We start from the raw sequence: 57,086 nt of genomic DNA on the forward strand, positions 1-57,086 counted from the left end.
TCGCCGCATAGCTCGTAAGCTCGAGAATTGCTCCCATAACGCTTCCTCCTCCTTTAACGCCCGACTTCGTTCAGGCTGCCAGCAAAGCCACGATATCACCCATGGTTGGCGAAGTCTCGCCTCTACGTGCGATACGTTTTGGTGGATATCGTCGCCGGCTCGAATTCCGAGAACGTCTCGAGTGCTGGCTGCATTTCGAGACGCGCCGACGTTATTCGCGCCCGGCGCTGTTCTCCTCAGAACGGCCGAACGAAGCCGCGATCCACGCTCGCAGCATGACGGTCGCAATTATTGTAGCCTTAGAGGCTTGTCAAGATGCGGCGCCGCCCCCACGCCGACGGATGGGGCTTGCGGAGACGCGCGCGGCGCGGTTAATGAAGCTGCGGCTCGACGAAGAAAAAAGAAAACCGACGCCATGGCTCGCCCCTCCTTCGCCTTCATCGCCGTCGCCGGCATCGCGACTCTCGCCGGCGCCGTCTGGTTCTTCGGCTACCGCCGCACGCCCGCCTGCACGGGCGACGGCCAATACATGGCGACCGTCCAGCAATGCCGCGCCTATGGGCTGGGCGCCGACCTCTGCGCCAGCGCGGTGGAGAAAGCCCGCGCGCTGGTGACGAAGGTCGCGCCGCGGACGGACACCTCCTTCGATTGCGAGGTGCGCTTCTCGGAATGTTTCGCGGGAGCGGATGGGCGCTTCACGCCCGCGCCCTCCTTCTGCCTCGCGCCGGGATCGGCCGAGCCGAAGGAAGTGCGCTATCTCGAATATGAATCCGACCGGCTGAACCGCAAGAAGACGCGCGAGATCCGCATCGACTGAGCGCTCTAGATTCTTTCGTTGGAAGCGAATTCTGATCGATCGAACGATTCCGTTCGATCGGAAAGCGCTCTATTGATCGGCGGCCGATCGCTCCGGGGCCGATCGCTCCGGGGACGATCTCTCCGCGGCTTGGCGACGTCCGCCGAGGTGGAACTCCGCCGGCTCGACGGTCAGCATGCCGACATTGGTGCGCAGCGCCATGCGATAGGGCACCACCGCATGCGCCGTCTGCAGAGGCGCGAGCCAGACGGTGATGTCGCTGTTCTCCGCCATGAAGCGCGTCGAGACGCTGTCCGGCCGATGGCCGGCGATCGGACGGTAGCGCGCCGCGCAGACCGACACCGGGCCGGAATAGCCGTGCGTCTCCACATTGCGCATCTCGACGAAGGAGAGCGTCACATCGAAGCGGGTGACGCCGTCGAAGACCGGAATGGTGCGATTGCAGGCGGAGGGGCCGACCAGCGGCTCGCTCGCCGGAACGCTCATGATGAGCGCGCTCACCGGATCGGTGATGTGGGACTTGTTGCTCTCCGTCACCGGAATGCGGACCGGCAGGTCCCAAGGCGTCGGATCGACATGCACGGCGCGCACGGAATTGCCGGCGAGCGACATGCGGACGGTGCGCGTCTCATAGGTGTTGGAGGTGGTGTTGGCGTAGCTCGTCGGCGTCAGCCCCTCGCTCGACAGCGCGCCGGAGGCGGTGGCGGCGCCGCGTGTGTCATTGACGAGAGAGGCGAGGCCGGTGGTGCGCATCGAAATGTCGATGCGGTAATTGCGGCCCTCGATGACGCCATTGGCCGAGGCGTGGCCGATCGAGAGGCCGAGCAGGCTCAGCGCGAAATTCGCCTTGAGCGTCTCCGCCCCGCAGGGCGCAGCGGCGGCGAGCGCGGCGAGCGTCACGAGCCCCGGAAAGGCGAGCGCTACGGCCCTGCCGCGCCCGGCTCCGCCCTGAACGGATGAGAGAAACGCCATTCGAAGACCTGCGATCGATCGAATCATCCTGGCCACGATGGGCCAGGCGCGGGCGCTTGTCGATGCTCGGGCCGCGCCGGAGGACCAAGGGCTCGTCTCAAGCCCATTCCTGCCAGCTGCCGTCGGCGAATATGCGCCATGCGCGCAGACCCGCTTTGGCGACCACGATGCGACCGGACTTCGCCTCGCTCACAAGATGCTTGAATACGAGAGGATTGCGCCAGGAAAACGGCTTTTCGGGGTCGCAGACCGCATGATATTCGTCGCTGTCGGGGTCATCCATCAGCAGCGTGCCGACCTTGTCCGGCCGCAGCTGCGCGCCCAGCGAACGCTCCTCCTTCCAGAGGCAATGATAGTCGCGGCACACGTCCGGTCGCGTGGCGTAGACGGCGCAGCCATTGGTCTGCGTGCAGTGCTCGCACCAGACGCCGGCCTTCTTGGGGAACTCCTCGATCTCCAGCACCTTGCAGCAGAAGGCGCAGGGACCGCAGGCCTTGCCTGGAATCTCGAGCATGGTCTCGATTTTGGCCTTTTCGGCGATTTTGGAAGCGAATCGATTCTGATACATTGCTACAACGATCGCCGCGCCGACGCTATCGCGGGCGCAGCCGCGGATCGACGGGAGAATCGCAATGACGACAGCCGCTCCGAACATCGATCCCGAGACGCTGCTCGTCTCCACGCAATGGCTCGCCGACCATCTCCTTGCGCCGGACGTCATCATCTTCGACGCCTCCTGGCACATGCCCGCCGCCGGCCGCGACCCGCACGCCGAATTTATCGACGCCCATATTCCCGGCGCCGTCTTCTTCGACATAGACGCCATCGCCGACCATTCGACCGATCTGCCGCATATGCTGCCGGATCCGGTCGCCTTCTCCTCGGCGGTGCGCAAGCTCGGCCTCGGCGACGGCATGCGCGCCGTGGTCTATGACAGCCTCGGCCTGTTCTCGGCGCCGCGCCTGTGGTGGACCTTGCGCGTCTTCGGCCTCACCGACGTCTCCATTCTCGACGGCGGCCTGCCGGCCTGGAAGGCGGAAGGCCGTCCGCTGGAGCAGGGCGAGAGCCATCGCCCGCAGCGACATTTCACCGCACGCATGGACCACGCCCTCGTCGCCGACGCCGCCGATGTGTCGCGCGCCCTGGCCGACGGCTCGGCGCAGGTCGTCGACGTGCGCTCGGCGGAGCGTTTCGCGGGGAGCGTTCCAGAGCCGCGCCCGGGCCTGCGCTCCGGCCATATGCCGGGCGCGCTCAACCTGCCCTTCGGCAATCTCATCGCCGAGGGGCGGCTGAAAGACGCCGCCGCCCTCGCGGAGATTTTCACGGCGGCGAAGATCGACCTCGAGCGGCCGGTGATCGCGAGCTGCGGCTCCGGCCTCACCGCCTCGATCTTGAGCCTGGCGCTGGCCGCGGCGGGACGCCGGCCCGCCACCGTCTATGACGGCTCCTGGTCCGAATGGGGCGCGCGCGCGGAGCTGCCGGTCGTCGGGGCCGCTGGCTGAAGCGGCGCCTGCCAAAAAACAAGGCGGCAAAATGCGTTAGATGGCGGCGCCTCGGCCATGGCGGCGCCGCTGCGCCGAGTCTCGCGGAGATCATCCGAGGCCACGCCGGCGAATGACGATCGTTCCTCAAAACAATAAATTGTAAGGAAAAGCGCGGCGCGGCCGCGCATCCCTCCTCCCACGGCGCCTGCGATTTAGGCGGGGCTCGGCTTTGGCATGAGCCGTGCTGAGCATGCGGGGCCGTCGACGGTTTCGGCTCGGCCGCCGACGACGTCGAACGGCGCCGCGTCGAGCGTCGATCAAGGGTAAGGAGGCGAATAAAAATGCCCAAGTACAAGCTCGAATATCTCTGGCTCGACGGCTACACGCCCGTGCCTAATCTCCGTGGCAAGACCCAGATCAAAGAATTCGAGAGCTTCCCGACATTGGAGCAGCTCCCGCTGTGGGGCTTCGACGGCAGCTCGACCAAGCAGGCGGAAGGAAGAAGCTCGGACTGCGTTCTGAAGCCGGTCTCCGTTTTCCCCGACATCACCCGCACCAATGGCGCGCTGGTGATGTGCGAGGTGATGATGCCGGATGGCGTGACGCCGCATGCGTCCAACGCCCGCGCCACCATCCTCGACGATCCGGGCGCCTGGTTCGGCTTCGAGCAGGAGTATTTCTTCTATAAGAACGGCCGTCCCCTCGGCTTCCCCGAGGCGGGCTTCCCGGCTCCGCAGGGTCCCTATTACACCGGCGTCGGCTTCAAGAATGTCGGCGACATCGCGCGTCAGATCGTCGAGGAGCATCTCGATATCTGCCTCGCAGCCGGCATCAACCACGAAGGCATCAACGCCGAGGTGGCCAAGGGCCAGTGGGAATTCCAGATCTTTGGCAAGGGCTCCCGCAAGGCGGCCGACGAGATGTGGGTGGCGCGCTACATTCTGCTGCGTCTCGCCGAGAAATACGGCATCGACATCGAGTTCCACTGCAAGCCGCTCGGCGCCACCGATTGGAACGGCTCGGGCATGCACGCCAATTTCTCGACGACCTATCTGCGCGAAGTGGGCGGCAAGGCCTATTTCGAGCAGCTGATGGGCGCGTTCGAGAAGGCCAAGGACGATCACATCGCCGTCTATGGCCCGGACAATCATATGCGTCTGACCGGCCTGCACGAGACTGCGTCGATCCACACCTTCAGCTGGGGCGTGGCGGATCGCGGCGCGTCGATCCGCGTGCCGCACAGCTTCGTCAAGAACGAATATAAGGGCTATCTGGAAGATCGCCGCCCGAACTCGCAAGGCGACCCCTACCAGATCGCCTCGCAAATCCTCAAGACCATCTCCACTGTCCCCACACGCTGAGGACACGGCGCTCGGCTTTGTAATATCGACAAAGCCGACGCTACGAGACAGCAGAAGACGTCGCCACGAAGCATGAGCTTCGTCCGAGACTTCCGCTGCGAGAGTGGATGACGCCAATGCGCCGATCGCAGGCTCCGCCCATAATTTGGGCGTGGTCTGCGGTTGGCCGCATAAATTTTATTCGTGGAACATTTTGACAGCAAATGCTATGAGCCCCATCGGTTCCTCGGCTGGATCGGACTTGAGTTTCGGCGCGAGGGGCATGAGCGATGCGGGGAAAGGTGAATGAAGAAAATCGAGGCGATCATCAAACCCTTCAAGCTCGATGAAGTAAAAGAAGCGCTGCAAGGCGCCGGCCTGCAAGGCGCCGGCCTGCAAGGCATTACTGTCACCGAGGCGAAAGGTTTTGGTCGCCAGAAGGGGCATACGGAGCTCTACCGCGGCGCGGAATATGTGGTCGATTTTCTTCCCAAGGTGAAAATCGAGATCGTGCTCGCCGACGATGCGGTGGACCGCGCCGTCGAGGCCATCCGCAAAGCCGCGCAAACCGGACGCATCGGCGACGGAAAAATCTTCGTTTCGAATGTCGAAGGCGCCGTCCGCATCCGCACGGGAGAGACCGGCGCGGACGCGATCTGATCCGCGCGGCTCTCACTTAAAAGCCCCTCCGCTCTGCGGCTTCATTCTCGTCTCCCGCGCTGGACTCGACCGTCCACTTCGAACAGAGGCTCCACGACATGACCACGGCCAAGGACGTTCTCAAGCTGATCGCCGACAATGACGTAAAATATGTGGATTTCCGTTTCACGGATCCGCGCGGCAAGTGGCAGCACGTCACCTTCGACGTGTCGATCGTCGATGAGGACGCGCTGAACGAAGGCATCATGTTCGACGGCTCCTCGATCGCCGGCTGGAAGGCGATCAACGAGTCGGACATGACTCTCCTGCCCGACCTCTCCACGGTCACGCACGACCCCTTCTTCGCCGCCTCCACGCTCTCCATCGTCTGCGACGTCGTCGAGCCGACCACCGGCCAGCCCTACAACCGCGACCCGCGCGGCATCGCCAAAAAGGCGCAGGCCTATCTGCAGTCGACCGGCGTCGGCGACACCTCCTTCTTCGGTCCGGAAGCCGAATTCTTCGTCTTCGACGACGTGCGCTTCTCGACCGATCCCTACAACACCGGCTTCACCGTCGACTCCGTCGAGCTGCCCACCAATTCCGACACCGCCTATGAGGGCGGCAATCTCGGCCATCGCGTGCGCACCAAGGGCGGCTATTTCCCGGTTCCGCCGATCGACTCCGCCCAGGACATGCGCGGCGAGATGCTGGCGGCCATGGCGTCCATGGGCGTCGCCGTCGAGAAGCACCATCACGAGGTCGCTTCCGCGCAGCATGAGCTCGGCCTGAAGTTCGCGACGCTCGTCCAGGTCGCCGACCATCTGCAGATCTACAAATACGCCATTCATCAGGTGGCGCATTCCTACGGCAAGACGGCGACCTTCATGCCGAAGCCGGTCTATGGCGACAATGGCTCGGGCATGCACGTCCACCAGTCGATCTGGAAGGAAGGCAAGCCGGTGTTCGCCGGCGACAAATACGCCGGCCTCTCCCAGGAGTGCCTGTGGTATATCGGCGGCATCATCAAGCACGCGAAGGCGCTGAACGCCTTCACCAATCCGTCGACGAACTCCTATAAGCGCCTGGTTCCGGGCTTCGAGGCTCCGGTGCTGCTCGCCTATTCGTCGCGCAATCGCTCGGCCTCCTGCCGCATTCCCTTCGCGACCAGCCCGAAGGCGAAGCGCGTCGAGGTTCGCTTCCCCGATCCGACGGCGAATCCCTATCTCGCCTTCTCGGCCATGCTGATGGCCGGCCTCGACGGCATCGCCAACAAGATCGATCCGGGCGCGCCGTCCGACAAGGACCTCTACGACCTGCCGCCGGAGGAGCTGAAGGCGATCCCGACGGTCTGCGGCTCGCTGCGCGAGGCCCTCGACAGCCTGAAGGCCGACCACGCCTTCCTGACGGCCGGCGGCGTCTTCAACGAGGACTTCATCCACGCCTACATCGACCTGAAGTATCAGGACGTCTATCGCTTCGAGATGACGCCTCACCCGGTCGAATACGACATGTATTATTCCTACTGATCGCTTCGCGATCGCGTAGAAACGAAAGGGCGGCCGAGAGGCCGCCCTTTTTGCTTGTCCAGAACGATTGGGCGAGGACGGAGACCCTCGCCCTCGCGCCGAAAGATTATTCGACGTCCTCGACCTTCTCCGGCCCGCCGCCGAGCACGCGCTGGGCGAGCGAGGCCTGCATGAAATCGTCGAGCTCGCCGTCCAGCACCTCGCTCGGCGTGCCGGAGGTGTGGCCGGTACGCAAATCCTTCACCAGCTGATAGGGCTGCAGCACATAGCTGCGAATCTGATGGCCCCAGCCGATATCGGACTTCGACGCCTCGACCGCATTGGCCTCCGCCTCGCGCCTTTCCAGCTCCATCTCATAGAGGCGCGCGCGCAGCATGTTCCACGCGGTGGCGCGGTTCTTGTGCTGCGAGCGCTCCGCCTGACAGGCGACGACGATGCCGGACGGAATATGGGTGATGCGAATGGCCGAGTCCGTCGTGTTGACGTGCTGGCCGCCCGCGCCCGACGAACGATAGGTGTCGATGCGGCAATCGGATTCGTTGACCTGAATGTCGATCTTGTCGTCGATGACCGGATAGACCCAGACCGAGGCGAAGCTCGTGTGCCGCCGCGCATTGGAGTCGAAAGGCGAGATGCGCACGAGACGATGCACGCCCGATTCGGTCTTGGCCCAGCCATGGGCGTTCATGCCCTTGACCAGCAGCGTGGCCGATTTGATGCCGGCCTCGTCGCCGGCGGTCTCCTCGATCACCTCGACCTTGAACTTCTTACGCTCCGCCCAGCGCGCGTACATGCGGAACAGCATGCGCGCCCAGTCGCAGCTCTCGGTGCCGCCGGCGCCCGAATGCACTTCGATGAAAGTGTCATTGCCGTCGGCCTCGCCCGAGAACAGCGCCTCGATCTGGCGCTCGCGCGATTCCTTCAGCAGCGCCACGAGCTGCGCTATGCCTTCTTTCTCGGTGTCGGCGTCATTCTCGGCCTCGCCGAGCTCGACGAGGGTGATGGCGTCCTCGAGGTCGCGGTCGAGCCGCGCGATGGAGCCGAGCTGATCCTCGAGCTGGGTGCGCTCGCGCATGATCTTCTGCGCGGCTTCGGCGTCGTTCCAGAGGTCGGGATCTTCGACTTTGGCGTTCAGCTCGGCGAGACGGCGCGTTGAAGTCTCGACGTCAAAGATGCCTCCTCAGCAGTCCCATGGACTGCTCGATCTGTTCTTTCAGCGCAAGCGGCTCGGCGCGCATGTGTCTCTTCCCTTTTGGGCTCAGGGCCGGCGGCCCGAGGCCGGAGGTATTAGAGCAAGACGCGCAAAAGATGAAGCCCCGACGCCGCGCGCTCCGAAGCTCTAGCGGTCTGCGTAACCCGCAAGAGCGAGCCTGAAGGCTCGCGGTCCAGATTCGTCCTTGGACCGCGAGCCTTCTGATAACTAATATTTCGCGACCACCGGCGGCGGATCGACCCAGCCGAAATGATAATCGACGCCGAATCGCGCTATGGCGCCGTCATATTTCACGCGCGTCGTCGCGATGTTGAGAATGGCGATCGAGCCCGGCGCGGCGGGATTGATGACCGCGCTCGGCGATGTGGAGAGCGTCGCCGAGCCGAGATCGTAATAGAGCCCTTCCACCTTCAGGCTCCAGCGCGGCGCGAACATAAATTCGAAGCCGCCGCCCGCGATCCAACCGGTGCGCGTGTCGCTGTAATTGCCCCAATTCGGCGTCACCGGATTGTCGGGATGGTCGATCGGGTCCTGCGGATGCCAATGCGCGCCATAGGTGACGACATTGGCGAAGCCGCCGCCATAGGCGAGGCCGCCGGTCGCATAGACCAGCAGGCTGGGCGCGACGACATAGCCGAGCCTGCCGCGCAAGGAGCCGAGCCAGGAGAGCCCGGCGCGCGTGCTCGCCACGCCGGTCTGCAAATGCAGCAGGTCATGCTCGTCCACCGCCCCGGCGAAGCCCTGGGAGGAGCCGTAGCCGCGGATGATGGCGCCGTCTATGTCGGTCTCGACGCCGAGCAGGACATTGGACGACCAAAGATGATTAAAGCCGAGCTGCGCGCCGCCGAGAAAGCCGCTCTGATCGAGGCGCGCGAGGCCGGCGATATAGGGCGAGGAAAAGCCGAAGGGCATGCCGAGCGCGCCCGCGGCCCAATCATAGATCGAGGTTCCGAATGTCGGAACCTCATTGGAGCCGCCGAAGCCCCAACCCGCGTTCAGCCCCACATAGGCGCCGCCCCACAGCGGCGGCGGCGGAACGGGAACCACGATGGAAGGCGCGACGATTTTCGCGAGAGCGACCTCTTCCGCCTGCGCCGTTTCCGTCTGAGCCATGACAACGCCGGACAGAATGCAGGCGAAAGTCGCCGCGAGCCTCTTCATCGACAGCCCCCATGATCGCGCGAGCCGATTCGCGCTTATCGGGGAACTGTGCTGAGCCGACGAGACTCGAACAATTTGCGGCGATCACGGAGCGCGCCGAAAATGATACGGCGCGTTCTCCCTCTCCCCGCTCGCGGGGAGAGGGCCGGGGTGAGGGGCTCGGGGCGTTAGTCAGAGACGGAAAACGCCCCGGAGCCCCTCATCCTCACCTTCTCCCCGCGAGCGGGGAGAAGGAAGGCGGCAAATGCCGCGCGAACCAATCAGCCCGGAAGCCGCATGCCGCGCCCTTCGAGCTCATGTCACACGCCCGCCTTCCCCGCACAAGCCAGCGCGAAGGCCCATTCCAGCGCCACTTCCTCCAGTCGCTCGAAGCGGCCAGAGGCGCCGGCGTGGCCGGCCTCCATATTGGTGCGCAGCAGGACTGGGCCGCCGCCGGCCATGCGCTCACGCAGGCGCGCCACCCATTTCAGCGGCTCCCAATAGGTCACGCGCGGATCGGTGAGGCCGGCGAGAGCGAGAATCGCCGGATAGGTCTTCGCGCCCACATTGTCATAGGGCGAGTAGGAGGCGAGCCGATCATAGGCCGTGACGTCGGCGATGGGATTGCCCCATTCCTCCCACTCGGGCGGCGTCAGCGGCAGGTCGTCGCGCAGCATGGTGCTCAGCACATCGACGAAGGGAACGCCGGCGATGATTCCCGAAAACAGCTCCGGCGCCTGATTGGCGATGGCGCCCATCAGCATGCCGCCGGCGCTCGCGCCTTGCGCGACGATTCCGCCTCGGCTCGCATAGCCCGTGGCGACGAGATGGCGCGCCACAGTAATGAAGTCGGCGAATGTGTTGGGTTTGTGCTCGAGCTTGCCGTTCTCGTACCAGCTCCAGCCCTTGTCCGTGCCGCCGCGCGTATGGGCGAGCGCATAGACGAAGCCGCGATCGACCAGCGACAGCGCATGAGGATCAAAGCTCGCCGACAGCGGATGCCCATAGGCGCCATAGCCATAGAGCAGAGTCGGCGCGCCGGCGCCGGGCGTAAAATCGGCGCGATGCAGCAGAGTGACGGGAACCTCCGCGCCATCCGCCGCTTTGGCGAAGAAGCGGCGCGTCACATAATTTTTCGGATCATGACCGGAAGGGATTTCCTCGCGCTTCAGCAGCGTGCGGACGCGCGCGCGCATGTCGTAATCATAGGTCTCCTCCGGAGTCGTCATGGAGGAATAGGTGAAGCGCAGCGTGTCCGTGTCGAATTCGAGGCCGGGCAAAAGATAGAGCGCGTAAGCCTCCTCATCGAAGGCGATGGCGTGCTCCTCGCCGCCCTCTAACGCGCGAATGAGAATGCGCGGCAGACCATTGGCGCGCTCCACCCAAACGAGATGACGCGCATAGACAGTGCCGATGACGATGAGCCGTCCCGCGACATGCGGAACCACCTCGCGCCAATCGGCGCGCGTCGTGGTGGTCAGTGGCGCGCGAAAAATCGCGAAATCCTCGGCGCCGTCGGCGTTGGAGCGAATATAGAGATCATCGCCATGCGACTCGACGTCATAGCGCAATTTGGGCTCGCGCTTCGCCACGAGGCGGGGCTTCGCGTTTTTGTCGCGCAGATCGACGAGATGGCATTCGCTGGCGTCATGGCCGCGAATGGCGACGATGGCGAAACGCCCGCAACGGCTGCGATCGAGCGAGACGAACCATGCGGGATCGAGCTCCTCGACGATCAGCGTGTCCGCGCTCGGATCGGCGCCGATTTCATGTCGGAAGACTTGCGCCGTGCGGTGATTGTCGTCGACGCGCACATAATAGAAGCTGTTGGAATCGGCGCTCCAGACGAGCGAGCCGTCCGTATGCGGGACGACATCCGCGCGGTCCTTTCCGTCGGAGAGCGCGCGCGTGCGGATCGAATAATATTCCGAGCCCTTGTCGTCCACGCTCCAGGCGAGCTGCGCATGGTCGGGAGAATGATCGATCTCGCCGATATCGAAGAAATGCTCCTCGCCGGCTTCTTCATCGCCGTCGAAGAGGATCGTCTCCGCGCCGCCGTCGCGCTTCATGCGGCAATAGAGCGCATGCTCGCCGCCCTCGCGATAGCGCTCGAAATAGGCGAAAGCGCCGTCCGGCCACGGCGGCTCGCTGTCATCCTCCTTGATGCGGCCGCGCAGCTCCGCCTGCAGCGTCTCGCGGAGCTTGCCCAGCGGGGCGAGGACTTGCCCGCAATAGGCGTTCTCGGCCCGCACCAGCGCCGCTATGTCCTCCGGCAGCGTCGCGGGCTCGCTCAGCACGTCGCGCCAATTCTCGGCCGCGAGCCAGGCGTATGGGTCGTCGAGGACGCGGCCATGGGTCACGCGCCGGCTCTCCCGCTTCTCGGCGGTCGGCGGCGTCGCGCCGGAAAGGGCGAAGGCGGTGGGCCGGTCGGCGGATGCCGCCATTTTGTGTCTCCTCGCTGGTGGCGCGCCCGAAGACTCGCAAAGCCTCGGGAGCCGGAGAATAGAATTGGGGCGCTTCGATGTCTCGACTTCCTGCGCCGTGGCTGATAGGCATAGCGCGCGACGCAGGCTCCGGCGAGGGGCCGCGCCGCTCTTGCCTTCGCTTTCGGCCGTCGCGCCGGGAGCGGACAAAAAATGCCTGGGCGCAAACCCGGGCGTGGTGGAAACATCGGTTGGGGCAATGAGCAACGCGACGCTCGACGGCAAATCCATTTCTTCCGAAGACGCCTACAAACAAGCGGCCGAAATCCTGCAAGCCGCGAATTTCCCCCTCGTCGCCGGTCTCGGCGCCGATGTGGCGGGAGCCCAGGCCGCGATCCTGCTGGCCGAGCGGCTGAGAGGCGCTTTCGATCATCTCGCCTCGCGCGATTCGCTGGCCGACCTCGAGGTCGTCCGCTCGGCGGGGATTTTCGTGACGACGCCCAATGAGGCCCGCGTGCGCGCCGACCTCGTGCTGCTGGTCGGACCGGGACTGACGGGCTATTGGCCGGCGATCTTCGATCGCCTGGCGCTCGACAAGGAGACTGTCCACGGCGGCAAGACCAAGCGCCGCGTGCTCTGGGTCGGCGCCAAGCGGGGCGAGGCCAAGATCGAGGGCGTCGAGGTCGAGACCATTCCGGCGACCGAGGCGGAGCTTCCCGGCGTGCTGGCGGCGCTGCGGGCGCGCGTCGGCGGACGGCCCGTGGCGCTTCCGCCGGCCGCGGCCAAGAAGCTCGACGCGGCGGCCGAGGCGCTGAAATCGGCGCGATTCGGCGTCGCCGTCTGGGCGGCCGCCGGGCTCGATTCGCTGATGGTGGAAATGCTGCAGGGCATGATCACCGAGCTCAACGCCACGACGCGCTTCACCGGCGTGCCGATCGGCGGCCGCGCCGACGCCACCGGCGTGCTCCAGACCTCCGCCTGGATGACTGGCTTTCCGCCGCGCACGGGCTTCGGCCGCGGCTATCCCGAGCATGACACTTGGCGCTTCGAGGCGAGCCGGCTCGTCGAGAGCGGCGAGGCCGACGCGGCGCTGTGGATTTCCGCCTATGACGGCGAGCCGCCGCCCTGGGAGGCGGCGGATATTCCGCTCATAACGCTCGGACCGCCGGGCTCTGCGCCCAAGCGCGGGCTGTTCATCGCCGTCGGCAAGCCGGGCGAGAATTACGACGCGGTGGAATTCGCGCAGGAGACCAGCTCCATGGTGCTGCGGCGGGCGAGCGCGCCGGCCGAGCTGCCGACGGTCGCCGAGGCGATCGCCGCCATCAGCGCCAAATTTTCGGAGGATTTGCCGTGCTGATCCGTCTGCGCGGCGGTCATGTCGTCGATCCCGCGACTGGCGTCGACGGCGTCGCCGACGTCTATTTCGAGGATGGGCGGATCGTCGCTCCGCCGCAGGGCCGCGAGCCGGACGAGGATTATGACGTCTCCGGCCATATCGTCATGGCCGGCGCGATCGACATCCACTCCCATATCGCCGGCGGCAATGTGAATTCGGCGCGGCTGCTGCTGCCCGAGATGCACCGCTCGATCCGCGCGCGCCTCGACGGAACGCCGCTCGCGACCGCCAAATGGTCGACCTTCGAGACCGGCCGCCTCTATGCGCAAATGGGCTTCACCACTGTGGTCGAGCCCGCCGTCGCGCCGCACCACGCGCTGCAGTCGCATTTGGAGCTCGGCGACGTTCCGATCATCGACAAGGGCGCGCTGACGGTGCTCGGCAATGACGACTTCCTGCTCGCCGCGCTGCGCGAGCGGGAGAGCGAGACCGCCATCGCCGATTATGTCGCGCAGACCGTCGAGGCGACGGGCACGCTCGGCCTCAAATGCATCAATCCCGGCGGCGCCGACGCCTTCAAGCAGAATATGCGCGCCTTCGGCCTCGACGAGATCGTGCCCTTCTATGGCGTGACCTCGCGGCAGATCTTCAAATCGCTGCAAAAGGCGACGCAGACGGTCGGCATTCCGCATCCGCTGCATCTGCACATGAACAATCTCGGCATCGCCGGCAATATCGACACGGCGCTCGCGACGATCGACGCCGCCGAGGGCCTGCCGATGCATCTCGCCCATGTGCAATTCTACGCCTATGGCCTCGAGGGCAAGAACGCCTTCTCCTCCGCGGCCCCCGCGCTCGCGGCCAAGATCAACGCCAATAAGAACATCACCGTCGACGTCGGCGCTGTGATGTTCGGCGACACGGTGACCATCTCCTCCGACGTGCTGCGCCAGTTCAACAGCCTGTCGGGCGCGATCCCGAAGAAGGGCGTCATCTTCGACGGCGACGCCAATGGCGGCGGCGTCGTGCCCTACGCCTATCGTATCTCCAATTATTACAACGCCATACAATGGGCGGCGGGCCTCGAGCTGTTCCTGCTGATCGAGGATCCGCTGCAGGTCTTCTTCACCACCGACCATCCCAATGGCGGGCCGTTCACCACCTATCCGGAGCTGTTCGCGCTGCTGATGAGCGCGGAGCTGCGCGCGCAATGGATGGAGCGCCTGCCGGCCGATGTGCTGGAGATGACGTCTCTCCCGTCGATCAAGCGCGAATATACGCTCCATGAGATCGCGCTGATGAGCCGGGCCGGGCCGGCGCGCCTCTATGGCTTTACCGATCGCGGCCGTCTCGGCGAAGGCGCCGTCGCCGATATCGCCGTCTATAAGCCGCAAAAAGACAAGGCGGGCATGTTCCGCAACGCCGCCTATGTGTTCAAGGACGGCGAAAACGTCGTGCGCGACGGCGTCGTGACGCGCTACACCAAGGGCAAGACGCTGCGCGTGCGCCCTGGCTACGACCGCGCGATCGAGAAGCGTCTCGACGCCTATTACGACGAGCTCTATGGCCTCTCGCGCTCGATCTTCGACGTGCCCGAGGCGGCGCTCGCCGGCCGAAGCGTCTATGCGGAGGTCGCATGTCGCAATTGATTCGCCCTTGGGAGCACGCGTCATGCTGACCCGTCTCTACGGCGGCCATGTCGTCGACCCGGTCAATGGCGTCGATGGCGTCGGCGATGTCTATTTCGAGGACGGCCGCATCATCGCGCCGCCCGAGGGACGGTCGGCGGACGTCGAGCATGACGTCTCCGGCCATATCGTCATGGCCGGCGCCATAGACATCCACTCCCATATCGCTGGCGGCGGCGTGAACACCGCCCGCCTGCTGCTGCCGGAGGCGCATCGCGCCCATCGGCCGCGGCCCGCCAACACGCCGCTGTCGACGGCTGGCTGGTCCACCTTCGAGACCGGCCGCCTCTATGCTCAAATGGGCTACACGACGGTCATAGAGCCGGCAGTCTCGCCCCATCACGCGCTGCACGCCCATCTCGAGCTCGCCGATATTCCGATCATCGACAAGGGCTTCCTGACGGTGCTCGGCAATGAGGATTTCCTCCTCTCCGCCTTCCGCGACGGCGCGACTCAGGATTCGGTGGTCGATTACATCGGCGCCACGCTCGAGGCGACGCGCGCGATCGGCGTCAAATGCGTGAACGCCGGCGGCGTCGACGCCTTCAAGCAGAATATCCGCCATTTCTCGCTCGACGATGTGGTGCCGGAATACGGCCTCTCCTCGCGCGAGATTTTCCAGACCTTGCAGCGGGCGGTGAACGCCACCAAGATCCGCCATCCGCTGCATCTGCACATGAATAATCTCGGCCTGCCCGGCAATGTCGAGACGGCGCTGGCGACGATCGACTCCTCGCAGGGCCTGCCGCTGCATCTCGCCCATGTGCAATTCTACGCCTATGGAACCGAGGGCAAGAACGGCTTCTCCTCGGCGGCGGCGAGATTCGCAGAGAAGATCAACGCCAATAAGAATGTCACCGTCGACGTCGGTCAGGTGATGTTCGCCGATATCGTCACCATCTCTTCCGATGTGATGAAGCAGTTCAACAGCCTGCCCGGCGGGCGGCCGAAGAAGGGCGTCATCTTCGACGGCGACTCCAACGGCCTCGGCGTCGTGCCTTATTCCTACCGCGTGTCGGACTTCTTCAACGCGGTGCAATGGGCGGCGGGCCTCGAGCTGTTCCTGCTGGTCGATGATCCGATGCAGGTGTTCTTCACCACCGATCATCCCAATGGCGCGCCCTTCACCACCTATCCGGAAGTCTTCGCTCTGCTGATGAGCGCCGACAAGCGCGCGCAATATTGCTCGCGCCTGCCGGCCGATGTGCTGGAGCTGACCAATCTTCCGGCGCTGAAGCGCGAATATTCCTTCTATGAGATCGCGACCATGACCCGCGCGGCGCCGCGCAAGCTCTATGGCTTCGAGGATCGCGGCCAATTGGGCGCGGGCTCGGTCGCCGATATTGCGGTCTATAAGCCGCAGCCCGACAAAGCGGCGATGTTTCGTAGCGCCGCCTATGTCTTCAAGGATGGCAATCTCGTCGTGCGCGACGGCAAAGTCTCGCATTACACCAAGGGAAGGACGCTGCGCGTGCGGCCCGAATACGATCGCAAGATCAACAGTCGCCTCGACAAATATTACGACGGCCTCTATGGCCTGCCGCGCTCCATGTTCGAGGTGCAGGATGCGGCGCTCCCCAATGCTGACGCCTTCGCGGAGGTCCCATGCCGCAGCTGATCCGCAAGGGAATTCGCATCGACGAGAGCTTCGCCGAAGCCTTTCCGATGACCGGCTCCGGCGTGGTCGTCACCGCGCCGACCCGCAAATGGGCGTTGCAGGCCGCCACCACAATGACCGGCTACGCCACATCGGTCATCGGCTGCGACTGCGAGGCCGGCATAGACCGCGAGCTATCGACGCGCGAGACGCCGGACGGACGTCCGGGCGTGCGCGTGCTGCTCTTCGGCTTCTCGCCCAAGAGCGTCGAGAAGGCGCTGGTCAATCGCATCGGCCAATGCGTGCTGACCTGTCCCGGCTCGGCCGTCTTCTCCGCCTTCGACGGCGAGGCGAAGATCAAGGTCGGCGACTCCATGCGCCAATTCGGCGACAAATGGCAGATTTCCAAGGCGATCGACGGCCGCCGCTATTGGCGCGTGCCGGTGATGGACGGCGAGTTCCTGGCGGAATCTTCCGTCGGCCTCACCAAGAAATCGGTCGGCGGCGGCAATCTGCTCATCATGGGCGAGGATTGGGCCAGCACGATGCGCGCGACAGAGGCCGCCGTGGAGGCCGTCCATGCGACGCCCGACGCCATCGCCCCCTTCCCCGGCGGCGTGGTGCGCTCCGGCTCCAAGGTCGGCTCGAAATATAAGGGCATGGGCGCCTCGACCAATGACGCCTATTGTCCGACGCTGCGCGGCGCGACCAATAGCGCGCTCGACGCCGACATCGGCTGCGTGCTGGAGATCGTCATCGACGGCCTCACCAGCGAGGCAGTCGCGGCGGGGATGCGCGCCGGCTTGAAGGCGATCATCGCGCTCGGCCCCAAGCAGGGCGCCAAGCGCGTCGGCGCCGGCAATTACGGCGGGAAACTCGGCCCCTTCCACTATCATTTGAAGGATCTCGTGTAAGTGAAGCCGCTTCTCTTCACGCTGAAAGCCGAGCCCGACCAGCGGCTCGACCTCTCGCCCCTGACGCCCGATCGGCTCGTCGGCCGCTCGGCGAAGGAAATCGAGTCCCTCTCCATCGGCACGACGCGCGAGAGCGTGACGGTCGGCGACATCTTCAAGGTCAAGCTCGGCGACGTGACCTCGGTGCGCTTCGACGGCGGCTCCGATCGTTTCGATCTTCTGGGCGCCAAGCTGCTGCCGGGCTTCGCCATTCATGTCGAAGGCGATGTCGGCGCGCAGCTCGGCCGCGCGGCCAAGGGCGGGACCATCACGGTCGCCGGCGACGCCGGCCCCTATGTCGCCTCGCAATCCGCGGGCGCGAATATCGATATTTACGGCGACGCCGGGGATTTCCTGGGCGCGCCGCTGGCAGGCGAGATCCCCGGCATGTCCGGCGGCCGCGTCGTCGTACGCGGCAGCGTCGGCGCGCGATGCGGAGATCGCCTGCGCCGCGGCATCATCATCGTCGAGGGCGATGCGGGCGAGGATTTGGGCGCTAGAGCCATCGCCGGCACGATCATCGTGCTGGGGACAGCCGAGGGCGAGCGCATCGGCTATCTCAACAAGCGCGCATCCATCGTGCTCTCCGAGCAGCGCGAGCTCGGACCGACTTACGTGGATTGCGGCGCGCATAATCTCGGCTTCGCCAAGCTCTTCGCCAAATCGCTGGCGGGAGAGAGTCGCGGCGCCTCGCGCCTGCTCTCCGGCCGGCTGCAGCGCTTCGCCGGCGACACGGCGGTGTTCGGCAAGGGCGAGGTGCTGCTGCCGGCGTGAGCGGCCGAAGGGCGTTCAGAGGGATAGAGATTCGATCGAGGCGAGCAGCGCGGCGCTCACGCGCAACTCGCCTGCGGCAATGCTCATCATTTCGAAGAATGATTCATCGAACCCATCGGCCTCTCCCTTTGTCGCGAGCCCGACCTGGCGACCCGCTATTCTATGAATGAGCTCATTGAAACGCCGCAGCCGCGCCGGATCGGCGATCTCCTCTGAGCCGACGACATAGGTGTCACGAGCGAAAATCGTGCAGAGATGAATCGCCCGGCCGTACCAAGCGATGCGCTGCTCCAAAGTCAGCCGCGTGAAGACGTCGAGCTGCGCGCGCCATTCAGGTGACATTCGCCCCTCCTCTGCCTAACGTTAGGCTCCAGAACCCCACCGCACTACGGGAAACTTGCCCGAATCCCGGCCCAGATAGGCGCGATGTTCGAGATCGACGCCGGGGATTTCCTGGGCGCGGCTCGCAGGCGAGATTCCCGGCATGTCCGGCGGGCGTGTCGTGGCGCCGGCGACGTCGGCGCGCGCGCCGGCGATCGGCTGCGCCGGAGCATCATCATCGTCGAAAGCGCGGCGGGCGAGGAGCACGATCATCGTGCCGGGACGGCCGAGGGCGTGAGCCATGCGCAGCAGCGCTCGAGACACCGACGCCGAACCATCAACCGCTCGACGCGCGCTCGCGCCCTTGCGCTGCGTTTTGCGTTCGGCCTTCTTCCAGCCCGGACGCGAGCGTCGCGAGCAGCGCCCGCGCCGCGGCGATGTTCTCGACCTGCATTTTCGCCGATAGAGCGTCCATCCACTCGGCTTGCAGCTTCATCACCTCTCGATACGCGGCCGCGCCCTGCGGCGTAGGGCCGAGCAGCTTGGCGCGCGCGTGCTTCGGATTGGAGCTGTAGAGCGCAAAACCCTCCCGCGCCAACTCATCGCCCAAGCGCTGGACGCCCTGCCGGCTTTGCGACAGGCGGCGGCCGATTTCCGCTATGGTCGCCGCTCGGTGGACGATGACGCCCATGACCTGCCAACGGGCGGCGGTCAAGCCAAAGGGCGCGGTGAGCCTATTGCCAAACTCCGTCAATCGGCCCGCGGTCAGCAATATCTCCCATACGAGCCCGCTCAGGGCTTCGCCGCGCGGCGTAGGCATGATGGATCTCCCTGAACAGCCGAGATATTGACAATATATTGTCAATATGGCAAAAGACAACATATTGTCAATGGAGGGTGCGTCATGACGCCGGCGGAGCTCGTCGAGGGCCTCTATGCGGATTGTCTGAACAAACGTCAGCTGGACCGGCTGGACGAATATCTGGCGCCGGGTTTCGTCGGCGCGAATGGCGAAAACGGCCCCGAAGGCTTCAGGCGGACGATCGAACGCATGGTCACTGCGTTTCCCGACCTCCAATTCGAGATCGAGGATTTGTTCGCGGCGGACGACAAAGTGTGCCTGCGCTGGCGATTCCGGGCGGCGCAGCTCGGACCGCTGGCCGGCGTCGCTGCGACAGGCAAGATGGTCGTTCAAGAGGGGATCGCCATCTATCACGCCTCCGACGGCAAGCTATCCCGAGCATGGCTACAAGTCGATCGATTGGGTGTCTTGCAGCAGATCGGAGCGGTGACGCTTTGACCGCGGCCGCGAGGCGAGACGCCTGATCCGAAATCTCATTCGTCAGCGAGCCGCCGGCCTCATATGGGAGGATTGCCCGATCACAGCCGCGCGGGGCCGCCGCGGCGAACGTCGTTCCTCTCGCAACTTCCATAGGTTGCTACGACGTCGGGAAGATTTGAAAACACGCCGTCTCAAATTGCCGAATTGCGTGGGGCAGAGCTTCATGCTAGTCAATCGCCTAGCTCAAACCTGCCGGCTCATGCGGCCAAGCGCAAAGCAGCGAGAAGCGGGATGAGACATTCGCCTCGAAAGGGCGATTTCTTCGAACGGAGGAGATGAACATGGCCTGGACCACCCCGGTGATCGTCGAAGTCTGCGTCGGCATGGAAATCACCAGCTACGAATCCGCCGAGATCTGAACGGATTTCGCGCTCGCCGCTTCTGTCATGAAGCGGCCGAATTCAGCGAGCCGGTAGGAAGCCCGCTCTCCTCACGGAGGCGACCTTCTTACCGGCTCGTAATTTTTTGCGCGCCAGCGCCTGCCGCGGCAGGGCGCTCCTCGTCCCTGCCTACGCCATAATGCGCGAACGCTCGCGTCGGCCCCTCTCGCGCGACGTCCCCATTGACGTCTTCTAATGCGACGTCCCCTCATGCGCGATCTCGACAATCGCACGGAGCCGGCGTTACGCTCCCAATGAGACGGCCGAGCTTTTCATCGGCGAGCCATCGCATCGAAGTAAGAAAAGACACGACCGGCCCGCGGCGGGCGCCGGCGTCGTCGAGGAGGCCAAATATGAATATGATCGTCCGCAATCTCGTCGGATCGCAGGATGCGTCCGTCCGTTCCGCGGCCTATCGCACCATCTGGCGCTGGCATTTCTATGCGGGGCTATTCTGCCTACCCTTCGTCGTCGTGCTGTCGCTCAGCGGCGCGGTCTATCTCTTCAAGCCGCAAATCGACGCCTGGCTCGACCGGCCCTACGACCATATGGCGCTGAATGGCGCACCGCAATCGCTCGACGCGCAAGTGGCGGCGGCGCAGGCGGCCCTGCCCGACGCGCGGTTGACCGCGCTCGAGCTGCGCGCCGATCCAGCCGACGCCGCCCGCGTGACCTTCATGACCGGGCGCCGCGGCTCCGAAGATTTCGCGATCCAGCGCGTGCTGGTGCGTCCCGACACGCTGGAAATTCTCGCGGTTCAGGACGACAAATACCGCCCGTCACGGCTCGCCGGCGCCATTCATGGCGATCTGCTGCTGGGGACGCCCGGCCATGTGCTGCTGGAGCTCGCCGGCGCCTGGGCCATCGTCATGATCGTCAGCGGCCTCTATCTCTGGTGGCCGCGCGACGCGAAAGGCCTGGCCGGCGTCGCCTATCCGCGCCTCGCCGAGGGCGGCCGAATTTTCTGGCGCGACCTCCACGCCGTCACCGGTCTGTGGGTGTCGTTTTTCGCTCTGTTCCTGCTCGTCACGGCGCTGCCCTGGACATTGGTCTGGGGCGAGAGCTTCCGCTATGTGCGCAATATCGGCGAGACGATGCTCGTCCATCCCGATTGGACGACGGGGCCAGCCGACGCACGGGAGCAGCGCAAGGAACAATTCCAGCAAGCCGCGCCCGCGCCGAGCGAACATGCGGAGCACCATGCGCATCACGCCGCCGCCGGCGCCATGACCGCGACGCGCGTCGGTTTCGATCGAATCGCGCCGATCGCGGCCGGGCTCGGCCTCGCCGAGCCGGTGACGATCTCGCCGCCCGGACCGGAAGGCGCCGCTTGGAAGGTCCAATCGCGAACGCAGAACCGCCCGCTGCGCAGGACGATCGAATTCGACCCGGCGAGCTTCGAGCAATTGCGCGAGACGGGCTTCGCCACGTCTCCGCTCATCGACCGCATCTTCGGAATCGGCGTCGCCGCGCATGAGGGGCAGCTGTTCGGCTGGCTCAATCAGCTGCTCGGCCTGCTGACTGTCGTCGCCTATCTGCTGCTCGTGGTCTCTTCCGTCGTTTTATGGTGGCGGCGGCGCCCGCGCGGCGCCCTGGGCGCGCCGCCGGCCTTCTCGCCCGAGCCGCGCCTCGCGCCTTTCATGCTGAGCCTCATCCTCGCCCTCGGCCTCTTTCTGCCGACGCTCGGCCTATCTCTCCTCGCAGTGATCGCGGCGGAAACGGTCATCCGCCGCGCTTTTCCGAGCGCGAGCCGCTGGCTCGGATTGCGCCCGATCGGCGCCGCGCGCCAACCCTAGCTGCGAAGTATGATTTTATGAGAGCCGGGCTTGCCGGCTCTCATAAATCGATACAGGATGCGCCCGCCGGAGCCCCAGCTCCGACTACGAGAAACGGCGGACCATCATGACTTCCTACGTAAAAATTTCCGCGCTGGTCGGATTTGCGGCTGCGGGATTGTGCCTCGCCGCGACCGCTGTCGCGGCCGGCGCCGACGCCGCGCTCCTTTCCGACGCCAAGCGCATTTTCGCGCCTCTGCCGGCCGCGCCGAGCGCCAAAACGGATCAGGCCGAGCTCGGACGACGGCTGTTCTTCGAGACCAGAGTTTCCGCCGACGGCAATATCAGCTGCTCGCATTGCCATTTGCCGGACAAGCAGGGCGCCGATGGGCTGCCCAAATCCTTCGGCGTGCTCGGCAAGCTCAATCCGCGCAACGCGCCGACGATTTTCAACGCCGCGCTTCAGTTCAAGGCGCATTGGCGCGGCGATCGCGAGACGATCGAGGAGCAGGCCGAGAAATCGCCGACCGGCGCGGTGAGCTTCGGCAATCCCGATTTCGCGACGGTGATCGCCAAGCTGAAATCCATCCCTGGCTATACGGAGGCCTTCGCCAAGGCCTTCCCCGGCGAGGCCGACCCGGTGACGCAGAAAAACTGGGGCAAGGCGCTGGGCGTCTATGAGCGCACGCTGCCGCAGCCGACGCGCTTCGACGCTTATCTGAACGGCGACGCCAAGGCGCTGACCCCGGCCGAGCAGGCGGGCCTGCGCAAATTCGTCGATATCGGCTGCGCCGGCTGTCACGACGGCGTCGGCCTCGGCGGAACCGCATTCTCCAAATTCGGCGTCGTCGAGGACTATTGGAAGCAGACCGGCTCCAAGGACCCGGACAAGGGCCGCGCCGATGTGACCAAGAATGACGCGGACCTCTATGTCTTCAAGGTCCCGAGCCTGCGCAATGTCGCCAAGACCGGCCCCTATTTCCATGACGGCTCGGTGGCCGAGCTGCCGCAGGCGGTGCGCGTGATGGCCAAGGTCCAATTGGGCGCCGATCTCTCCGACAAGGATGTCGCGGCGATCACCGCTTTCCTCGGCGCGCTGACGCAGCCCGTGCCGGCCAACTACTCCGCGCTCACGCCTTTCCCGGACGAGCCGGCGAAAAAATAAATCGAATACAGCGCTCGAGAAAAAGCGGCGGCCCCGAAGCTCGGGGCCGCCGTTTTCGTCTCAACCTTCTTCATCCGTGTCGATGTCGCCGTCGATGAGGCCGGCGACGTCGTCGTCCTCCTCCTCCTCATTCTCGAGGAAGGTGTCGTCCTCCTCGGCCGCATCGTCGATCTCGACGTCCTCATCCACCTCGATCGATTCGGCCTTGTTCTCGGCGGCTTCCACCTCGTCGAGGGAGACGATCTCCGCGTCCTTCTCGCCCTCGGCCGCTTCGTCCGGATCGACATTGCGGGAGGCGATTCGCGACGTCACGATATGGAAAATCGCTCCGCACTTCGGGCAGACGACCGGATCCTTGTTCAGATCGAAAAATTTGACGCCACAAGACTGACATTGGCGCTTGGCGCCGAGTTCGGGTTTGGCCACGGTCCTTGCATCCTCGAGATAGAGCGGTGTGGGACCGCCCGTGGAGACTTTGGTCGGGCGCTCGGTTAGTTTGCCCTTGCCCGGCTGTCAAATGAGAAATCGAACGCGAGCCTGTCAAGCCGCACGCGCCGAAAAGCCCCGGTTTACACGCGAATCGCCGAAAATCGCGCCTTTGGCGCGGCGCCGGCCGCGCGAGGGCCATTGCCAAGCGCGGCGCGACTTGGCATATCTCCGTCACCGCGGGTGTAGCTCAATGGTAGAGCAGCAGCCTTCCAAGCTGAATACGAGGGTTCGATTCCCTTCACCCGCTCCAATGCTCACATTCCATCATAGGGGAGGCGGTCATGAAGTATGACAGCGATTTCGACGCCCCGGCGTGCTTTCGAGCCCACATCCAAGCGCCGCAAGGGCTTTAATTCGGAAACCAACGTCAAGCGCGGCCTGCGCTTTGTCCACGGCGACAAGGAGCTCGTCGAAAAGCTGGGCCGCGCGGACCCCTGCCCCTGCGGCTCCGGCCGTAGCTTTCAAGCGCTGCTGCATGAAGACGGGCCGGTATGACGGCGCGACGAGACATCACTACTTTCCGCGACTAGGCGAGAGTTTTTCCGGTTCAGATCGAACCGGAAAAACTCTAGGATTCCTTTATTCCGCCCGTGTTTTCGAGCGAAGCCGCTCCCGCTTCGCTCGAAACTCTAGCTAGCGGCCCTTCTGCGGCGTGCGCATCGCCGCCAGCAGCGCCTCGCCCAGCGCGCCTGCGCCCTTTTGCGGCTCCGGCTGGCGCATCTGGCGTGGGCTCGCGCCGCCGCCCTCGCGGCGCTGGCCGCCTGACGGGGCCTGGCGCTGATCGGGCGTGTCGTCGAGCCGCATGGTGAGCGAGATGCGCTTACGCGGCGCGTCGATCTCCAGCACCTTCACCTTGACGATATCGCCGGGCTTGGCCGCCTGCCGCGGGTCCTTGATGAAGGTCTTGGACATTGCGGAGATGTGGACGAGCCCGTCCTGATGCACGCCCACATCCACAAAGGCGCCGAAGGCCGCCACATTGGTGACGACGCCCTCGAGAATCATGCCGGGCTTCAGATCGGAAATCTTCTCGACGCCCTCCTGGAAGGTCGCGGTCTTGAAGGCGGGGCGCGGATCGCGGCCGGGCTTCTCCAGCTCGGCGAAAATATCGGTGACGGTTGGCAGGCCGAAGCTCTCGTCGACGAATTGCTTAGGGCTCAGCTTGCGCAGTTCCGTCGCATTGCCGATGAGCTGCTTTATGTCGGTCTTGGCGGCGGCGAGAATGCGCCGCACCACCGGATAGGCCTCCGGATGCACGCCGGAGCGATCGAGCGGATCCTCGCCATCGACGATGCGCAGGAAGCCCGCGCTCTGCTCGAAGGCCTTCGGGCCGAGGCGCGGCACTTTCTTCAGCGCGTCGCGCGTGCGGAACGGACCATTTGCGTCGCGATGCGCGACGATGTTGGAGGCCAGCAATTCGCCGACGCCCGACACGCGCGCGAGCAGCGGCGCGGAGGCGGTGTTGACGTCGACGCCGACGGCGTTCACGCAATCCTCGACGACGGCGTCGAGCGAGTGGGAGAGCTTCACCTCGGAGAGGTCGTGCTGATATTGGCCGACGCCGATCGCCTTGGGCTCGATTTTCACCAGCTCGGCGAGCGGGTCTTGCAGGCGGCGCGCGATCGACGCCGCGCCGCGCAGCGACACATCGAGATCGGGCAATTCGCGCGATGCGTATTCCGAGGCGGAATAGACAGACGCGCCCGCCTCCGACACGACGATCTTGGTGAGCTTCAGCTCCGGGAATTTCGACATCAGATCGCCGGCGAGCTTGTCGGTCTCGCGCGAGGCCGTGCCATTGCCGATGGCGATGAGCTCTATGCCGTGCTCGCGCGCGAGCTTTGCGAGAATGGAGAGCGATTCGTCCCAGCGCCGTTGCGGCTCATGCGGATAAATGGCAGTGGTCGCGACGATCTTGCCGGTCTTGTCGATGACGGCGACCTTGACGCCCGTGCGAAAGCCCGGATCGAGGCCGAGCGTCGCGCGCGCGCCGGCGGGCGCCGCGAGCAGAAGATCGCGCAAATTGGCGGCGAAGACGCGAATCGCCTCATCCTCCGCGAGACGCCACAGACGCGTGCGCAGATCGACGGAAAGATGCAGCTCGATCTTGGTGCGCCACGCCCAGCGCACAGTGTCCAAGAGCCAGCGATCTCCCGGACGGCCGCGATCGGCGATGACGAAACGCTGCGCGATCTGGCCCTCATAGCCGACGGCGCCTTCGCTCGGCTCGGGGAGCATCTCGAGATCGAGCATCTCCTCCTTCTCGCCGCGGAACATCGCCAATATGCGATGCGACGGAAGCTTGGTGAGCGGCTCGGAGAAATCGAAATAATCGGAGAATTTCGCGCCTGCAGCCTCCTTGCCGGCGCGCAGTTTCGATTTCATCAGGCCCTGCGTCCAGAAGGTCTCGCGCAGGCGGCCGATGAGATCCGCGTCTTCCGCGAATCTCTCGACGAGAATGGCGCGCGCGCCCTCGAGCGCGGCGGTGGCGTCGGCGACATTCTTCTCGGCGTTCACGAAAGGCTCGGCCTGCGCTTTCGGCTCACGCTCGGGATGGCCGAGCAGAGCTTCGGCGAGCGGCGCGAGGCCGGCCTCGATCGCGATCTGCGCCTTGGTGCGGCGCTTGGGCTTATAGGGAAGATAAATATCCTCGAGCCGCGCCTTATTGTCGGCGTCCATGATGGTCGCGCGCAGGGCGTCGTCCAGCTTTCCCTGCGCTTCGATGGAATCGAGAATCGCTTTGCGGCGGTCTTCCAATTCGCGCAAATAGCGCAGGCGCTCTTCCAGATGACGCAGCTGGATGTCGTCGAGCTGGCCCGTCGCCTCCTTGCGGTAGCGGGCGATGAAGGGCACGGTCGAACCTTGATCGAGCAGAGCGACCGCCGCCTCCACCTGCCAAGGTTTCGCGGAGAGCTCCGTGCTGATTCGTTCGACGATCGACGCCATGCGCTATCCCTGTCGGCTGTTCAAAGAGGCGCGTTTTTAGCGTTCGGCGCGGCGCCAAGTCAAAAGCCAAATGTGATGAGCGAAATTCTGTGGACATCCCAGGCGCGCCGCGCCGCAGCCTCATTTGCGCGAATCGGGCAGATGCGGATGCGTCGGCCAGCAGCTTCGCCGCTCGATCTCGAGCCGCGCTTCGCTCGCCGCGCCGAGCCAGGCCGGAAGCTTCTCGAGACGCGCGAGATAATTGGTCGGGAAGATGGAAGGATCGGTCTTGCGCCAGCTGGTCAAAAGATCGCAATCCGATATTGCGAAAGCGGGAGAGACCAGCGCGCGCTTGATCTCCATCGCCGGCGTCGCGGCGGCGACGATGACGATCGCCGATATTAGGGAAGCGAGACGGCCGCCGTCGCGCGGCGTCGACACAGCGACTCCCGCAAAGGCGAATGCGAGCAGGAAGAGCGCCGGCATGGAGGCGCGCATCGCGAGATCATTATTGGGGCCGAAGTAATAGAAGGGCAGCGCCAGCAGAACGACGACGGATGCGCCGATCAAAGCGCGATCGCTTTTCGCGATTGCGTCGCGTGCCGCGAGGAGGATCGCCGCCTGTGGAATTTCGACGAGAATGAAGGCGAGATAGAGGAGCGCGAATCCCGGCGTCGCGGCGAGCCAGCCGTGCTTGACCGATTCCGCGTCGACCGTCAGATAGAGCGCGATCGGCAGAAAGCAGAGGCCCGCTGCGGCCGCCGCTATATTGCGCCATGAGAAGAGCGCGTGGCGCAGACGCAGCGCGCAAAAGCCGATGAGCGGCGCGGCGCCGACCGCGGCGAGCGGCGACCACAGCAGCGACGCTGCGAAGAGAATGGCGAGAAGCGCGAGATCGATCTCCTCGCGCACGAGCAGCAGCAGCAGCAGCGCCGCCCACCAGCCCGGCAGCGCATGATTGGGAACCCAGAACAATTGCGTGACATGTGAGGAATATTGGATCGACGAATTCCACCATTCGAGATGGTCCGGCAATTCGAGCCCTTCGTGCAAGAGCTGCGGGAGAATGTCGAGCCCGCTGAACAGAATGAAGAGCGCGAGAAAGGGCGCCGCGCGCGCGCCGGCGAGCTTTGCGATGAAGTAGAGGCAGAGGCCGAGCAGCAGCGCATTTTGCGCCAGCATGGCAATATGCGCGCCGACGAGCCCCGCATAATGTCCGATCGCCGCGGGGAGGAGATACATGCCGAGCGGCGCGCGCAGCAGATAATCCTGCCCCTCATAGCGATAGAAGAGCGGAAAGCCCTGCCGCGTCAGATCGGAGAGAACGGCGTCGCGCACCAGCCAATCGAGATTGGCGTAGAAAAGATGCGTCTCGCCGCCGAGCAGCAGCAGAGCGACGGCGAGCGCGAGACAGGCGGTGAGAGTCTTCGTATCGATCGGCGCGGCGAGCAGGCCGTTCTGCTTCGGCCGAAAGGAGAAGAGGAGGAATGCCGCGAGCGCGCAGCCCGCGAGAATGGGCGTGGCGGCGATGGCGCGAAAGCCGAAGGCGAGCGCGGCGTTGGAGAGGAGAAAGACGAGAACGCCGAGCTGCAGCAGCAGCAGATTGCGCAGAGGCGCGCGCGTCCGCGCTGAGGCTTCGTCTTTCGCTAGCAGCGTCGTCGCGGTCATGTCGGCTCAGAAGTTGATGCGCTCGCGCTCGAACACCACCGGCTTGCGCCGCACCTGCGAATGTATGGCGAGAATATATTCGGCGAGCACGCCTATGGAGAAGAGCTGCACGCCGCCGAAGAAGAAGACGGCGACGATGATCGTCATCACGCCGGGCGGCGCCAGCTGGCGAAAGAAGACGAGCCCGAGCGCCAGGCTGACGAAAGCATAGGCGAGCGCCAGCCCCGCTATGCCGAAGCCGAGAAACAGCAGCAGGCGCAAAGGCGCCGGCGTGAAGGTGACGAGCCCGTTGAGGCCCTGATCGACGAGGCGCGGCAGATTATTGGAGGTGACGCCACGGCGACGCTCGACCCAGCGATAGGGAACGCCGACGGCGGTGAAGCCGCATTCGAATGTCATCATGCGCATGAAGGGATAGGAATCGTCTATGCTGCGCATCGCCTCCACGACCTTGCGATCGACGAGCTGAAAATCGCCGACGCCGGGCGGCAGCGTGAATTCCGAGAGGCCGGTGAGCATGCGGTAATAGAGGCCGCGCGCCATGCGCATGACGGCGCCCTCCTCGCGAATCTTGCGAATGCCATAGACGATCTCGTTTCCCGCCTCCCAGAGCTTCACGAATTGCGGCAGCAGCTCCGGCGGGTCTTGCAGATCGGCAGGCAGAAACAAGAGAACCACATCGCCGCTCGCGGCCATCACGCCATTGAAGTTGGAGCGCATCGGCCCGAAATTGCGCGCGTTGAAAATGACCTTCACGCAAGGATCGCTCGCGGCCAGATCGCGCAATATTTCGGCGCTGCGATCTTTGGAGGCGTTGTCGCAGAACACATGCTCGCGGCGATAATCTTTCAGCTCGCCCGCAAAGAGCGCGGCGACGCGCGCATGGCATTCGCGAATGTTCAGCTCTTCATTGTAGCAGGGCGTGACGATGGAGATGGTTTTCATGCGTCGCCCGCTCCCGTGCGGAAAACGAAGTCGCGATTGAGGAGATAGGACAGCGTCGCGAGCACGGGCGTCAGCGCCGCCTGCGCGAGCGCCGCCTCGGCGCCCAAATGCTCGAGCGCGCGCAAGGCCAGCGCGTCGACGATGAAGAGCGCGGCATAGACGGCGATGAAGCGGCCGAGAAAGCGCGGATCGGCGGAGCCGAAGACGAGGCGGCCGATCGAGAGAAAATTGAACAGAGCGCCGATCGCGGTGGAGACGCCGGCCGCGACAGTCGAATCCTGCGTGGCGCGCCAGACGAAATAGAAGATCGCATAGCCGAAGGCCGTGTTGAGGAGGCCGACGGCGAAGAATCGCAGCGCCCGCGGGCTCGGCGCGAGAACGAGCGCGGCCACGCTCGATCGGAAGTCACGCTTATTCTCTGCCAATGCTCTGTCCGTCCGCTGGGCCTCGCTGTCGCGGCGGATCATGGCTTACGAAAGGTTAACGCTCGGCTTACGCCGCAGCGCGTCGCGCGCTCGCGCGGCGTATCGCGTTAACCCTGCCGACGCCGCGCGAATCGCATTGGGGCGGCGCGCGAGCGCGCGACAGGCCGGGCGAGAAGCGCTCCGAGCGCTGCGAGCGCGCGCCGAAACGTCCGATTTCGAGACGAGGAGGTAAATGCGTCGCCGCGCTCGGCGCGCCGGGCAGGCGCGGAAGCGGCGCGAAATAGCGCGACGGCCGGGCGAAAGCCTCGAGTTCTCGAGGGAACGGCGCGACAACGCGGCGAGATCGCCGATTCGTGCCGGCTCCGTTCCGGCAAGATTCCAAAGCTTAACGCCGGCGTCGTCGGGCCGTCGCAATTCGCATGTTGACAGGAAGCCGCGGCGGAGTCCGCGCGCAGTCATGCGAGGCGCGTCGCGCAAGACTGCTGCAAAAGGCGAGATTTGGAAGCCATAGCGTTCGCAGGCGTGAGGACCAACCATATCTCGAGCGAACAGAGCGTGATTCGAAAAGCGTCGGCGATTCGGCCGCGATTCGTTCGACGCCTGTTCGAAGCGTAAAATAGCGCGATCTTCGCCGTTCCATTCCGGGACGATCGCCGCTATCGATTCGGGGAGCCGGGCTCGCGTCGGGGCTCGAGGTGAAATATAAAGAAAAATCATGAGCCCCATGCTCACCGCCAAAAAGCCGGCCGCGCCGGGCGTGCGACCGTCGACCGCCGGCGTCGCCGCCGTTCTGGGGCCGACCAACACCGGCAAGACGCACCACGCCATAGAGCGAATGCTCTCCTTTTCGACGGGCATGATCGGCCTGCCGCTGCGTCTTCTCGCGCGGGAGGTCTACACGCGCGTCGCCGAGCGGGTGGGGACGGAGAATGTCGCGCTCGTCACCGGCGAGGAGAAGATCAAGCCGCGCGCGCCCAGCTATTGGATCTCGACCGTCGAGGCCATGCCGCGCGATCTCGATGTGGATTTTGTCGCCGTGGACGAAATTCAGCTCGCCGCCGACCTCGACCGCGGCCATGTCTTCACCGATCGCCTGCTGCATTGGCGCGGGCGGCAGGAGACGCTGCTGATCGGCGCGGAAACCATGCGCTCCTTGATCGAGCGGCTGCTGCCGGGCGTTCCCATCTTCACGCGGCCGCGGCTGTCGCATCTCGCCTTCGCCGGCGAGCGCAAGCTGGCGCGGCTGCCGCCGCGCAGCGCCATCGTCGCCTTCTCGGCCGAGGACGTCTACGCCATCGCCGAATGGATCAAGCGTCAGCGCGGCGGCGCGGCGGTGGTGCTGGGCGCGCTCTCGCCGCGCACGCGCAACGCCCAGGTCGATCTGTTCCAGAATGGCGACGTCGATTACATCATCGCCACCGACGCCATAGGCATGGGCCTCAATCTCGATGTCGACCACATCGCCTTCGCCGCCGACCGCAAGTTCGACGGCTGGCGCCATCGCCGATTGACCGCGGCGGAAATGGGGCAGATCGCCGGCCGCGCCGGCCGCAACATGAATGACGGGACCTTCGGCAGCACCGGCCGCTGCCCGCCCTTCGACGAGCAGACGGTCGAGGCGCTGGAGAATCATTGGTTCGATCCGCTGGTCGCGCTGCAATGGCGCAATGGCGATCTCGATTTCGATTCGATCGAGGCGCTGGTCGAATCGCTGGAGCGCGCCTCACCCGACGAATGCCTGCTGCGGGCGCGGACCGCCGAGGATCAGATGGTGCTCGAGGTCGCCGCGCGCGACGAGACTGTGCAGCGCAACACAAAAACAATCGCAGATATTATGAGACTCTGGGATGTGTGCCAAATTCCAGATTATCGCAAGACCTCGCCGGCCGCTCATGCGGAGCTGGCGCTCGCCGTCCATGGCTTTGTGGTGCGCCGCGGATTGATCCCAGGCGATTGGTTCGCAAAGCAAATCTCCGCCGTGGACCGCATCGACGGCGACATTCACACACTGTCCGCAAGGCTCGCCCAGGTGCGCACCTGGACCTTCATCGCCAATCGTTCTGGCTGGCTCGAGAATCCAGAGCATTGGCAGAGCGTCGCGCGTCAGGTAGAGGACAGTCTGTCCGACGCGCTGCACGAACGCCTCACGCAGCGTTTCGTCGATCGCCGCACCAGTGTGCTGATGCGCCGCCTGAGAGAGAACGCGATGCTCGAAGCCGAAATCACTACTGCCGGCGACGTTATGGTCGAAGGTCAGCATGTCGGACAGTTGCAGGGATTTCGTTTCACGGCCGACCCACAGGCCACGGGCGAAGCGGCGAAGGCGCTGAACGCCGCCGCGCAGCGAGCGCTCGCCGGCGAGATAGAGGCGCGCGCCGCCCGCGTGTTCGACGCGGTGGACGACGCTTTTCTGCTCGGCAATGACGGGACCATCCGCTGGCTCGGCGAACCTGTCGGCAAGATCGCGCCCGGCGCCGCCGTGCTGACCCCGGTGGTCCGCCTGCTCGCCGACGAGCAATTGACCGGCGCGGCGCTGGAGAAAGTGCAGCAACGGCTCGATCTGTGGCTGGCCCAGCATATAAAGAAGCTGCTCGGCGCGCTGGAGGAGCTGGAGAAGGGCGAGGGGCTCGAGGGCGTTTCCCGCGGCATCGCCTTTCAGCTGGCCGAGGAGCTCGGCGTGTTGGAGCGCAGTCGCGTCGCGCGCGACATCAAGGCGCTCTCCCAGGAGGACCGCGCCGCCCTGCGCAAGAAGGGCGTGCGTTTCGGCGCCTATCACCTTTATCTGCCGCAGCTGCTGAAGCCGGCGCCGCGCTCGCTCGCCGCCCTGCTGTGGGGCCTGAAGCATGGCGGGCTCGACAATCTCAAGGGCCTCGAGGAGGTGCCGCATCTCGCCGCCTCCGGCCGCACCTCCTTCGCCGCCGATACGGCGATCTCCAAGGGCTTCTATCGCGCCGCCGGCTTCCGCGTCTGCGGCGAGCGCGTGGTGCGCGTCGATATATTGGAGCGCCTCGCCGATCTCATCCGCCCGGCGAGCGCCTATCGTCCCGGCGTAACCGCCGGCGATCCGCCCCCCGGCGCGGCCGATGGCGAGGGTTTCATCGTCACAGTGGCGATGACCTCGCTCACCGGCTGCGCGGGCGAGGCCTTCGCCTCCATTCTGCGCTCGCTCGGCTATCAATCAGCCGAGCGTCAGGGACCGGCGATCACCGTGCCGCTGCTGGCCAAGGCGGCGACCGAGCCGCTCGCGCCGGTTCTGGCTGTGGCCGAGGAAAGCAGCGAATCGGCCGCCGAGCCGGCTGAGGCGCTCGAGCCTGTCGCGGAGGCAGAGGAGGTTCCGTCGCCGGTCGTCGAAGAGGCGGCCGTAGAGGAGGCGCCCATCGAAGCGGGTCCCGCGCCGCAAGAGCCGGACGCCGTCGCGGCCGAGACGGAAGCGACTGAGACAGAAGCGACTGAGACGGAAACGACCGAGGCGAGCGCCGAGCCGGTTGCGACCGAGCCGGCGCCGATCGAGATTTGGACCTTGCAGCGCCATGCGCCCCAGGCGCCGCGCCGGCGTCACGGCGGCGGCGCTCCGGGCCAGGAGGAAGGCCGCGCCGCGCGGCCGGCCGGCGAGCGCCCCCGTGGCCCGCGACCGGGCCAAGGGCCAGGTCAGGGCCATGGCCAGGGCGGTGGCCGGCGGCCCGAGCAAGGCGAAGGCGAGCATTCCGAGCATCGGCCGCGGCCCGACGCCCGCAAGGAGAGCGGCTTCCGCTCCGGCGGCAAGCCGCGGAGCGACGGACCGCGCGGCGACAGTCGCCCGCCGCGGGACGACCGCCGCCGCGGCAATGGGAGCTTTTCCACGCCGGAAAGACGGGAGAAAGAGCGCCTGCCCGATCCTGATTCGCCCTTCGCCAAGCTGCTGGCGCTGAAGGCCGAGCTCGAAAAAAAGGGCAAGAGCTGAATTTCGCCTCAAATAGCTGGTGACGTCCGAACCGTTCCGAAGCGACCGCCGAATCGCTCGAAACGATTGCGGCGGCTTGCCAAATCCAGGTCGTTCGGCCTATTGCTGACGTGATCTTTGGCGCATTGGCGCAGCCTATGCTATCGGGCCTCGTCGACCCCGACATGCGGGCCGTGGGCGAGATCCGGTCCACGCCGTCGTCTCGTAAGGAGCGCGGCGTTGGACGACGGCCTTCCACCGAAAGGCGATACATGACGAAGATACTTCCTGTCATAATGTGCGGCGGGGCAGGCACGCGCGTATGGCCCGAATCGCGGGAGACGCTCCCGAAACAATTCATTCCGCTCGTCGGCGAGCTGTCGACCTTCCAGACGACTATTCAGACGCTGTCGGACGAGGCGTTCGACAAGCCCGTCATCATCTCCAACGCCGATTATCGCTTCCTCGTCACCGATCAGCTGCGCGCCATCGGCGCCTCGGCCGATGTCGTCCTCGAGCCCACCCGGCGTGATTCGGCCGCCGCGGTCGCCGTCGCCGCCGGCGTCGCCGCGCGCCGCTCGCCGCAGACCATCGTCGTCGTGCTCGCCGCCGATCATGTGGTGCGCGACCCACGAGGCCTCGTCGCTCTGTGCAAGAAAGCGGCTGCCGCCGCCGCGGACGGCTATATCGTCACGCTCGGCGTCAAGCCCGACAATCCGGCCACCGGCTATGGCTATATTCGCACCGGCGACCGCATCGCCGGCGACGTTTTCAACCTCGAGGCCTTCGTCGAAAAGCCCGATCGCGAGACCGCGCAGCGCTATATCGACGCCGGCTATTTGTGGAACAGCGGCAATTTCATCTTCCGCGCCGATGTGATGCAGGCGGAGATCGCACAATTCGAGCCGGCGATCGCCGATGCGGCGGAAAAGGCGATCGACGCCGGCCGCAGCGATCTCGATTTTCTGGTGCTGGACGCCGAATCTTTCGCGCGCGCCCCCAAGACCTCCATCGATTACGCCGTGATGGAGAAGACGCGCAAGGCCGCGGTGATCGAGGCCGACATAGGCTGGTCGGACGTCGGCAATTGGCGCGCCGTCTGGGAGCTGACCGAGCGCGACGAACAGGGCAATTCGGTGCGCGGCAATGGCGTCGTGCGCGATTCGCGCAATGTGCATGTGCGCTCGGACGAGACGCTGACGACCGTCGTCGGCGTCGACGATGTCATTGTGGTGACGACGCCGGATGCGGTGCTGGTGCTGGGTCACGAGCATGGCGACAATGTCAAGCAGCTCGTCGATCAATTGAAGCGCGAGAACCGCCGCGAGGCGGGCGAGCACAAGCGCATCTTCCGCCCCTGGGGCTTCTACCAATCGGTCGATTCCGGCGATCGGCATCAGGTGAAGCGCATTGTGGTGAAGCCGGGCGCGCGCCTGTCGCTGCAGAAGCATTTTCATCGCGCCGAGCATTGGATCGTCGTCAAGGGCACGGCCGAAGTCGGCCGCGACGAGGAGACGCTGCTCGTCCATGAGAACGAGTCGGTCTATCTGCCGATCGGCTGCATTCATCGCCTGAGCAATCCGGGCAAGATCGACCTCGAGATCATCGAGGTGCAGACCGGCTCCTATCTCGGCGAGGACGATATCGTGCGCCTGCAGGACGTCTACAACCGCGGCTGACGCGGTTCGCCAATAGGCGAGCCTTTCGAGGCTCGCCTATTTATTGCCCGCGATTCTGCACGCTATAGCGCTCCGACAAATCGGCGAGCGCCGATTCCCGCGTCGCGCCCTGCTTGCGCAGATTGAAATAATGCTGGCAGAGATCGCCGAAGGTCTGCTTGCTTCCCGTCGCCGCCGCGACGCGTGCGAGGCTCTCGATCGATTGCGCCTCGTCTTCCGCCACGCCGATCTCAGAAAGCATGTCGCCGAGCTGTGCGGCGCGATTGGCGAGCATGCGCGGCGCTTCCAGAAAATGCGCGCCGCCGATATCCAGCGCCGCTTGCAATCGCGCCACCCTGCCCTCTTCCACCGGCCCGCCGCCGCTCTTGCGCGCCGCCAGCCAATAGGCGGGATCGACGCGATCGATCGGCGTCAGCCATTTCGGCAGCTCGTCCTTGCGCTTCACTTCCACGGCCGTGCGCTGCTGCGGAGCCGTGTCCCCGCAGGCGTAGAGCAGCGCCGCGAGCGTCGCGCAGAGGGCGGCGAGACGCGGCGCTCTCATGCCGTCACTTGCCTTGCAGCTTTTTGGCGAGGCCTTGCAGCCCATCCTTCAGGAATGTGGTCATCGCCTCGCGCGCGGCGTCGTCATTGAGATTGTCCGGCGGCTCATTGCTGGTGTCGCCGCGATAGAGGCGACCATACCATTGCACCTCGCTGCCGCCGCCCGCCGCCGGCTTCACCGCCAAAGTCGCCGAATAGGAGCTGATCGGCAGAGCGTCGAGATTGGCGTCCGACATGCGATAGCTGAGCTTCATCTGCTGCGGATCAAATTCGTCGAGGCTCTCGATGACGACGCCGCCCTTGCGCAGCGTGATCTCGCGCACCGCGCCATTGGCGTCGCCGCCGGTCGCCTTCACGCTGGCGACATCGGGATGCCAGTCGAGCGCGCCGAAATGGCCGACGAGCGCCCAGACCGCCTTGGGATCGGCGGCGACGGTGATCTTCTCATCGACCTTGATCGGCGTCGGGCCATGCGCCAGCGCCGGCGCGATAGACAAAAGCAAGGCCAAGAGGGCGATTTTCGGTTTCACTCTATTCTCCTCGAGCGTGTGGTTGCGAGACGGGAATGGCGTCGCCGCGTGAAAATCTCCGCGAGCGGGACGATGAGATAGAGGCTGGCGAAGCCGACGAGCGCGGCCGCGGCGAAAGCGGGGCGCAGATCGAAAGGCGCGAGGCTCGGCCGCGGCCGCGCGACGGCGAGCAGCGCGCTCGCGAGCCCATCCGGCTTCTCCAAATGGGCGTAACCGAGGCCCGTGGTCTCGGCGAGCTGGCGCAGATAGGGCTCGCGCACGCTGGAGAGATGCTCCGTGCCGGCGCGCATCTCTCCGCCGAATGGCGCATTGCGCGGATTATAGCCCTCGCGCTGCTCGGCGTCCGGCGGCGGCAGGCCGAAGCGGCTCTCATGCGGCACCTCGTCCACGCCGAAAAAACCGGTCTCGCGGCCCCGATCGTCGAATTTCGGAATGGGCGCGGGCTCATAGCCGCCGGCGCCGAGGATGAGCCCCGATATCTCGCCGCGCTGGCCATCGAAAACCGGCGCGCCATAGGTCGGCAGCGGCGGCGCCTCCTGGCCATCGGTGATGAAGAGGAGATCGGCGCCGGTGCGTCGCGCCATCTCGACCGCGCGGAACAGGCCGGCGGAGATGCGGCTGTCGCCCTCCCAGGCCATGCGCCAGTCGAGCGTGCCGATCGCGGCGTCGAGGGCGGCGAAATTCTCGCAGACGTCTATGGGCTCGAACAGAAGAAAGGGCTCGCGCTCGGTGAAGATGGCGAGGCCGACGCGCGAGGGACAGGGAAGATCGGCGACGAGCCGCCGCAAGGCCTGCTTGGCGAATTCGATGCGGCTGGCCGGCGCGCCGTCCAGAGAATAATCGCGCGTGTTCATGCTGCCGGTGATGTCGAGCGTCGCCAGCACATCGGCGCCATTGCGAACCACCTCGGCGCGCGGAAACGCAAAGGCGGCCACCAGCATCGCCAGAGCGAAGGCGAGCGAGAGAAAGCGCGCATCGCGCAAGCGGGCGATCATCATCGTCGGCCTGTCATGGCAGCCCCTTGGGCGCGCCGGGAATATCGGTCCAGATTTTCTTGGGGTCCGCGGGCAGCTCGTCGCCGCCTGAATGCTCGAGCTGCGGATTGTCGCGCACCAGGCGCGCGGCGACGTCGAGATTATATTTCGCGTCCCAGAATTCCGGCCGATATTGCAATGCGCGACGATATTCGCGACGCGCCAGCTCGACGAAGGGACCCGCCGGCTCGAGCTGGCCGCGCTCCAGGAGATCGAAGGCGTGGCGCAGCAAGGCGTTGCCGAGATCATAATGGGCGGTGGCGGAAAGCTCGTCGCGGCCGGCGGCGCCCAGCGGCTCCAGCAGCGCGCGCGCCTTGTCGAATTCCTCGCGCTCGGCCAGAAATTCGATGCGCGCAGCGATGAGCTCGGGCGCAGAAGCAGAATCGGTCTCTATATCTCGCCCCGCGGCGAGCGCGCCGATCGCGGCATTGTCGACGCGCACGCGCCATGCGGCGATGGCGTTTTGCAGCGCCCCGGCGAGCGCCGCGGCGAGCAAAGCGAGAAGAAGCGTCGAACGCCAGCGCGCCAAGAAGCGCGCGAGCGTCTGCAAAAATTGCGCGCGGAGGGCTTCGCTCATGCGGCCCTCTTCGCGAATTGCGGCGACGCGCCTGCGCGCGCCGTCTGCTTCAGACGCGTCTCGGCGAATTTGGCGACGACCAGCACGGACGTCGCGAAGGCGGCGACGATGAGACTCCGGTCCGTCAGGTCCTTGCGCGGAATGCGCTCGACATAGCGAAACGGGCGACGTTCGAGCCGGTCGATCTCCGCTATGGCGTCGGCCACAGCAGCGGGGCCTTCCGCCTCGAAAGCGCGATAGCCGATGCCGAGCGATTTGAAGAAGAGATCGAGATGGCGCTCCGGCAAGGCCTGCGGCGTGTCCAGCTCGCCGGCGTCCGGCTGGTCGCTTATCCCTTTGGCGCCGCTCGTGCGCAGAAACAGCCAATAGAGATTGGGCCTGATCTTGCGAAAATCGGCGCGTAGCTGATCTTGAATGCGTGGGTCGATGACGGCTGCGCCGTCCGAGACGAGCAATATCACGCGCGATTCGATCTCGCCGCCCGCGGGAAATTGCGAGAGCGCCATTGCGAGGCCGCGACCGATATTCGTGTAGCCGAGGCCCGGCCGGTCGATCGCCTGAATCGCGGCGCGCACCGCCGCGCGATGATTGGTCATCGGCATGACCATAATCGGCGAGGTGGAGAAGGCGGTGACGCCGAAGAGATCATGCGCCCGCCGGTCGACGAAATCCGTCATGAATCGCTTGGCGGCGGAAGCTTTCGACTCCTCGCCGCCGGCCGGCGTGCGGCCGGCGAATGTCTCGTTCATGCTCGCGCTGCGATCGATCAGGATCGAGATTTCCGCGCCTTCGCCATTGCGCTGAATGGCGCGGCCTTCGCGAAAAGGCCCGGCGACGGCGAGCGTGCTCGCGCCGATGGCGAGACTGGCCAAGAGGCGCAGCGCCCATGCGACGAGGGTCGAGAGCGCATCCTGCGGCGCGGCGGAGACGGAAGATATGGGCGATAGCCGCAATGGCGAGAAGAGCAGCGGCGCGAGCGCCAGCGGCAGCAGGAAAAGCGCGAGCGGAGAGGCGAGGCCGAAGCTCATCCCGCGCTCCTCTCCAACGCCGCCAATGTTTTCGCCAGCGCGAGCAGCTCTGTCGCCGCAAGATCGCCGCCCGCATCGGCGACGCCGAAGAAAAGCGCGCGCGAGCTGTTGAAGAAGCGGCCGAGCGCCTCTTTCACCGATGCGAATTCCGCATGGCTGGACAGAAAGGCGTCGAGGTCCTCGGCGAAGATGCGGCGGCCGGCGGCTTCGTCGATCGCGCGATGCAATGCGAGCATCGCCGCGCGGCGCGACGCCTCGCCATCGCCCTTCGTCAGAGCGGCGATGCGACGCGCGGCGGCCGCGAAGACGCGCGCGCGGCGACGATGAAACGGCGGCCAGCCACGATCATGCGCGACCAGCGCCAACCCGCCGAATGCGAGCGCGGCGAATATGCCTGCGCGCGCCGCCGGAGTCGTTGCGTCGCCTTGCTCGACGCCGCGGTCCGCGCGCATGTAATCGGTGGGATTGTCGCGGCGCGCCGGCAGCACCTCGCGCAAGGGCGAGACGCCGATCGTCCAGGCGGGCGCGCGCGCGATCTCGCTCTCGCCCTCGCGCAGAAAGCGCAGAGGAAAAGGCGGGATTTGCAGATTGCGTACATCTAGCGCGACATAGAAGAGCTGATAGACGAGCTCTATGTCCCAGCGTGTGAGCCCGTCGCCGATGGGCTGCTCGCGAACATGGACGTCGCGCAGATCGAGCCAATAATCGAGCGCGCCGGGGCGTGGCAGCGACGCCGTCTGCAAGCGGGAGGCGGAATCGGCGATGATCTCGAGCCGCGCATTCACCAGATCGCCGACGAAGAAGCCGAAGCTGCGATCGGCGTAGAGACGCACGGATTTCACTTCCGCCGCAGCGGGCGCGGCCAGCGCGAGAAGAAGCGAAAGAGCGAAGAGCGCTGCGCGCATGTCACAGCCCGAGCAGATGACGCGACAGCGCGTCGGCGTCGAAAGAGTCGCTCATGACGAAAGGCGGGCGTCCATGCGCGAGCGCGAGACGACGCAGCGCGTCGCGCCGCTCGGCCTCGCGCGCGAGCCAGCGGCGACGCAGGCTCGGGCGCATGAAGACGAGCCGCCGCGCGCCGCTCTCGAGATCGTCGAGCTCGACGAGGCCGAAGTGCGGAAGATCGCGCTCTTCCGTGGAATCCGCGACGAGAATAGGCGCGAGATCATGCTGCGCGAGCAGGCTGAAAAGGCGCGTCGCAAAGTCGCGCGGCCAGTGGAAATCGGAGATGAGCAGGACGAGCTTGCGACGCCCGGCGATGAGGCCAGCGGCTTCCGTCAGCGCCTTCGCCGAGGCGCCGCGCGGCGCGGCGTCGCGCAAGCGCTCGGCCGCTGCGACCGCGGCGCCCCGCGCGCGCGTCGCCGGCAGCAGAAGATCATTGCGCACTGACTCGTCGCAGGCGATGACGCCGAAACGGTCGCCGATGCGCGTCGCCGAAAAGGCGAGCGCCGCGCAGAGATCGGCGACGATATCGAGACGGCGCGCCGCGCCGTGAAAGCCCATGGACGCGGAAAGATCGACCAGCGCATAGACGTCGATGGCGTTGCGCTGCTCGAAGCGACGCACATGAGTCTCGCCGGTCGGGTCGCGCATGGTCGCGCGAATGTCGATACGGCGCGCATCGGGAAATTGAATGAAGCGCGCGTGATCGCGAAACACGCCTATGCCGCCGACATCGACGCCGCCATGCGCGCCGACCGAGCCGTTGGAGACGCGGCCGCGTGGACGATAGGCGAGGTCGAAGCGCTGCATCGTCACGCCTCGCGTCTCAAGGCGCCGGGACCGTCGCGAAAGCGGCGCGGCACAGATCGCGGACAATGTCGTCGCCGCGCATCGCATAGATCGGATCGACGAAGATGCGATGCGCCATCGTCTCGAGGAAGATTTCGCGAATATCCTCCGGCGTCAGCGCGTCGCGCCCTTCGAGCCAGGCGCGCACGCGCGCCGCGCGCACGAGAAAGGCGAGGCCACGCGGGCTCGCGCCGCCGCGCACAAGGCCGCGCATCTCGACATCCGGCAGAGAGACGCCCGCGGCGTAGGGATCGAGCAGCGCATCCCAGAGCTTGGCGACATAGGCCTCGAGCGTCTCGCTGGCGTGGACGCGGTTCTGGATGAGCTCGGCGACAGAGGCCAGCGCGCGATAATCGAAGACGGGCTCGCCGATTTCATCGAGCAGGCGATCGACGTCGTGAAAGCGAGGATCGAAGATCAGCGCGCGGCGCGCCGCCGCGTCGGTCGGCGTCCTCATGGATATCTCCATGAGAAAGCGGTCGCGCGCCGCGGCGGGCAGCTCGAATGTCTCCTCCCGCTCGACGAGATTGCGATCGGCGAACACTTGCAGCGCGGGAAAGAAATAGTCGCGATCGAAGGCGGTGACGCTGCGCTCCGCCATCAGCCGCAGCAGCAGCGAATGCACTTGCGGACGCGCGCGATTGATCTCGTTGAAGAAGAAGATGGAGAGATCTTCCGCGTGACGCAGCACCGGGCCGGGCTCGACGCGCGGGCGGCCGTCGTCGGCGAGATAGGTGTGATAGAGGAGGTCGCTCGGCATGAGATCGACCGTGCCCTCTATGCGCGAGAAGGCGCCGCCGAGCGCGCGTGCGACAGCGCGCAGAAGCGTCGTCTTGCCGACGCCTACATCGCCTTCCAGCAGCACATGGCCGCGTGCGAAAATGGCGATGGTCACCAAGCGGATGACGCGATTCTGGCCGAGGACGACGCGCGCGACGCGCGTCTCGAATTCCTGCGCCTTGGCGCGCCAATCGGCCAAGACGGCGTCGGTTTCGGCGGTGTCTGTCACGCTGAACAGGTCCAACAATCTCGTCGGAAGAGAGGACGTTGCGGCCACGATCCCGGGAAGGGGTCCGACGCGTTGTTGTCGAATAACGCCGGACCCGGATCGTGGCCGCATGACGACCGTCCCCGGGGGCGCGGGGACGGCATTCTCGCGCGTGCGCTTACGGAATTTTGGTCACGTCGTAGACGAACGCGCCCGTCTTCTTGAAGTGCTCGGCGCGCTTCTTGTTGCGCTCTTCCATGGCCGCTACGGCGGACTGGTTCTTGGCGAGCTCCTTCGGATCGTGCTTGGGATCGTATTTGGAGCCGGCGACCTTATCCGGAAAGCCGGGCTTGGGCTCCCAGCAATCGCCGGGGGCCTTGCATTTGGTGCCGTCATAGGCCGAGGCCGCGCCGATAGCAGCCGCGTTCATGACGAACGCAACGCCGACGGCCGCCGCAATCTTCAAAACTCCCATCGTGCCTTCCTCCAATTTATGCGCGGCTCTCGCCGCGGCCGCCGCGCCGCTCACGCGTGCGCGACTTTCATTTTCCCGACGTCTTTCATTTTCCCGAGGTCTTGCACTGACCGGGCGGATCGTCGGGGAATGTCTCGTGTCCGGGATAGGGCTTGTATTTCGCGCGCTGCTCCGGCGTCAGCCAGGTCGCTCCGGCAACGGGATCTTTATAGAGATGGCGGACCCAGGCCATGACCTTCAGCATTTCGTCGAGCTGAAGATTGGCGTATTGCGGCCCCATGGACGCCTGAGCGCCGCCGAAGATCGTCGAGAAAAATCCTTCGTCGGTCGCGTTCTGCGGATAGGTCCAATAGGAGTCGTTGAGGCCGGGGCCGATCTTGCCTTCGCCCAAATGGCCGTGGCAACCAGAGCAGGCGGAGAGAAAGAGCTGCTCTCCCTGCTTCAGACAGCTCACATCCTCATTGTAAGGATTGACGCCCGTCTGCATGAATTTCTTCACGCCGGGCGTATCCTTGCCCTCGGGAAGCGCGTCGTCGAAGTTCAGCACTTCGCCGGTGATCGTGTTGCGAAAGGTGATGCCCGCATTCTGCGCGATCGCCGAGAGGGCGATCAGGCTGGCGAAGGCGCCGCCGATCAGGACACAGGCCTTTTTCTTGCTCGATTTCATTTTTGTCGGTCTCTTCGATATTCGCCAAGCGTCAGTGCGCTGCGACCGGATTGACGATGGGCAGAAGCGGAACGCCTTCCGCCGTGAGGATTTGGTCGATCTTCGGCTTGGCGCGATCGAGGCCCGCATTCACTTGCGCGAGCAGTTCCTTGTCCGAAAGGCGCACGCCGACCGATTGGTCATAGTGCTGCCCGATCTTCTGTCCGTCGCTGCGCTTGGAATCGTCGTCGATCAGCGTCATGCGCAGAGGCGTCGGCGAGGATTTGACGAAACGCGCCACATCGGGCGCAAAGGCGGACGCCAGCTCGGCGTTGCCGCTCGCCACCTCGCCGATCATGCGCGCAGGGTCGATCTGCGTATATTGATTGCGCGGCGAACGAAAATTCACCAGCGAATAGAGATAGGCCATGTCGTTCTCATATTCGCCGATCTCCTTCAGCATCACCTCGGCCGGAGAGCCGAATGGCACGGCGATGTGGTTGAAGGATTTGATGCGCGGATCGGACCAGGATTTGAGATCGAGATTCTTCTCGGCCTTGGTCACGAACACATAGCCGGTGCGGAAATAGGGCTTGCTCGTCGCGACGCGCGGATCGCCCGTGTCCAGTCCGATGACGACGTCGCACTGATTCTTGTCGAGATAATCCCTCACGAGATAAATCGCCGGCTTCGACGACCAGACGAATTCCGCCTTGCGGCCCATCGCCTCGGCGAGCGCGACGGCGATGCGGTTCTCGAGGCCGGATTCGTCCTTGAGGGAGAGCGGCGACTGCGCTTCCGAAGCGCAGATGCGCAATGTGTCGGCCTTGCTCGCAGAAGCGGCGGCCGAAGGCTTCGTCTCTTGCGCGAGAGCGCCGGCGACGCCGGTCAGCAGCGCCAGAGCGAGTCCGGAGGCGACGAGACGCGGAGAGGTGATACGCGACATGGGAGCGATCCGATCAGTTTGCATGTGTGGCGATGCCGCCCGGACGCGCTTCTTGCATCCGGGCGGCGCGCTGTGTCGGTCGCGAACAGGGGAGGACGCGGCCGACGACTGCCGATGGATCAGTGGGCCTTATATTCGCCGAGGTTCACGTCGTCGTAAGGACCCTTGCCGTTCAGCGAGAAGACCATCACGCCGCCGCCCATCTGCGTGTAATTGGCGAGCTGCTTGAACGCGCCCACCGCGCCGAGGCCAGCGGTCGGATCCTGCAGATCGAACACGAGGCCCACTCCCGGCCAACCGCCGACGCCGTAGAGAATGGCGACGTATTCGGTGCCCTTGTGGTTGTAGACGATCGGATAGCCGAGCACGCCGGAGGGAAGCTTGAACTTCCAGAGCAGCTCGCCATTATCGCTGTTGCGGGCCTTGATGAAGCCGTCGAGCGTTCCGTAGAACACGATGTTGCCGGCCGTGGCGGTGGTGCCGCCCCAAACCGCGAAGCGCTCGAACTTCTCCCATTTGAACTGGCCGGTGATCGAGTTGTAGGCCTTGATCTGGCCGAGGCCTTCGCCCTTCTGACGATCGCCCTTCGGGCCGGGATACATGTTCAGCGTCGCGCCGACGAAGAACTGACCCGCGCGATAGGGAAGCATGAAGGGCTCCCAATCCATGCAGATGTGGTTCACGCCGAGGAAGAACAGCTGCTTGGTCGGATCGTAGGAATCATGGCCCTGATTGTGATAGCCCATGGCGGAAGGACAAATATCCTTGCCGAGATGGTCCATGCGCGTGCCATACTCCGGATCGCGAACCGGCAGGCCGCTCTTCAGATCGACCGTCTTGAAGACGTTGACCGTGTCGTCGATCTTATCCGCGGAGATGAGATCGCCATTGGTGCGGTCGAGCGTGTAGACGATGCCGTTGCGGTCCGGATGCGTCAGGAGCTTGCGCTCCTTGCCTTCCTTGTCCTTCTGCTCGGTGAGCAGCATGAAGTTCACGCCAGCGAAGTCCCACTCGTCATGCGGGGTCTTCTGATAGCCGAACTTCGCTTCGCCCGTATCGATGTCGCGGCCGAAGATGGTCATCGTCCATTTATTATCGCCCGGACGCATCGTCTCGTTCCACGGCGCCGGATTGCCCGAGCCGTAGTAGAAGAGATTCGTGCCCGGATCATAAGCGTACCAGCCCCAATTGGTGCCGCCGCCGATCTTCCAGGCGTCGCCTTCCCAGGTCGAAGTGCCGAGGCCCTTCTGGCCGTAATGGGGGTTCTTGCTGTTGAAGTCCTTGCCCAGCAGCACGTCCTCGTCCGGACCGGTCGCGTAAGCGCGCCAGGACTGCTCGCCCGTGTGGACGTCATAGGCCGTCACATAGCCGCGCACGCCGAGCTCGGCGCCGGAGGAGCCGACGAGAACCTTATCCTTCACGACATAGGGAGCGATGGTGAGCGTGGAGCCGACCTTATAGTCGGAATTCTCCATCTTCCACACCAGCTCGCCGGTCTTGGCGTTGAGCGCCTCGATATGACCATCGAGCAGCGTCTTCAGGATGAGCGGCGGGGTCTTGGAGTCGCCCGGCCAATAGGCCAGACCGCGGTTGACGAGATCGCAGCAGGCCACCGCGCGGGCGGCCGCATTCTGCTTCGGCTTGTCCTGCCAGAGGATGCGGGTCGGATCGTCCAGATCGAGCGCGAAAGTGTTGTTCGGGAAAGACGTGTGAATATACATCTTGCCGTCGACGACGAGCGGCGCGCCCTCGTGGCCGTTGAGCAGGCCGGTCGAGAAGGTCCAGGCGACCTTCAGATCCTTGACGTTGCTCGTGTTGATCTGCGTCAGAGTGCTGTAATTGTCCGAATGATAGTTCTTACCGGGCATCACCCAGTTGTCTTCGCTCTTGGAGAGCTGGTCGAGCTTGTCGTTGGCCGAAGCGACGCCGATCGGCGCCACCGTCAGCACGGCGAGCAGCGATACCGAATTCAGTAGTTTCCTCATCGACGAGTCCTCCTGCAACAGCCATCGCCCGGCGGATCGCAGAGCGGAATGGAGATGTCGCCTCGTGAAGCATCGGCTCGCGATCTCTCGAGCCATGTCTTTGTTTGTCGGCCATCGTCCTCGACGTCGTCGCAACGTTATCGGCGCGAAAAAGCGGAGAGCGGGGCCGGCGAGATATAGGTTTTCGGCCGCGCCTCTGTCTGTATGATTTGTCGGTAATCTGACACGGGAAGAATCGGCATGAGCGCCGAGCCTTCCTCACGACCCCTCGGGTGAGACGTCCTGCTCACGCCGCAGTCGCGCCGTGATGTCGCCAAACTGGCGTCGCCTCAATCGAAGCCGTAGCAGCGGCCGCCGCCCGGCGGCTCGGGATGGCGAGCGGGTCACGGGAAGGGTCGAAATGGAAAGCCTCGTCTGGCTGACGGATATCGATCGAGCGGACGAGCCGCTGCAGGTGGCCATCGAGGCGAGCTCGCCGACGACGCTTCGCGTCCTGGTTCCGAACACGGTGGTCCGTTTCGAATTGCGACGCCACGGCGACGGCCGGCCTTATGAGGGCGCGCTGGGCGGGCGCTATTTTCTCTTCGACCCCGCGCCTGCGACGCCCAAATAGGGCTCGCGGACCTTCGGGAAAAATTGCCGGATAGGCGCGAGCTTCGCGGGCGGCGAAAAAAACATCGCGCGCGGCCCTGCGCTGAAGCTCGTGATCTATCTCCTTCTGCGCATGCAGGCTCGCGTGCGGATTGACAATGATGTGACGTTCGCGGCGCGCGCTGCAATCGAAACGTCGTTCATGTGTCACGAAACGGCAGCACGCGGCGCCTAGCTTTCTCGCCATGCTGCTCGCTTCGAACCGCCGCCTCTCACTCGAACGTCTCGTTCTCGCCGAGACGCTGCTCCTCTGGCGCGAGCGCCTGCTGCGCGCCGATCTCGCCGGCGTGCATTTCGTCGCGCGCTCCACGCAATTCACGCTGGGCCGAATGCTCGCGATCACGATCAGCAAGCTCGGCAATGGATGGATCTATCCCATACTCGCCGCGGCGATCTTCTGGCTCGCCGGGCGCGACGCCTGGCCAGTGATCGCGCTCGGCGGACTCAACGCCGCGCTGCTGCACACGCTGTTTCCGATCATCAAGAAGCGCATCGGACGCAAGCGTCCGTTTCACGTCGATCCGCGGCTGACATCGCTTCTGAAGATACTCGACGAGCATTCTTTTCCGAGCGGCCATATGATGACGCTCAGCGGCGTGTTGGCGCCCATCGTTCTCGCCTGGCCTTCGGCCGCCGCTTCCGCCGCTGCGCTCGCGCTCTCCATGGCGTGGTCGCGCATCGCCACCGCGCATCATTATCCCAGCGACGTGCTCGGCGGCGTGACGCTCGGCCTCGCCATGGGCTATCCGCTATCGGCCTGCATTCTCGGCCATTGGTGATCGCTGCCCGAGCGCCGCGAGCGCGCGCTCCAGCGAGCTTTTCTCCTCATGCGCATAAATCGCCATCTCATCGGCGACCTTCGTTCCGAGCGCATGCTCGAACGCTTCGCGATTGGCCGAGGCCGATAGCTCGCGGCGTCCGCCCTCTCCGAGATTGGACTGGAAGATTCCCGCCGCGCTCACCGGCAGAAAATCTTCATAGGTGATCGGCTCCGCGATGAGCGCGCCGTCGCGCAGCAACGTCTCGACATCGCCTCCGGCGCCCCGATTCTCACCCGGCGCATAGCGGAAGAAGGCGAGTCCCTGCGCACGCAATGTCGCGGCGTCGTCCGGGAAGGCGGCGAAGCGGCGCCCCAGCTCGGCTCTGTAATCGCTCGTCGCGCCATCGCGCGGCGGATTGGCGGCGAGGGTCTCGGCGAGCAATCTGTCATAGAGCGCCCGCCCCTTTGCGGTGAGCGCGGCGCCGCGCTGCTCGATCTCGCCGAAGCGCGCGCGATGCTCGCCGCGCGCCTCATCGCGTCCCGCAAAGCGCACAGGCTCGGCGATGGCCTTGAAGCTCGTCTGGCGCAGCAATATCGGGAACTGCCGTTGCGGCGGGCCTTCGACGATGGATTTCGGATCGAGCCCGCGCTCGGCGAGCGCCTGTTGCGCGGCGTCTATGTCGAGCGTCGGCAGCGTCAGATGATTGATATGCGGGCCGTGGAAGCAGACGACATCGGCGACGAGCGGATGCGCCTTGCGATAGGCCTCGTAGACGCCGGCGGTGACGGTGGCTTCGCCGCGCCAGCGGAAGGTATGCAGCGCCTCATGCACGAACTCGATCGCCAGCGCTTCGCCGAGCCCGCCATTGGCCTCGAAGATCTCGATGAGATGCAGGCAGCGCGGCGTGAAGATGCGCCGACGCGCGAGAATCTCTTGCGCCTCGCGACGCAGGTCCTCGCCCTCTATGAGTTCCGGACGCAGCAGTGAGGTGAAGATGCGGAAAGGGCAACGCCTGATCGACTCCGCTTCGACAGGCCGGAAGCAGGTCGAATGCACCGGCACGCCGGCGGGCGTGAGATCGTAATAGCCGACCGGATACATGCCCATGACGGCGAAGAGCCGCCGCAGCCCCGCGAGCTCCTCCGGCCGTCCGACGCGAATGGCGCCATGGCGCTCGACGCCGATGAGATCGAAAGCGCCGGAGCGGCGCAGCCGCGCCTCCAGCGCAGGATCGCGCGCGAGCGCCTCGCCATCGATCTCGCCGACGATGCGAGTCATCTCCTGATAGCGCGGCACCTCGTCGCGATACATTTGCGTCATCGCCGCGGAGAAGATCGAGCGGATCGTATCGGCGGAAACATGGGTCTCGGTCATGTCGGACTCCTCGAGATCGATCGGCCTAAGGATCACACGTCGAAGACGACGCCTTGCGCGAGCGGCAGAGCGCTCGAATAATTGATCGTGTTGGTGGCGCGGCGCATATAGGCCTTCCAAGAATCGGAGCCGGCCTCGCGGCCGCCGCCGGTCTCCTTCTCGCCGCCGAATGCGCCGCCGATCTCGGCGCCGGAAGGGCCGATATTCACATTGGCGATGCCGCAATCGGAGCCTTCCGCCGAGAGGAAACGCTCCGCCTCGCGCAGATCGGTCGTGAAGATCGACGACGCCAAGCCATGGCTCACATCGTTCTGCATATGCAGCGCATCGCCGAGATCGCGATATTTCATCGCATAGAGAATAGGCGCAAATGTCTCGCGGCGCGAGACCGGCGCCGGCTCGGCCAGCTCCACCAGCGCCGGCCGCGCGTAATACGCGTCCGGCCGCTCCTGCGCGAACAGGCGTTGGCCGCCGTAGATTTTTCCGCCGATCGTCGCGGCTTCGTCCAGCGCGTGTCGCATGGCGCGATAGGAATCGCCGTCGATGAGTGGGCCGATGAGCGTCTTGCCCTCGCGCGGATCGCCGACCGGCGCCGAGGCGTAGGCGAGCGAGAGCCGGCCAATGAGCTGATCATAGACGGACTCGTGCACGATGAGGCGGCGCAGCGTGGTGCAACGCTGGCCGGCCGTGCCCATGGCGGCGAAGGCGATGGCGCGCACAGCGAGATCGAGCGGCGCCGACGGACAGACGATAGCGGCGTTATTGCCGCCGAGCTCGAGAATGGACCGCGCGAAGCGCTGCGCGAGCCGCGGCCCGACGGCGCGACCCATGGCGGTGGAGCCGGTCGCCGAGACGAGCGCGACGCGGCGATCGTCGACGAGCCGCTCGCCGAGCTCGCGCCCGCCGATGACGAGAGCGGAGAGTCCTTTCGGCGCCTCGCCGAAACGCGCCAGCGCGCGCTCGAACAGCGCATGTGTGGCGAGCGCCGTCAGCGGCGTCTTTTCCGAAGGCTTCCACACCAGCGCGTCGCCGCAGACGAGCGCTATGGCGGCGTTCCAGGCCCAGACGGCGACCGGGAAATTGAAGCTGGAGATGATGCCGACGACGCCGAGCGGATGCCATGTCTCCATCATGCGATGGCCGGGGCGCTCGGTCGCTATTGTGAGGCCGTAGAGCTGACGCGACAGGCCGACGGCATAGTCGCAAATATCGATCATCTCCTGCACTTCTCCGCGCGCTTCGGAGACGATCTTGCCGGCTTCTATGGTGATGAGCTCGGCGAGCTCATTCTTGGCCGAGCGCAATTCCTCGCCGAAGAGGCGCACCAATTCGCCACGTCGCGGCGCCGGAATATTGCGCCATTTGCGATAGGCGGCGTCGGCCTCGCCGATCGCCACATCTAAAGCATCACTGTCTTTTGTTTTTGCTCTGGCGATGACTTCGCCGGTAATCGGCGTTCGCACTTGCAAATTACCATCGCGTAATAGCGCAGACGGAACAGTAATACGGAATAGTAGCTCTTCAGCTCTCGCTGCGATATCGTTGGCTTGTGCACGCGATTCCATGCTTGTGCTTCCCATCTCGCCGTTTTGCTGCTTTATTTGTCTCGCAAATACCCCGTGTTCGATGTATTTGCAACGCGAACGTCGGAGCGGCGTAACGACGCGCTCCACGAGAGAATGGCTCGCAGAGGCGTCGTGTCCCGTGAGCCGCCGATCGCCCGCACTGATGCAAATCGTCGAGGCGACGCCCACATAACGAACCAGCGAGGTCATTCGTTCATGAACGCCAACGTCACATCCGTCGACAATCCGCATCGCGCTCGCAATTATGCGCCGCTTCCGGTCACGCTCTCGCGCGGCGAAGGCGCCTTTCTGTTCGATGTGAACGGTCGCCGCTATGTCGATATGATGAGCGCCTATTCCGCGGTGAGCCATGGTCATGCGCATCCGCGCATTCTGAAAGTCCTCACCGAGCAGGCGCAGCGTCTCGCGGTTCCGTCGCGCGCTTATTACGACGATCGCCTCGACGATTTCCTCACGGAGCTGTGCAATCTCACCGGCCTCGATGTCGCGCTGCCGATGAACACCGGCGCCGAGGCGGTGGAGACGGCGATCAAGGCGGCGCGCCGCTATGGCCGCCGCGTGCGCGGGCTGAAAAACCCCGAGATCATCGTGGCCAAGGGCAATTTCCACGGCCGCACGACGACCATCGTCGGCTTTTCTTCGGAGCCGTCCTATCGCGACGATTTCGGTCCCTATGGCGGCGGCTTCCGCGCGGTTCCCTATGGCGATCTCGCGGCGACGGAAGCGGCGGTCGGTCCCGATACCGTCGCCATAATGGTCGAGCCCGTGCAGGGCGAGGCGGGCGTCATCGTTCCGCCGGTCGGCTGGCTCGCCGGCCTGCGTAAGCTCTGCGACGAGCGCGGCCTGCTGCTCATTGTGGACGAGGTGCAGGCGGGGCTCGGGCGCACCGGCGCCTGGTTCGCGTTTCAGCACGAGAACATCAAGCCGGATGGCGTGATGCTCGGCAAGGCGCTCGGCGGCGGCGTGCTGCCGGTTTCGGCTTTCGTCGGCACGCGCGCGCTGATGGATATGTTCACGCCCGGCTCGCATGGCTCGACCTTCGGCGGCAACACGCTCGCCGCGGCGGTGGGGCTCGAGGCGCTGCATGTGATGCGCGACGAGAAGCTCGTCGAGCGCAGCCAGACGTTAGGCGAGCATATGCTGCGCCGTTTGCGCAACATGGACAGTCCCGCGCTGCGCGACGTGCGCGGCAAGGGCCTGTGGGCGGGCGCCGAGATCGATCCGCGCTACGCTACTGGCCGCGAGGTCTGCGAGATGCTGTGCGACAAGGGCGTGCTCTCCACGGTGACGCATCACAGCGTCGTGCGCCTGTCGCCGCCGCTCGTCATTGCGCGCGAGGATTTGGATTGGGCGCTCGATCGCTTCGAGGAGACGCTCGCCGAATTGGTCGAGCGCGCGCGTCCGGCCAAGCGCGCTCTGGCGAGCTGATCGCCGCCTGTCATCGTTGCGGCGCCGAGACGGAGCAGTCTCGGCGCCGTCTTCATGCCAGGAAACGAAAGGACTCGAGATGACGCAGCGGCATTCCATGTTCGAGCCCGCGCGCGCGCCGCGCGAGGAGCGGCGCCAGCGCGTGCTGATGTGCGCGCCGGATGATTTCGACGTGCGCTATGTCATCAATCCCTGGATGGAGCATCAGATCGGCCGCACCACGCGCACGCTCGCGCGGGAGCAATGGCAAAATCTGCGCGCGCTCGTCGCAGAGAACGCCGAGGTGGAGCTGGTTACGCCGGCGGCGGGCCTGCCGGATATGGTGTTCACCGCCAACGCCGGCTTCGTGCTCGGAAACATCGCCGTCGTCAGCCGCTTTCGCGCCGAGGAGCGGCGGCCGGAGGAGCCCTTGTTTCGCGCCTTCTTCGAGGCGCGCGGCTTTCGCGTCGCGGCTTGGCCAGAGCATCTCCCCTTCGAGGGCGCGGGCGACGCGCTCATCGATCGCGGCGCCGAGGTTGTCTGGTGCGGCCATGGCATGCGCTCGGCCGATGAGGCGCCGACGGCGCTGGAGCGCATCATCGGGCGGCGCGTGATCGGGCTCAGGCTCGTCGATCCGCGCTTCTATCATCTCGATACATGCTGCTGCCCGCTGGCCGGCGGCTATCTTCTCTATTATCCGCCGGCGTTCGACGCCGCCTCGCGCGCTGCGATCGAGGCGATCGTTCCGCCCGAGAAGCGCATAGAGATCGACGAAGCGGATGCGATGCGCTTTGCCTGCAACGCCGTCGATCTCGATGGCGGCCTCGCGATGAACGACGCATCGCCGCAGCTGCAGCAGCGCTTGCGCGAGGCGGGCTTCGCGCCCGTCGTCACGCCGCTCTCGGAATTCATGAAGGCCGGCGGCGCCGCCAAATGCCTCACGCTGAAGCTTTCAGAGGACTAACCTTCTCGCCGCGCGGAATGGTCATGGTGAAAGTCGCGCCGGCGCCGAGCTGCGAATCGGCCTCTATGCGCCAGCCGTGGCGCTCGCATGTGGATTTGCACAGAGCGAGGCCGACGCCCGTTCCGGGATATTGCGTGAAGCTGTGGAGACGGCGCAGCGGCTCGAATATGGCCTCGGCATATTTCGGCTCGAAGCCTATTCCGTCATCGGCGACCGAAAGGGCGAGCTCCGGCTCGCGCTGAAGGAAGAAGCGAATATTCGGCGCGCGGCCGGGCTTGCGATATTTGATCGCATTGGAGAGCAGGCTCGAGAGGCAGCGCTCGAATTGCAGCTTGTCGGCCTCGATCAGCACGCCGGGCGGAACCGTTACGGCGATTTGCGCCTGCGTCTGACGGATCAGCTCGGAGAAATCGGAGACGACGGCCTCGATCTCGCGGCGAAGGTCCAACGTCTCCAGCCGCGGCGGCGTCGAGACCTGCCGCGAGAAGGCGAGCAGCCCGTCGACCAGCTGGCGCGCGCGCAGCGCCGAGGCGCGCGCCACCTCGCTCGCATGCGCGGCCTCCGCGAGATCGCCCTTGGCGATCGAAGCTGTGATGATATCCGCGAAGGCGGCGATCTTGCGCAGCGGCTCCTGCAGATCATGCGAGGCGATATAGGCGAAGCGCGCCAAACGCTCATTGGCGAGCTGAAGCTCATCGGCGCGCTCGACGAGCTGACGCTCGATCTCCTTGTGATGCGAGATGTCGAACACCGTCACGGCGACGTATAAGCGTCCGTCCTCGCGGATCGGCGCGAGGCCGAGATGAATGGGAAATTCGACGCCCGATTTCTTGCGCGCGCGAAGATCCTTGTCGACGCCGAGCAGAATGCGGCGCGGCGCCTTGTAATACTCCTCACGCAGGCCGGCGTCGCGGGCGCGCGCCGCATCCGGCAGCAGCATATCGACGGTGCGGCCGACGAGCTCCTCGGCCGAATAGCCGAACATGTCCTCGGTCGCGCGATTGACATAGAGAATGCGATCGTCGGCGATCAGAAATCGCGCGGCGAAGGCCGATTCGACGATCATCTTCAGCTGCTCGGGCGTCGCGTTCATTGGCGCTGACCATAGGCGATGGTCCTTCGGCGCCTCTATATGGGGAGCGCCTCACGTCGCACGAGAGGGGTGCGGCTTTTGGCCGTCGATCAGCGTCTTCAGCGTGTCGAGATCGATCGGCTTGACGAGATGGAGATCGAATCCCGCATCCTCGCAGAGACGCCGCACCTCGTCTCCGCCGGAGCCGGTGGAGGCGATGAGGAGAAGGTCGCGCCCTTCCGGCGTGGCGCGCAGCTTACGCGCCGTCTCATAGCCGTCCATGATGGGAAGGCCGAGATCGAGCAGAGCGACGTCGGGCTTGAAGCTCTGCGTCAGCTCGAGCGCGCGCATCCCGTCGCTGGCGACGCCGACGTCGTAATTCTCGAGGCGCAGCAGCTCCGCCATGGCCTCGCACACGGCGGCGTCATCGTCGACGATCATGACCTTGCGCCGCGACGTCTTTGTCTCCGGGGGAGCGGCGCGCGCGCCGTCCAGCACATCGCGCACCTTGCGCGCCAGCCGATCGATCGAATAGGGCTTCACGATCAGCTCGACGCCGGGGTCCAGCACGCCATTATGGACGACGGCGTTGGGCGTGTAGCCGGTGGTGAAGAGAATCTTCAGATCGGGCCGGCGCTTCCACGCCTCCTCGGCGAGCTTGCGGCCATTGGTGTCGGGCATCACCACATCGGTGAACAGCAGCGAAATATTCGGGTTCACCTCGAGCTGGCGCAGCGCGGCGGCGGCGCTCTCGGCGGCGAGCACATTATAGCCGAGCTCGGCGAGCGTGTCGGCGGTGAGATCGCGCACGCGCACATCGTCCTCGACGATGAGGATCGTCTCACTCTTCTCGCTGCGCGGCGCGGTGCGCGCAGGCGTCGCGGATGTGGTCGTCGCGCTGGCCGGGCCATGATGGCGCGGCAGATAGAGCTTGACCGTCGTGCCGAGCCCCTGCTCCGAATAGATGCGGACATGCCCGCCCGACTGACGCACGAAGCCATAGACCTGGCTGAGGCCGAGCCCGGTGCCGCGCCCGGCGGGCTTGGTGGTGAAGAAAGGATCGAAAGCGCGTGCGACCGTCTCGCGGCTCATGCCGGTTCCGGTGTCGGTGACGGCGATCAGCACATATTGGCCGGGCGGTATGCCCACCTCGCGCGCGGCATATTCCTCGTCGAGATAGGCGTTGCTCGTCTCTATGGTGAGCTTGCCGCCCTGGGGCATGGCGTCGCGCGCATTGAGCGCGAGATTGAGGATCGTCGTCTCGAGCTGGCTGGTATCCGCATAGGCGCGCCATAGGCCGCCGGCGAAGACCGCCTCGAGCCGCACATCCTCTCCCAGCGTGCGGCGCAGCATCTCGGCCATGGACGAGACCATTTTATTAGGGTCGATCGGCTCGGGCGCGAGCGGCTGGCGGCGCGAGAAGGCGAGCAGCCGATGCGTCAACGTCGCCGCATGCTCGGCGCCTTCCAGCGCGCTGTCGAGATAGCGCAGCGTCTCCGCCGGATCGGTCGCGAGCCGCCGCTTGGCGAGATTGACGCTGCCGATGACGACGGCGAGCATATTGTTGAAATCATGCGCGAGGCCGCCAGTGAGCTGGCCGATCGCCTCCATCTTCTGCGATTGGCGCAATTGCTCGGCGAGCTGCTCGCGCTGCGCCGCCTCGGTGGAGAGCGCGGCGTTGACATCGCGCAGCTCCGATTGCGCCGACGCGATCTCGTCGAGCCGGCCGCGCAGCAGAGCGATGGTCGCCGCGCCGATGAGAATGGTGATGGAAATGGCGAGCGCCGCGCCTGCGCGCAGCAGCGAGCCGTTCGTCTCCACGGCGCGCGATTGCGCGTCGATAAGCTGCTGCTGGCGAGCGGTCTTGTCGTCGAGGCCGACGCGCAGCCGCTCCATGAAGGCCTTGCCGGAGCCGGCGCGCACGATCGCCACCGCGTCCTCATGCCGTCCGGCCGCCTGCAGCTCCACGGTCTTGGCCATTTCGGCGAGCTTCTCATTGGCCAGCGCCCGCTGCGCTTCCAGCGTATTACGCTCCTCGCCCGGCTCGCTCACCCGCAGCAGAGCGTCGAAATCCGCGCCTATGCGCGCCTTGGCGGCGTCGAAGGGCGCGAGATAGGCCGCGTCATTGGTCAGCAAATAGCCGCGCTCCGCGGATTCGGCCTCTTGGAGCCGATCGAGTATGTTGTGATGGATCCGCTTTTCGCCGATGAGCTGCCGCACGTCGCGATAGTCGGTCGCCTGCTTGCCGACGAAAGCGAAGGCCGCGAACAAGGACGCCGCGAGAATGGCGAAGCCGGCATAGAGAAACGACGACGTGTCGATGAATTTGCTGCGCATGAACATCCTCTCGGCGCAATGGCGGATCGTCCGCTCGCCGTGAGCGGCCGCCTCCCGTCCGGCCCGAAATGTGGCTGAAGCCGCCGCGCGCTTGTCGCGGCGCCGCGAAATTCCCAAATCTCATGGTTGGCGCGCGACCCGATCGCCGCTAGCCTGAACTCTCCACGGGGCTCTCTCCTCTCCTCAAGGCCATGCATCTGTCGCACCTTTTTCATCCGGCGGTTACGGCATGGTTCGCCGATCATTTCCGCAATGCGACGCCCGCGCAAGCGGAAGCTTGGCCCCAAATCAAATCCGGCCGAAATATCCTGATCGCGGCGCCCACCGGCTCCGGCAAGACGCTGGCGGCTTTTCTGGCGGCGATCGACGATCTCATCCGCCAGGGCCTCGCCGGGACGCTGCCCGACGAAACCCGCATCGTCTATGTTTCGCCGCTCAAGGCGCTGTCCAATGACGTCAGCCGCAACCTCGAGGCTCCCCTCGCCGGCGTGCGTGAAAAGCTGAGACAGGCCGAGCTGCCGGACGTGGATATTCGCGTGCTGGTGCGCACCGGCGACACGCCCTCGGCCGAGCGCGAGCGAATGCGCAAGCGCCCGCCCCATATTCTCGTGACCACGCCCGAATCGCTCTATGTGCTGCTCGGCTCCGAATCGGGCCGCAAGGCGCTGGCGACGACGCGCGCCATCATCGTGGACGAGATCCACGCCGTCGCACCCAATAAGCGCGGGGCGCATCTTTCGCTCTCGCTGGAACGGCTCGCCGCGCTCTGCGGCGACGGATTGCAGCGCATCGGCCTTTCCGCCACGCAGAACCCCATTTCCGCGGTGGCGCATTTTCTGGTCGGCGCGGGATCGGATGCGACGCCGGCGCGCGAGCCCGCTATCGTCGATTCCGGCCATCACCGCGCCCGCGATCTCGCCATAGAGGTTCCCGGCGCGCCGCTCGAGGCGGTGATGTCGGCGGAGGTCTGGACGCAAGTTTACGACCGGCTCGCCGAGCTGATCGCCGAGCATCGCACCACTCTGGTCTTCGTGAACACGCGCCGCCTCGCCGAGCGCATCGCGCGGGAATTGTCGGATCGTCTCGGCGAGGAGGCCGTCACCTCGCATCATGGCAGCATGGCGAAGGAGCATCGCCTGCTCGCCGAGCAAAGGCTGAAGCGCGGCGAGCTGAAAGCGCTCGTCGCGACCGCCTCATTGGAGCTCGGCATCGACATCGGCGATGTGACGCTGGTCTGCCAGATCGCCTCGCCTCGCTCCATAGCGAGCTTTCTGCAGCGCGTCGGGCGGTCCGGCCATGTCGTCGGCGGCCTGCCCAAGGGGCGGCTGTTTCCCCTCTCGCGCGACGATCTCGTCGAATGCGCGGCGCTGCTCGACAGCGTGCGGCGCGGCGAATTGGACCGGCTCACCATTCCGCATCGCCCGCTCGACGTTCTCGCGCAGCAGATCGTCGCCGA

50 protein-coding genes and 1 tRNA gene (1 of these 51 running past the window's edge) are annotated in these 57,086 nt (G+C 65.3%); 22 read left to right on the forward strand and 29 right to left on the reverse strand.

Features of this window, described 5'->3' with window-relative positions; all coding sequences use genetic code 11:
• Positions 1-415: 415 nt before the first annotated feature.
• On the forward strand, positions 416-817 hold the full coding sequence (locus METLW3_RS0118355) for a DUF1190 domain-containing protein (protein WP_024881280.1): 402 nt from the start codon (positions 416-418) through the stop codon (positions 815-817).
• 69 nt (positions 818-886) lie between these two features.
• Here the strand turns inward: METLW3_RS0118355 and METLW3_RS0118360 are convergent, their stop codons facing one another.
• Together METLW3_RS0118360 and METLW3_RS0118365 are read right to left on the reverse strand one after the other, a co-directional pair.
• A complete protein-coding gene (locus tag METLW3_RS0118360) occupies positions 887-1,789 on the reverse strand; it encodes a DUF3108 domain-containing protein (protein WP_024881281.1) in 903 nt (300 codons plus the stop codon).
• A gap of 97 nt (positions 1,790-1,886) precedes the next feature.
• Positions 1,887-2,303 (reverse strand): hypothetical protein, encoded by a 417-nt coding sequence (locus tag METLW3_RS0118365; RefSeq protein ID WP_024881282.1) that lies wholly within the window; start codon positions 2,301-2,303, stop codon positions 1,887-1,889.
• A gap of 118 nt (positions 2,304-2,421) precedes the next feature.
• Between METLW3_RS0118365 and sseA the strand changes: the two genes are divergently transcribed.
• From sseA to glnA, 4 genes are all read left to right on the forward strand, one after another.
• Positions 2,422-3,291: a 3-mercaptopyruvate sulfurtransferase gene (gene sseA / locus METLW3_RS0118370; RefSeq protein WP_051465455.1), complete on the forward strand. Its 870-nt coding sequence runs from the start codon at positions 2,422-2,424 to the stop codon at positions 3,289-3,291.
• Positions 3,292-3,614: 323 nt separating this feature from the next.
• Positions 3,615-4,634 (forward strand): glutamine synthetase beta-grasp domain-containing protein, encoded by a 1,020-nt coding sequence (locus METLW3_RS0118375; protein WP_024881284.1) that lies wholly within the window; start codon positions 3,615-3,617, stop codon positions 4,632-4,634.
• A 285-nt stretch (positions 4,635-4,919) separates the two neighbouring features.
• Complete coding sequence (locus METLW3_RS0118380; protein ID WP_024881285.1) at positions 4,920-5,273, forward strand: P-II family nitrogen regulator; 354 nt, start codon at positions 4,920-4,922, stop codon at positions 5,271-5,273.
• Positions 5,274-5,371: 98 nt separating this feature from the next.
• Complete coding sequence (gene glnA / locus METLW3_RS0118385; protein WP_024881286.1) at positions 5,372-6,781, forward strand: type I glutamate--ammonia ligase; 1,410 nt, start codon at positions 5,372-5,374, stop codon at positions 6,779-6,781.
• A gap of 106 nt (positions 6,782-6,887) precedes the next feature.
• On the opposite strand, the gene prfB is transcribed toward glnA, so the two are convergent.
• The 3 genes from prfB to METLW3_RS0118400 all read right to left on the reverse strand — a co-directional run bounded on the left by prfB (position 6,888) and on the right by METLW3_RS0118400 (position 11,578).
• Positions 6,888-8,019 (reverse strand): peptide chain release factor 2 gene (gene prfB / locus METLW3_RS0118390; protein ID WP_157516594.1). Its coding sequence is split into 2 segments (ribosomal slippage): positions 6,888-7,949 and positions 7,951-8,019, totalling 1,131 coding nucleotides; the frame shifts between segments, so codons are not numbered across the junction.
• 182 nt (positions 8,020-8,201) lie between these two features.
• Positions 8,202-9,107 carry an outer membrane beta-barrel protein gene (locus METLW3_RS0118395; RefSeq protein WP_245267412.1) on the reverse strand — a complete coding sequence of 302 codons (906 nt, stop codon included), beginning with the start codon at positions 9,105-9,107 and terminating at the stop codon, positions 8,202-8,204.
• Between the two features lie 347 nt (positions 9,108-9,454).
• Positions 9,455-11,578, reverse strand: coding sequence for a S9 family peptidase (locus tag METLW3_RS0118400; RefSeq protein ID WP_024881289.1), 2,124 nt, complete (start codon positions 11,576-11,578; stop codon positions 9,455-9,457).
• A 238-nt stretch (positions 11,579-11,816) separates the two neighbouring features.
• On the opposite strand from METLW3_RS0118400, the gene METLW3_RS0118405 reads away from it, so the two are divergent.
• Genes METLW3_RS0118405 through METLW3_RS0118425 form a run of 5 tightly spaced genes read left to right on the forward strand, consistent with a single transcriptional unit; the run spans position 11,817 to position 17,905 of the window.
• Positions 11,817-12,914, forward strand: a complete 1,098-nt coding sequence (locus METLW3_RS0118405) for a formylmethanofuran dehydrogenase (RefSeq protein ID WP_024881290.1) — start codon at positions 11,817-11,819, stop codon at positions 12,912-12,914.
• Entirely contained in the window at positions 12,908-14,542 is a 1,635-nt protein-coding gene (locus METLW3_RS0118410; protein ID WP_024881291.1) for a formylmethanofuran dehydrogenase subunit A, read from the forward strand. Before METLW3_RS0118405 ends, METLW3_RS0118410 begins: the two co-directional genes overlap by 7 nt.
• Positions 14,543-14,564: 22 nt before the next feature.
• Positions 14,565-16,199, forward strand: coding sequence for a formylmethanofuran dehydrogenase subunit A (locus tag METLW3_RS0118415; RefSeq protein WP_024881292.1), 1,635 nt, complete (start codon positions 14,565-14,567; stop codon positions 16,197-16,199).
• Entirely contained in the window at positions 16,187-17,092 is a 906-nt protein-coding gene (gene fhcD / locus METLW3_RS0118420; protein WP_024881293.1) for a formylmethanofuran--tetrahydromethanopterin N-formyltransferase, read from the forward strand. Before METLW3_RS0118415 ends, fhcD begins: the two co-directional genes overlap by 13 nt.
• The gene (locus METLW3_RS0118425; protein ID WP_024881294.1) at positions 17,093-17,905 is read left to right on the forward strand and encodes a formylmethanofuran dehydrogenase subunit C; all 813 of its coding nucleotides are present in this window, start codon (positions 17,093-17,095) and stop codon (positions 17,903-17,905) included.
• A 15-nt stretch (positions 17,906-17,920) separates the two neighbouring features.
• On the opposite strand, the gene METLW3_RS0118430 is transcribed toward METLW3_RS0118425, so the two are convergent.
• Genes METLW3_RS0118430 through METLW3_RS0118440 form a run of 3 tightly spaced genes read right to left on the reverse strand, consistent with a single transcriptional unit; the run spans position 17,921 to position 19,046 of the window.
• Entirely contained in the window at positions 17,921-18,247 is a 327-nt protein-coding gene (locus tag METLW3_RS0118430; RefSeq protein ID WP_024881295.1) for a hypothetical protein, read from the reverse strand.
• A gap of 21 nt (positions 18,248-18,268) precedes the next feature.
• On the reverse strand, positions 18,269-18,529 hold the full coding sequence (locus METLW3_RS0118435) for a hypothetical protein (RefSeq protein ID WP_024881296.1): 261 nt from the start codon (positions 18,527-18,529) through the stop codon (positions 18,269-18,271).
• 34 nt (positions 18,530-18,563) lie between these two features.
• A complete protein-coding gene (locus METLW3_RS0118440; RefSeq protein WP_024881297.1) occupies positions 18,564-19,046 on the reverse strand; it encodes a MarR family transcriptional regulator in 483 nt (160 codons plus the stop codon).
• 84 nt (positions 19,047-19,130) lie between these two features.
• Here METLW3_RS0118440 and METLW3_RS0118445 point away from each other — a divergent pair, with 84 nt between their 5' ends.
• The 3 genes from METLW3_RS0118445 to METLW3_RS0118465 all read left to right on the forward strand — a co-directional run bounded on the left by METLW3_RS0118445 (position 19,131) and on the right by METLW3_RS0118465 (position 22,888).
• A complete protein-coding gene (locus METLW3_RS0118445; protein ID WP_024881298.1) occupies positions 19,131-19,526 on the forward strand; it encodes an ester cyclase in 396 nt (131 codons plus the stop codon).
• Positions 19,527-20,301: 775 nt separating this feature from the next.
• Positions 20,302-21,744: a PepSY domain-containing protein gene (locus METLW3_RS0118460; RefSeq protein ID WP_024881299.1), complete on the forward strand. Its 1,443-nt coding sequence runs from the start codon at positions 20,302-20,304 to the stop codon at positions 21,742-21,744.
• 106 nt (positions 21,745-21,850) lie between these two features.
• The gene (locus METLW3_RS0118465; protein WP_036309030.1) at positions 21,851-22,888 is read left to right on the forward strand and encodes a cytochrome c peroxidase; all 1,038 of its coding nucleotides are present in this window, start codon (positions 21,851-21,853) and stop codon (positions 22,886-22,888) included.
• Positions 22,889-22,948: 60 nt separating this feature from the next.
• On the opposite strand, the gene METLW3_RS0118470 is transcribed toward METLW3_RS0118465, so the two are convergent.
• Positions 22,949-23,314, reverse strand: a complete 366-nt coding sequence (locus METLW3_RS0118470; RefSeq protein WP_024881301.1) for a TIGR02300 family protein — start codon at positions 23,312-23,314, stop codon at positions 22,949-22,951.
• A gap of 239 nt (positions 23,315-23,553) precedes the next feature.
• Between METLW3_RS0118470 and METLW3_RS0118475 the strand changes: the two genes are divergently transcribed.
• Positions 23,554-23,627: transfer RNA gene (locus tag METLW3_RS0118475), tRNA-Gly, on the forward strand.
• Positions 23,628-23,665: 38 nt separating this feature from the next.
• Positions 23,666-23,872: an SEC-C metal-binding domain-containing protein gene (locus METLW3_RS0118480; RefSeq protein ID WP_024881302.1), complete on the forward strand. Its 207-nt coding sequence runs from the start codon at positions 23,666-23,668 to the stop codon at positions 23,870-23,872.
• A 138-nt stretch (positions 23,873-24,010) separates the two neighbouring features.
• Here the strand turns inward: METLW3_RS0118480 and METLW3_RS0118485 are convergent, their stop codons facing one another.
• The 4 genes from METLW3_RS0118485 to METLW3_RS0118500 form a co-directional block, all read right to left on the reverse strand.
• The gene (locus METLW3_RS0118485) at positions 24,011-26,323 is read right to left on the reverse strand and encodes a Tex family protein (RefSeq protein ID WP_024881303.1); all 2,313 of its coding nucleotides are present in this window, start codon (positions 26,321-26,323) and stop codon (positions 24,011-24,013) included.
• Between the two features lie 120 nt (positions 26,324-26,443).
• Complete coding sequence (locus METLW3_RS0118490) at positions 26,444-27,970, reverse strand: hypothetical protein (RefSeq protein ID WP_024881304.1); 1,527 nt, start codon at positions 27,968-27,970, stop codon at positions 26,444-26,446.
• A 6-nt stretch (positions 27,971-27,976) separates the two neighbouring features.
• On the reverse strand, positions 27,977-28,915 hold the full coding sequence (locus METLW3_RS0118495) for a glycosyltransferase family 2 protein (RefSeq protein WP_024881305.1): 939 nt from the start codon (positions 28,913-28,915) through the stop codon (positions 27,977-27,979).
• Complete coding sequence (locus METLW3_RS0118500; protein WP_024881306.1) at positions 28,912-29,307, reverse strand: GtrA family protein; 396 nt, start codon at positions 29,305-29,307, stop codon at positions 28,912-28,914. Before METLW3_RS0118500 ends, METLW3_RS0118495 begins: the two co-directional genes overlap by 4 nt.
• 757 nt (positions 29,308-30,064) lie before the next feature.
• Between METLW3_RS0118500 and METLW3_RS0118515 the strand changes: the two genes are divergently transcribed.
• Positions 30,065-33,280, forward strand: coding sequence for a helicase-related protein (locus METLW3_RS0118515; RefSeq protein WP_024881308.1), 3,216 nt, complete (start codon positions 30,065-30,067; stop codon positions 33,278-33,280).
• Between the two features lie 251 nt (positions 33,281-33,531).
• Positions 33,532-34,938 carry a mannose-1-phosphate guanylyltransferase/mannose-6-phosphate isomerase gene (locus METLW3_RS0118520; RefSeq protein ID WP_024881309.1) on the forward strand — a complete coding sequence of 469 codons (1,407 nt, stop codon included), beginning with the start codon at positions 33,532-33,534 and terminating at the stop codon, positions 34,936-34,938.
• Positions 34,939-34,978: 40 nt separating this feature from the next.
• On the opposite strand, the gene METLW3_RS0118525 is transcribed toward METLW3_RS0118520, so the two are convergent.
• The 12 genes from METLW3_RS0118525 to METLW3_RS0118580 all read right to left on the reverse strand — a co-directional run bounded on the left by METLW3_RS0118525 (position 34,979) and on the right by METLW3_RS0118580 (position 45,478).
• Positions 34,979-35,479: a hypothetical protein gene (locus METLW3_RS0118525; RefSeq protein WP_024881310.1), complete on the reverse strand. Its 501-nt coding sequence runs from the start codon at positions 35,477-35,479 to the stop codon at positions 34,979-34,981.
• Between the two features lie 4 nt (positions 35,480-35,483).
• Positions 35,484-36,008, reverse strand: coding sequence for an SRPBCC family protein (locus METLW3_RS0118530; protein WP_024881311.1), 525 nt, complete (start codon positions 36,006-36,008; stop codon positions 35,484-35,486).
• On the reverse strand, positions 36,005-37,006 hold the full coding sequence (locus METLW3_RS0118535) for a vWA domain-containing protein (RefSeq protein ID WP_051465457.1): 1,002 nt from the start codon (positions 37,004-37,006) through the stop codon (positions 36,005-36,007). Before METLW3_RS0118535 ends, METLW3_RS0118530 begins: the two co-directional genes overlap by 4 nt.
• 10 nt (positions 37,007-37,016) lie before the next feature.
• The gene (locus METLW3_RS0118540; RefSeq protein ID WP_024881313.1) at positions 37,017-37,619 is read right to left on the reverse strand and encodes a hypothetical protein; all 603 of its coding nucleotides are present in this window, start codon (positions 37,617-37,619) and stop codon (positions 37,017-37,019) included.
• Entirely contained in the window at positions 37,616-38,647 is a 1,032-nt protein-coding gene (locus METLW3_RS0118545; protein WP_024881314.1) for a vWA domain-containing protein, read from the reverse strand. Before METLW3_RS0118545 ends, METLW3_RS0118540 begins: the two co-directional genes overlap by 4 nt.
• Positions 38,644-39,552, reverse strand: coding sequence for a hypothetical protein (locus METLW3_RS0118550; protein ID WP_024881315.1), 909 nt, complete (start codon positions 39,550-39,552; stop codon positions 38,644-38,646). The genes METLW3_RS0118545 and METLW3_RS0118550 overlap by 4 nt, the downstream gene beginning before the upstream one ends.
• A 1-nt stretch (position 39,553) precedes the next feature.
• Positions 39,554-40,399 carry a DUF58 domain-containing protein gene (locus METLW3_RS0118555; RefSeq protein WP_024881316.1) on the reverse strand — a complete coding sequence of 282 codons (846 nt, stop codon included), beginning with the start codon at positions 40,397-40,399 and terminating at the stop codon, positions 39,554-39,556.
• A 16-nt stretch (positions 40,400-40,415) separates the two neighbouring features.
• On the reverse strand, positions 40,416-41,447 hold the full coding sequence (locus tag METLW3_RS0118560) for a MoxR family ATPase (protein WP_024881317.1): 1,032 nt from the start codon (positions 41,445-41,447) through the stop codon (positions 40,416-40,418).
• A 157-nt stretch (positions 41,448-41,604) separates the two neighbouring features.
• Positions 41,605-41,856 (reverse strand): methanol dehydrogenase [cytochrome c] subunit, encoded by a 252-nt coding sequence (locus tag METLW3_RS0118565; protein ID WP_245267448.1) that lies wholly within the window; start codon positions 41,854-41,856, stop codon positions 41,605-41,607.
• 130 nt (positions 41,857-41,986) lie between these two features.
• A complete protein-coding gene (moxG, locus tag METLW3_RS0118570) occupies positions 41,987-42,568 on the reverse strand; it encodes a cytochrome c(L), periplasmic (RefSeq protein ID WP_024881319.1) in 582 nt (193 codons plus the stop codon).
• Between the two features lie 31 nt (positions 42,569-42,599).
• The gene (gene moxJ / locus METLW3_RS0118575; RefSeq protein WP_024881320.1) at positions 42,600-43,493 is read right to left on the reverse strand and encodes a methanol oxidation system protein MoxJ; all 894 of its coding nucleotides are present in this window, start codon (positions 43,491-43,493) and stop codon (positions 42,600-42,602) included.
• A 119-nt stretch (positions 43,494-43,612) separates the two neighbouring features.
• Positions 43,613-45,478 (reverse strand): methanol/ethanol family PQQ-dependent dehydrogenase, encoded by a 1,866-nt coding sequence (locus METLW3_RS0118580; protein WP_024881321.1) that lies wholly within the window; start codon positions 45,476-45,478, stop codon positions 43,613-43,615.
• A 400-nt stretch (positions 45,479-45,878) separates the two neighbouring features.
• Between METLW3_RS0118580 and METLW3_RS0118585 the strand changes: the two genes are divergently transcribed.
• Together METLW3_RS0118585 and METLW3_RS0118590 are read left to right on the forward strand one after the other, a co-directional pair.
• Positions 45,879-46,091 carry a hypothetical protein gene (locus METLW3_RS0118585; protein WP_024881322.1) on the forward strand — a complete coding sequence of 71 codons (213 nt, stop codon included), beginning with the start codon at positions 45,879-45,881 and terminating at the stop codon, positions 46,089-46,091.
• Between the two features lie 223 nt (positions 46,092-46,314).
• On the forward strand, positions 46,315-46,908 hold the full coding sequence (locus METLW3_RS0118590; RefSeq protein ID WP_024881323.1) for a phosphatase PAP2 family protein: 594 nt from the start codon (positions 46,315-46,317) through the stop codon (positions 46,906-46,908).
• On the opposite strand, the gene METLW3_RS0118595 is transcribed toward METLW3_RS0118590, so the two are convergent.
• Entirely contained in the window at positions 46,879-48,264 is a 1,386-nt protein-coding gene (locus METLW3_RS0118595) for a VOC family protein (protein WP_024881324.1), read from the reverse strand. The genes METLW3_RS0118590 and METLW3_RS0118595 overlap by 30 nt on opposite strands.
• Before the next feature lie 32 nt (positions 48,265-48,296).
• Positions 48,297-49,829, reverse strand: coding sequence for an aldehyde dehydrogenase family protein (locus tag METLW3_RS0118600; protein ID WP_024881325.1), 1,533 nt, complete (start codon positions 49,827-49,829; stop codon positions 48,297-48,299).
• A gap of 216 nt (positions 49,830-50,045) precedes the next feature.
• Between METLW3_RS0118600 and rocD the strand changes: the two genes are divergently transcribed.
• Positions 50,046-51,278 (forward strand): ornithine--oxo-acid transaminase, encoded by a 1,233-nt coding sequence (gene rocD, locus METLW3_RS0118605; protein WP_024881326.1) that lies wholly within the window; start codon positions 50,046-50,048, stop codon positions 51,276-51,278.
• 79 nt (positions 51,279-51,357) lie between these two features.
• Positions 51,358-52,221: an arginine deiminase-related protein gene (locus METLW3_RS0118610; protein WP_024881327.1), complete on the forward strand. Its 864-nt coding sequence runs from the start codon at positions 51,358-51,360 to the stop codon at positions 52,219-52,221.
• Here the strand turns inward: METLW3_RS0118610 and METLW3_RS0118615 are convergent.
• Positions 52,196-53,314: an ATP-binding protein gene (locus METLW3_RS0118615; RefSeq protein ID WP_024881328.1), complete on the reverse strand. Its 1,119-nt coding sequence runs from the start codon at positions 53,312-53,314 to the stop codon at positions 52,196-52,198. The two genes, METLW3_RS0118610 and METLW3_RS0118615, sit on opposite strands and share 26 nt — an antisense overlap.
• Positions 53,315-53,365: 51 nt before the next feature.
• A complete protein-coding gene (locus tag METLW3_RS0118620; protein WP_024881329.1) occupies positions 53,366-55,630 on the reverse strand; it encodes a response regulator in 2,265 nt (754 codons plus the stop codon).
• 191 nt (positions 55,631-55,821) lie between these two features.
• Here METLW3_RS0118620 and METLW3_RS0118625 point away from each other — a divergent pair, with 191 nt between their 5' ends.
• A protein-coding gene (locus METLW3_RS0118625) for a DEAD/DEAH box helicase (RefSeq protein WP_024881330.1) crosses the window boundary here: on the forward strand, positions 55,822-57,086 show its 5' portion. Its footprint extends 3,070 nt past the window's final position; the window shows 1,265 of its 4,335 coding nt (coding positions 1-1,265); its start codon is at positions 55,822-55,824; its stop codon lies off the right edge, out of view.

Source organism: Methylosinus sp. LW3, assembly GCF_000527115.1.
Taxonomy (GTDB): domain Bacteria; phylum Pseudomonadota; class Alphaproteobacteria; order Rhizobiales; family Beijerinckiaceae; genus Methylosinus.

Coding starts and splice junctions, on each gene's coding strand:
- METLW3_RS0118395 (WP_245267412.1), bottom strand. CDS start 9,107: ATGGCTCAGACGGAAACGGCGCAGGCGGAAGAGGTCGCTCTCGCGAAA.
- METLW3_RS0118405 (WP_024881290.1), top strand. CDS start 11,817: ATGAGCAACGCGACGCTCGACGGCAAATCCATTTCTTCCGAAGACGCC.
- METLW3_RS0118355 (WP_024881280.1), top strand. CDS start 416: ATGGCTCGCCCCTCCTTCGCCTTCATCGCCGTCGCCGGCATCGCGACT.
- METLW3_RS0118440 (WP_024881297.1), bottom strand. CDS start 19,046: ATGCCTACGCCGCGCGGCGAAGCCCTGAGCGGGCTCGTATGGGAGATA.
- METLW3_RS0118610 (WP_024881327.1), top strand. CDS start 51,358: ATGACGCAGCGGCATTCCATGTTCGAGCCCGCGCGCGCGCCGCGCGAG.
- METLW3_RS0118600 (WP_024881325.1), bottom strand. CDS start 49,829: ATGGAATCGCGTGCACAAGCCAACGATATCGCAGCGAGAGCTGAAGAG.
- moxJ (WP_024881320.1), bottom strand. CDS start 43,493: ATGTCGCGTATCACCTCTCCGCGTCTCGTCGCCTCCGGACTCGCTCTG.
- moxG (WP_024881319.1), bottom strand. CDS start 42,568: ATGAAATCGAGCAAGAAAAAGGCCTGTGTCCTGATCGGCGGCGCCTTC.
- METLW3_RS0118535 (WP_051465457.1), bottom strand. CDS start 37,006: ATGATGATCGCCCGCTTGCGCGATGCGCGCTTTCTCTCGCTCGCCTTC.
- METLW3_RS0118620 (WP_024881329.1), bottom strand. CDS start 55,630: ATGCGCAGCAAATTCATCGACACGTCGTCGTTTCTCTATGCCGGCTTC.
- METLW3_RS0118400 (WP_024881289.1), bottom strand. CDS start 11,578: ATGGCGGCATCCGCCGACCGGCCCACCGCCTTCGCCCTTTCCGGCGCG.
- METLW3_RS0118485 (WP_024881303.1), bottom strand. CDS start 26,323: ATGGCGTCGATCGTCGAACGAATCAGCACGGAGCTCTCCGCGAAACCT.
- METLW3_RS0118480 (WP_024881302.1), top strand. CDS start 23,666: ATGACAGCGATTTCGACGCCCCGGCGTGCTTTCGAGCCCACATCCAAG.
- METLW3_RS0118515 (WP_024881308.1), top strand. CDS start 30,065: ATGCTCACCGCCAAAAAGCCGGCCGCGCCGGGCGTGCGACCGTCGACC.
- METLW3_RS0118415 (WP_024881292.1), top strand. CDS start 14,565: ATGCTGACCCGTCTCTACGGCGGCCATGTCGTCGACCCGGTCAATGGC.
- METLW3_RS0118520 (WP_024881309.1), top strand. CDS start 33,532: ATGACGAAGATACTTCCTGTCATAATGTGCGGCGGGGCAGGCACGCGC.
- METLW3_RS0118595 (WP_024881324.1), bottom strand. CDS start 48,264: ATGACCGAGACCCATGTTTCCGCCGATACGATCCGCTCGATCTTCTCC.
- METLW3_RS0118360 (WP_024881281.1), bottom strand. CDS start 1,789: ATGGCGTTTCTCTCATCCGTTCAGGGCGGAGCCGGGCGCGGCAGGGCC.
- sseA (WP_051465455.1), top strand. CDS start 2,422: ATGACGACAGCCGCTCCGAACATCGATCCCGAGACGCTGCTCGTCTCC.
- METLW3_RS0118590 (WP_024881323.1), top strand. CDS start 46,315: ATGCTGCTCGCTTCGAACCGCCGCCTCTCACTCGAACGTCTCGTTCTC.
- METLW3_RS0118555 (WP_024881316.1), bottom strand. CDS start 40,399: ATGCAGCGCTTCGACCTCGCCTATCGTCCACGCGGCCGCGTCTCCAAC.
- METLW3_RS0118615 (WP_024881328.1), bottom strand. CDS start 53,314: ATGAACGCGACGCCCGAGCAGCTGAAGATGATCGTCGAATCGGCCTTC.
- METLW3_RS0118495 (WP_024881305.1), bottom strand. CDS start 28,915: ATGAAAACCATCTCCATCGTCACGCCCTGCTACAATGAAGAGCTGAAC.
- METLW3_RS0118525 (WP_024881310.1), bottom strand. CDS start 35,479: ATGAGAGCGCCGCGTCTCGCCGCCCTCTGCGCGACGCTCGCGGCGCTG.
- METLW3_RS0118540 (WP_024881313.1), bottom strand. CDS start 37,619: ATGAGCGAAGCCCTCCGCGCGCAATTTTTGCAGACGCTCGCGCGCTTC.
- fhcD (WP_024881293.1), top strand. CDS start 16,187: ATGCCGCAGCTGATCCGCAAGGGAATTCGCATCGACGAGAGCTTCGCC.
- METLW3_RS0118460 (WP_024881299.1), top strand. CDS start 20,302: ATGAATATGATCGTCCGCAATCTCGTCGGATCGCAGGATGCGTCCGTC.
- METLW3_RS0118545 (WP_024881314.1), bottom strand. CDS start 38,647: ATGAGCTTCGGCCTCGCCTCTCCGCTCGCGCTTTTCCTGCTGCCGCTG.
- METLW3_RS0118435 (WP_024881296.1), bottom strand. CDS start 18,529: ATGGCTCACGCCCTCGGCCGTCCCGGCACGATGATCGTGCTCCTCGCC.
- METLW3_RS0118580 (WP_024881321.1), bottom strand. CDS start 45,478: ATGAGGAAACTACTGAATTCGGTATCGCTGCTCGCCGTGCTGACGGTG.
- METLW3_RS0118445 (WP_024881298.1), top strand. CDS start 19,131: ATGACGCCGGCGGAGCTCGTCGAGGGCCTCTATGCGGATTGTCTGAAC.
- glnA (WP_024881286.1), top strand. CDS start 5,372: ATGACCACGGCCAAGGACGTTCTCAAGCTGATCGCCGACAATGACGTA.
- METLW3_RS0118430 (WP_024881295.1), bottom strand. CDS start 18,247: ATGTCACCTGAATGGCGCGCGCAGCTCGACGTCTTCACGCGGCTGACT.
- METLW3_RS0118375 (WP_024881284.1), top strand. CDS start 3,615: ATGCCCAAGTACAAGCTCGAATATCTCTGGCTCGACGGCTACACGCCC.
- METLW3_RS0118465 (WP_036309030.1), top strand. CDS start 21,851: ATGACTTCCTACGTAAAAATTTCCGCGCTGGTCGGATTTGCGGCTGCG.
- METLW3_RS0118585 (WP_024881322.1), top strand. CDS start 45,879: ATGGAAAGCCTCGTCTGGCTGACGGATATCGATCGAGCGGACGAGCCG.
- METLW3_RS0118380 (WP_024881285.1), top strand. CDS start 4,920: ATGAAGAAAATCGAGGCGATCATCAAACCCTTCAAGCTCGATGAAGTA.
- METLW3_RS0118490 (WP_024881304.1), bottom strand. CDS start 27,970: ATGACCGCGACGACGCTGCTAGCGAAAGACGAAGCCTCAGCGCGGACG.
- METLW3_RS0118565 (WP_245267448.1), bottom strand. CDS start 41,856: ATGAACGCGGCTGCTATCGGCGCGGCCTCGGCCTATGACGGCACCAAA.
- METLW3_RS0118365 (WP_024881282.1), bottom strand. CDS start 2,303: ATGCTCGAGATTCCAGGCAAGGCCTGCGGTCCCTGCGCCTTCTGCTGC.
- rocD (WP_024881326.1), top strand. CDS start 50,046: ATGAACGCCAACGTCACATCCGTCGACAATCCGCATCGCGCTCGCAAT.
- METLW3_RS0118550 (WP_024881315.1), bottom strand. CDS start 39,552: ATGCGCGCAGCGCTCTTCGCTCTTTCGCTTCTTCTCGCGCTGGCCGCG.